At 34.5% G+C, this 57,671-nt stretch carries 46 protein-coding genes and 1 riboswitch (1 of these 47 running past the window's edge); of the genes, 21 read left to right on the top strand and 25 right to left on the bottom strand.

Going from position 1 to position 57,671, the window contains the following annotated elements:
* The 5 genes from JMI89_RS04770 to JMI89_RS04750 all read right to left on the bottom strand — a co-directional run.
* Nucleotides 1-576: the 5' end (the start) of an FAD-dependent oxidoreductase gene (locus JMI89_RS04770; RefSeq protein WP_187754408.1), read on the bottom strand. Its footprint begins 1,464 nt before the window's first position; the window shows 576 of its 2,040 coding nt (coding positions 1-576); the start codon lies at nt 574-576; its stop codon lies off the left edge, out of view.
* 469 nt (nt 577-1,045) lie between these two features.
* Entirely contained in the window at nt 1,046-1,885 is an 840-nt protein-coding gene (locus JMI89_RS04765; RefSeq protein ID WP_220679455.1) for an SDR family NAD(P)-dependent oxidoreductase, read from the bottom strand.
* A 160-nt stretch (nt 1,886-2,045) separates the two neighbouring features.
* Nucleotides 2,046-2,810, bottom strand: a complete 765-nt coding sequence (gene aroD, locus JMI89_RS04760) for a type I 3-dehydroquinate dehydratase (RefSeq protein WP_187754422.1) — start codon at nt 2,808-2,810, stop codon at nt 2,046-2,048.
* 125 nt (nt 2,811-2,935) lie between these two features.
* Entirely contained in the window at nt 2,936-3,817 is an 882-nt protein-coding gene (locus JMI89_RS04755; protein ID WP_343066762.1) for a shikimate dehydrogenase, read from the bottom strand.
* A gap of 9 nt (nt 3,818-3,826) precedes the next feature.
* Entirely contained in the window at nt 3,827-4,648 is an 822-nt protein-coding gene (locus tag JMI89_RS04750; RefSeq protein ID WP_187754405.1) for a sugar phosphate isomerase/epimerase, read from the bottom strand.
* A gap of 452 nt (nt 4,649-5,100) precedes the next feature.
* On the opposite strand from JMI89_RS04750, the gene JMI89_RS04745 reads away from it, so the two are divergent.
* Both JMI89_RS04745 and JMI89_RS04740 read left to right on the top strand, forming a co-directional pair.
* Nucleotides 5,101-6,333: an MFS transporter gene (locus JMI89_RS04745; RefSeq protein WP_220679453.1), complete on the top strand. Its 1,233-nt coding sequence runs from the start codon at nt 5,101-5,103 to the stop codon at nt 6,331-6,333.
* Nucleotides 6,334-6,922: 589 nt separating this feature from the next.
* Nucleotides 6,923-7,351: an NUDIX domain-containing protein gene (locus JMI89_RS04740; RefSeq protein ID WP_220679452.1), complete on the top strand. Its 429-nt coding sequence runs from the start codon at nt 6,923-6,925 to the stop codon at nt 7,349-7,351.
* A 267-nt stretch (nt 7,352-7,618) separates the two neighbouring features.
* Here the strand turns inward: JMI89_RS04740 and JMI89_RS04735 are convergent, their stop codons facing one another.
* The 7 genes from JMI89_RS04735 to mutM all read right to left on the bottom strand — a co-directional run bounded on the left by JMI89_RS04735 (nt 7,619) and on the right by mutM (nt 14,055).
* On the bottom strand, nt 7,619-8,815 hold the full coding sequence (locus JMI89_RS04735) for an MFS transporter (RefSeq protein WP_220679451.1): 1,197 nt from the start codon (nt 8,813-8,815) through the stop codon (nt 7,619-7,621).
* Nucleotides 8,816-9,229: 414 nt separating this feature from the next.
* The gene (gene aroL / locus JMI89_RS04730; RefSeq protein WP_220679450.1) at nt 9,230-9,745 is read right to left on the bottom strand and encodes a shikimate kinase AroL; all 516 of its coding nucleotides are present in this window, start codon (nt 9,743-9,745) and stop codon (nt 9,230-9,232) included.
* Between the two features lie 269 nt (nt 9,746-10,014).
* Complete coding sequence (locus JMI89_RS04725) at nt 10,015-10,368, bottom strand: DUF1870 family protein (RefSeq protein WP_187754400.1); 354 nt, start codon at nt 10,366-10,368, stop codon at nt 10,015-10,017.
* Nucleotides 10,369-10,437: 69 nt separating this feature from the next.
* Nucleotides 10,438-11,277, bottom strand: a complete 840-nt coding sequence (locus tag JMI89_RS04720; protein WP_220679449.1) for an aldo/keto reductase — start codon at nt 11,275-11,277, stop codon at nt 10,438-10,440.
* A gap of 45 nt (nt 11,278-11,322) precedes the next feature.
* Complete coding sequence (locus JMI89_RS04715; protein ID WP_187754398.1) at nt 11,323-12,153, bottom strand: shikimate dehydrogenase; 831 nt, start codon at nt 12,151-12,153, stop codon at nt 11,323-11,325.
* A gap of 108 nt (nt 12,154-12,261) precedes the next feature.
* Complete coding sequence (locus JMI89_RS04710; protein ID WP_187754397.1) at nt 12,262-13,164, bottom strand: LysR family transcriptional regulator; 903 nt, start codon at nt 13,162-13,164, stop codon at nt 12,262-12,264.
* A gap of 81 nt (nt 13,165-13,245) precedes the next feature.
* Nucleotides 13,246-14,055 carry a bifunctional DNA-formamidopyrimidine glycosylase/DNA-(apurinic or apyrimidinic site) lyase gene (mutM, locus tag JMI89_RS04705; RefSeq protein WP_187754396.1) on the bottom strand — a complete coding sequence of 270 codons (810 nt, stop codon included), beginning with the start codon at nt 14,053-14,055 and terminating at the stop codon, nt 13,246-13,248.
* A 222-nt stretch (nt 14,056-14,277) separates the two neighbouring features.
* Between mutM and JMI89_RS04700 the strand changes: the two genes are divergently transcribed.
* The 10 genes from JMI89_RS04700 (at nt 14,278) to JMI89_RS04655 (ending at nt 27,316) form a co-directional block, all read left to right on the top strand.
* Nucleotides 14,278-15,228: a Kdo(2)-lipid IV(A) acyltransferase gene (locus tag JMI89_RS04700; RefSeq protein ID WP_187754395.1), complete on the top strand. Its 951-nt coding sequence runs from the start codon at nt 14,278-14,280 to the stop codon at nt 15,226-15,228.
* Between the two features lie 218 nt (nt 15,229-15,446).
* Nucleotides 15,447-18,524 carry a formate dehydrogenase-N subunit alpha gene (fdnG, locus tag JMI89_RS04695; RefSeq protein WP_187754394.1) on the top strand — a complete coding sequence of 1,026 codons (3,078 nt, stop codon included), beginning with the start codon at nt 15,447-15,449 and terminating at the stop codon, nt 18,522-18,524.
* Between the two features lie 19 nt (nt 18,525-18,543).
* The gene (gene fdxH / locus JMI89_RS04690) at nt 18,544-19,509 is read left to right on the top strand and encodes a formate dehydrogenase subunit beta (protein WP_187754393.1); all 966 of its coding nucleotides are present in this window, start codon (nt 18,544-18,546) and stop codon (nt 19,507-19,509) included.
* Nucleotides 19,502-20,185, top strand: a complete 684-nt coding sequence (locus JMI89_RS04685; RefSeq protein WP_220679448.1) for a formate dehydrogenase subunit gamma — start codon at nt 19,502-19,504, stop codon at nt 20,183-20,185. The genes fdxH and JMI89_RS04685 overlap by 8 nt, the downstream gene beginning before the upstream one ends.
* Nucleotides 20,186-20,335: 150 nt before the next feature.
* Complete coding sequence (fdhE, locus tag JMI89_RS04680; protein ID WP_220679447.1) at nt 20,336-21,265, top strand: formate dehydrogenase accessory protein FdhE; 930 nt, start codon at nt 20,336-20,338, stop codon at nt 21,263-21,265.
* Nucleotides 21,266-21,284: 19 nt separating this feature from the next.
* Complete coding sequence (locus JMI89_RS04675; protein ID WP_220679446.1) at nt 21,285-23,201, top strand: SEL1-like repeat protein; 1,917 nt, start codon at nt 21,285-21,287, stop codon at nt 23,199-23,201.
* A gap of 68 nt (nt 23,202-23,269) precedes the next feature.
* Nucleotides 23,270-24,241 (top strand): ABC transporter substrate-binding protein, encoded by a 972-nt coding sequence (locus JMI89_RS04670; protein WP_220679445.1) that lies wholly within the window; start codon nt 23,270-23,272, stop codon nt 24,239-24,241.
* A gap of 281 nt (nt 24,242-24,522) precedes the next feature.
* On the top strand, nt 24,523-25,506 hold the full coding sequence (locus JMI89_RS04665; protein ID WP_220679444.1) for an ABC transporter substrate-binding protein: 984 nt from the start codon (nt 24,523-24,525) through the stop codon (nt 25,504-25,506).
* 68 nt (nt 25,507-25,574) lie between these two features.
* On the top strand, nt 25,575-26,525 hold the full coding sequence (locus JMI89_RS04660) for an ABC transporter permease (RefSeq protein ID WP_187754387.1): 951 nt from the start codon (nt 25,575-25,577) through the stop codon (nt 26,523-26,525).
* Nucleotides 26,522-27,316 carry an ABC transporter ATP-binding protein gene (locus JMI89_RS04655; protein ID WP_220679443.1) on the top strand — a complete coding sequence of 265 codons (795 nt, stop codon included), beginning with the start codon at nt 26,522-26,524 and terminating at the stop codon, nt 27,314-27,316. Before JMI89_RS04660 ends, JMI89_RS04655 begins: the two co-directional genes overlap by 4 nt.
* Nucleotides 27,317-28,689: 1,373 nt before the next feature.
* Here the strand turns inward: JMI89_RS04655 and gltP are convergent.
* The 4 genes from gltP to dcd form a co-directional block, all read right to left on the bottom strand.
* Entirely contained in the window at nt 28,690-30,018 is a 1,329-nt protein-coding gene (gene gltP, locus JMI89_RS04650) for a glutamate/aspartate:proton symporter GltP (protein WP_187754385.1), read from the bottom strand.
* A gap of 80 nt (nt 30,019-30,098) precedes the next feature.
* Entirely contained in the window at nt 30,099-32,774 is a 2,676-nt protein-coding gene (gyrA, locus tag JMI89_RS04645; protein WP_220679442.1) for a DNA topoisomerase (ATP-hydrolyzing) subunit A, read from the bottom strand.
* A 331-nt stretch (nt 32,775-33,105) separates the two neighbouring features.
* Nucleotides 33,106-35,043, bottom strand: coding sequence for an outer membrane assembly protein AsmA (asmA, locus tag JMI89_RS04640; RefSeq protein ID WP_220679441.1), 1,938 nt, complete (start codon nt 35,041-35,043; stop codon nt 33,106-33,108).
* A 23-nt stretch (nt 35,044-35,066) separates the two neighbouring features.
* Nucleotides 35,067-35,648, bottom strand: coding sequence for a dCTP deaminase (gene dcd, locus JMI89_RS04635; RefSeq protein ID WP_187754382.1), 582 nt, complete (start codon nt 35,646-35,648; stop codon nt 35,067-35,069).
* Nucleotides 35,649-36,069: 421 nt separating this feature from the next.
* Here dcd and JMI89_RS04630 point away from each other — a divergent pair, with 421 nt between their 5' ends.
* Nucleotides 36,070-36,423, top strand: a complete 354-nt coding sequence (locus JMI89_RS04630) for a DMT family protein (protein WP_187754381.1) — start codon at nt 36,070-36,072, stop codon at nt 36,421-36,423.
* Between the two features lie 81 nt (nt 36,424-36,504).
* Here the strand turns inward: JMI89_RS04630 and apbC are convergent, their stop codons facing one another.
* On the bottom strand, nt 36,505-37,590 hold the full coding sequence (apbC, locus tag JMI89_RS04625) for an iron-sulfur cluster carrier protein ApbC (RefSeq protein WP_220679440.1): 1,086 nt from the start codon (nt 37,588-37,590) through the stop codon (nt 36,505-36,507).
* A 198-nt stretch (nt 37,591-37,788) separates the two neighbouring features.
* Here apbC and metG point away from each other — a divergent pair, with 198 nt between their 5' ends.
* Nucleotides 37,789-39,819 carry a methionine--tRNA ligase gene (metG, locus tag JMI89_RS04620; protein ID WP_220679439.1) on the top strand — a complete coding sequence of 677 codons (2,031 nt, stop codon included), beginning with the start codon at nt 37,789-37,791 and terminating at the stop codon, nt 39,817-39,819.
* 170 nt (nt 39,820-39,989) lie between these two features.
* On the opposite strand, the gene mltA is transcribed toward metG, so the two are convergent.
* Nucleotides 39,990-41,090: a murein transglycosylase A gene (gene mltA, locus JMI89_RS04615; protein ID WP_220679459.1), complete on the bottom strand. Its 1,101-nt coding sequence runs from the start codon at nt 41,088-41,090 to the stop codon at nt 39,990-39,992.
* Nucleotides 41,091-41,304: 214 nt separating this feature from the next.
* On the opposite strand from mltA, the gene cycA reads away from it, so the two are divergent.
* From cycA to radA, 3 genes are all read left to right on the top strand, one after another.
* Nucleotides 41,305-42,720 carry a D-serine/D-alanine/glycine transporter gene (cycA, locus tag JMI89_RS04610; RefSeq protein ID WP_220679438.1) on the top strand — a complete coding sequence of 472 codons (1,416 nt, stop codon included), beginning with the start codon at nt 41,305-41,307 and terminating at the stop codon, nt 42,718-42,720.
* Between the two features lie 164 nt (nt 42,721-42,884).
* Nucleotides 42,885-43,862, top strand: a complete 978-nt coding sequence (gene serB, locus JMI89_RS04605) for a phosphoserine phosphatase (protein WP_187754377.1) — start codon at nt 42,885-42,887, stop codon at nt 43,860-43,862.
* Nucleotides 43,863-43,964: 102 nt separating this feature from the next.
* On the top strand, nt 43,965-45,347 hold the full coding sequence (gene radA / locus JMI89_RS04600; protein WP_187754376.1) for a DNA repair protein RadA: 1,383 nt from the start codon (nt 43,965-43,967) through the stop codon (nt 45,345-45,347).
* 22 nt (nt 45,348-45,369) lie between these two features.
* Here the strand turns inward: radA and JMI89_RS04595 are convergent, their stop codons facing one another.
* The 6 genes from JMI89_RS04595 to rpiB all read right to left on the bottom strand — a co-directional run bounded on the left by JMI89_RS04595 (nt 45,370) and on the right by rpiB (nt 52,080).
* Entirely contained in the window at nt 45,370-45,984 is a 615-nt protein-coding gene (locus JMI89_RS04595; RefSeq protein ID WP_220679437.1) for a 7-carboxy-7-deazaguanine synthase QueE, read from the bottom strand.
* A gap of 4 nt (nt 45,985-45,988) precedes the next feature.
* On the bottom strand, nt 45,989-46,408 hold the full coding sequence (gene queD, locus JMI89_RS04590; RefSeq protein WP_187754374.1) for a 6-carboxytetrahydropterin synthase QueD: 420 nt from the start codon (nt 46,406-46,408) through the stop codon (nt 45,989-45,991).
* 105 nt (nt 46,409-46,513) lie between these two features.
* A riboswitch (PreQ1 riboswitch) is annotated at nt 46,514-46,559 on the bottom strand.
* 367 nt (nt 46,560-46,926) lie between these two features.
* Nucleotides 46,927-48,015, bottom strand: coding sequence for a hypothetical protein (locus JMI89_RS04585; protein WP_220679436.1), 1,089 nt, complete (start codon nt 48,013-48,015; stop codon nt 46,927-46,929).
* 1,140 nt (nt 48,016-49,155) lie between these two features.
* Nucleotides 49,156-50,751, bottom strand: a complete 1,596-nt coding sequence (locus JMI89_RS04580; protein WP_187754372.1) for a PTS transporter subunit EIIC — start codon at nt 50,749-50,751, stop codon at nt 49,156-49,158.
* Nucleotides 50,752-50,981: 230 nt separating this feature from the next.
* Nucleotides 50,982-51,635 carry a ribulose-phosphate 3-epimerase gene (gene rpe, locus JMI89_RS04575; RefSeq protein ID WP_187754371.1) on the bottom strand — a complete coding sequence of 218 codons (654 nt, stop codon included), beginning with the start codon at nt 51,633-51,635 and terminating at the stop codon, nt 50,982-50,984.
* Complete coding sequence (gene rpiB / locus JMI89_RS04570) at nt 51,628-52,080, bottom strand: ribose 5-phosphate isomerase B (RefSeq protein WP_187754370.1); 453 nt, start codon at nt 52,078-52,080, stop codon at nt 51,628-51,630. The genes rpe and rpiB overlap by 8 nt, the downstream gene beginning before the upstream one ends.
* A gap of 173 nt (nt 52,081-52,253) precedes the next feature.
* Here rpiB and JMI89_RS04565 point away from each other — a divergent pair, with 173 nt between their 5' ends.
* The 3 genes from JMI89_RS04565 (at nt 52,254) to pepP (ending at nt 55,398) form a co-directional block, all read left to right on the top strand.
* The gene (locus tag JMI89_RS04565) at nt 52,254-53,144 is read left to right on the top strand and encodes an SIS domain-containing protein (RefSeq protein ID WP_220679435.1); all 891 of its coding nucleotides are present in this window, start codon (nt 52,254-52,256) and stop codon (nt 53,142-53,144) included.
* A gap of 337 nt (nt 53,145-53,481) precedes the next feature.
* On the top strand, nt 53,482-54,024 hold the full coding sequence (locus JMI89_RS04560) for a UPF0149 family protein (protein WP_187754369.1): 543 nt from the start codon (nt 53,482-53,484) through the stop codon (nt 54,022-54,024).
* Nucleotides 54,025-54,093: 69 nt separating this feature from the next.
* Nucleotides 54,094-55,398 carry a Xaa-Pro aminopeptidase gene (gene pepP / locus JMI89_RS04555; protein WP_220679434.1) on the top strand — a complete coding sequence of 435 codons (1,305 nt, stop codon included), beginning with the start codon at nt 54,094-54,096 and terminating at the stop codon, nt 55,396-55,398.
* 42 nt (nt 55,399-55,440) lie between these two features.
* On the opposite strand, the gene JMI89_RS04550 is transcribed toward pepP, so the two are convergent.
* Nucleotides 55,441-56,229 (bottom strand): TonB family protein, encoded by a 789-nt coding sequence (locus JMI89_RS04550; RefSeq protein WP_187754367.1) that lies wholly within the window; start codon nt 56,227-56,229, stop codon nt 55,441-55,443.
* 192 nt (nt 56,230-56,421) lie between these two features.
* On the opposite strand from JMI89_RS04550, the gene ispB reads away from it, so the two are divergent.
* Nucleotides 56,422-57,399: an octaprenyl diphosphate synthase gene (gene ispB / locus JMI89_RS04545; RefSeq protein ID WP_187754366.1), complete on the top strand. Its 978-nt coding sequence runs from the start codon at nt 56,422-56,424 to the stop codon at nt 57,397-57,399.
* The last annotated feature ends 272 nt before the right edge of the window (nt 57,400-57,671 follow it).

Genomic DNA, 57,671 nt, shown 5'->3' with positions numbered 1-57,671 from the left:
AAATTCATCGGTTCGTCTATTAAACAATGGCGATAAAAATTGACTTAATAAGTAGGAATGACCAGCGTGAATTTCTACTGCATCAAATCCAGCCCGTTGAACACGGGAAGCAGCCAGACCATATTGTTTTACGACATAATGAATTTCATCAACTGACATAGGGCGAGGAGCATTTCCCCCCGTTTTAGAAGGCACATTAGATGCTGAGATCGGTTGTAAACCATTTAAACGACCAAAATAAGCCGATGCTCCTGCATGATTAATTTGTACAGCAACCGTTGCTCCATGTTTATGCATACGTTCTGTGAAACGATAAAAACCTGGAATATATTGATCATTATCAATACGTAATTGCGTTGTACCATTCGTTCCGTAAGGATAATCTACACAGACATTTTCTAAAATAATTAATCCCGTACCGCCTTTGGCGCGTTGTTCATAATACTGTAAGTGATCATCCACAAACTCACCACTTAAAGTCGCAAAATTAGTGCCGATAGGTGGCATAACTATACGATTTTTTATAGTAGTGCGCTTAATGGTAATGGGTTGAAATATTGAAGAGAAATTGCTCATGTTACTCCCTCATATCACCACACAAAACGGTGCTTGTGCTTAGTTCTAATTTTAAAATTGATATTCGATTAAGCATATTATACACCATTTATTAATAAATAAATTCTTTATTTTTCATCAAATCAATTCAAATATTTTATAAATTAAATAAGCTCTATTTTTTTAATTTAACCTTAATAAACATGTACTTATTAAATAAAGTGGAAAAAATAATGAGAAAAAAAGAATCAAAAATTATTATTAACATCATTAATTTATTTTAATAATATCAAAATAAGATAATTTAAAAATTAAAATATCATATTGATTTTTATACAAATAAAATAGAATCGATTATTTATTTTTTTAATAAGAATGATTAATTTAATCGATTTTATAAATAAAAAATACCACCTTTAAGTGTGGTATTTCAAATAATAAGGCTAATTGCGTGATTGAATCAGATAGATTGTACTAACCAATAATTCGCCTATGCTTTTGCTGTTCTACGTGAATTAATGGCAAATTGACGACGACCACCTGGTCTTGGCGCTAAATCCCCCAACATAATTTCATAACCACCGTCGACAACCAATTCAGTGCCATTAGAATAATCTGAACGTTTACTCGCTAGATATAATACTGCATTGGCAATATCAATAGTTTCACCAATACGTCGGCTAGCAATCATACGTGTTCGACCTTGTTCAACTTCTTTATCTTCATAGAATTTTTTCGATAATGGAGTTTTTACGAAACATGGGCAAATAGCATTACTACGAATACCGAATTGTCCCCATTCTGCTGCAATCTGTTTTGACAACATAGAAATTGCTGCTTTAGTTGAACTGTATGCGCCGCTGTAAGTTTCTGGAGTGTGTGATGCTACGGTAGAAATATGCACCATACGACCCGCTTTTTGTTCAATCATTAAACGACCAAAACGCTGTGACATTAAGAAATAACCTGTCATATTAACATTAACCGTGAGATTCCATTCATCAAGCGGTAAGTCTTCTAATGGGCAGAATTTTAAAATTGCTGCTGTATTAACTAACACATCACAACGACCAAACTCTTTTTTTACCATTATCACAGCCGCATCAACACTTTTTTCGTCAGTCGTATTACAAGCTAAACCGATTGCTTTAATACCATACTCACTGGCTAATTGTTTAGCATATTCCTGACATTTCGCCTCATCCAGATCAATCAACACTAAATTAGCTTTTTGTTTAGCAAATTCACGACATATTTCAGCACCCATTCCACCAACAGCACCGGTTATAACACAAACATCACCCGCTAAACCTAACCAATTATTGCTCATACAAAACTCCTAAAAATTAATATTCTCAATCATCACTGATCGAGCTTAGACTGATTCTTTATCGACACTAACCCGCACTCTATCTTTCATAGATTCGCTTGTCATGACGGTATATTTACAACTCTTAAGCACTTAACACGATGGTATATCGCGAGTGCATTTAAGCTAAACTACGATGTAACACATTTAATATGTATCGTAATTCTTTAACATCGAGCTGACCGGGAGCTGATGCGTTTTTAGCTGCGCCAAAGGTAAAGTCTGAGCCAAAGGTTTCTCCCGCAACACGACTAATTGCACCTTTACCAGCCATAGACATAGTAATTAATGGTTTTTTGGCATATTTATCTTTCATTTCAGCAGTGGCAGCCAGTAATGTAATTACATCTTCTCTTGAACGTGGCATTACGGCAATTTTCGGAATATCCGCCCCTAAATCTTGCATTTTACGTAATCGTAAAACAATTTCATCTTTAGCAGGGGTCTTATCAAAGTCATGATTTGAAGCAATGACCAGAACTTGATGCTGATGCGCTAACGCAACAATTTCTTTTACATATTCATCGCCAGTAAATACTTCAATATCGACAAAATCAATCAATCCGCTCATTATCATTTGTTTATTTAAATTGATATAAAATTCTATCGATGCTGGATAAACGCCACCTTCATTAGCAGTACGAAAAGTAAATAAAATCGGTTTATGACCAATTATTGCGTGAATTTTACCCGCCATTTGTTTAACGCTATCAATGTCCGCAACCTCGTCAAAATGATCAACTCGCCATTCTAAAATATCAAAATCAATCCCAGTTAAAAATTCAATTTCTTCTAATAACGCTTGTTCAGTTTTACCTACTACAGGAACAATAATTTTAGGGGCCCCTACTCCAATTTCTAAACCTTTTACTATCATTTTTGTCATTTGATCACCAGTTTCTATCATGATGGTTAACCTCTTGTTAATACCATGGTAAAAATAAGAGGTTAGTTTGATACTGACTATTAATATTTATACTATAAAATAACAATATCGCTTATCTTGCAAAATTAATTAAAGCCCATTTTTTCTTTAACATAATCAATTGGTGCATCTTGACCTGTCCAAATTTTAATTTGTGCGTGACCTTGCCATAACATCATGCCAATACCATTTAATGTTTTACAGCCTTGACTTTCGGCAATCTCAAGTAATTTCGTTTTACGTGGACTATAAATACAGTCGGTCACCACTAATTCTTTTCTTAACATCGTCGGATCTGTAATCAAACTCTGCCCTTCTAACGGTTTCATACCGACACCAGTAGCATTACACAGAACAGTACTTTCGGCGATTTGTTGACATAATTGTGATTTATCCGCAAGATCATATACGGTGGCTTTACAAGCGGTTTTTTCGTTGATGCGTTTTGCGATCTCAACAATCTTGGCAAAACATTCATCTTGTTGATTGAAAATAGCTAGCTCTTTAACGCCGTCTAATGCTGCTTGTACTGCAATCGCACTTGCTGCACCACCACCGCCAAGTATGGTCATTTTTTTTCCTATGACATCAACACCAGCTTCTTTCAATGAACGCATATAACCCATACCATCTGTGTTATAACCTGTTAGTACACCATCATCATTTGAAATAGTATTGCATGCACCAATCAGTTCTACGGCAGGCGTTAATTTATCTAAGTATTGACATACCAATTGTTTATTTGGCATAGAAACTGCGCTGCCACGCAATCCTAATGCTCGTAAACCTTTGATGGCATCGGGTAGTTTTTCTTGTGTCACTTCAAACGCTAAGTACACATAAGGCACATCCAACTTAGAATATATAATATTTTGCATTTTAGGTGAAAGGCTATGTCGAATTGGATAAGCCATTAATCCGATTAATAAAAAATGACCATCAATATTTTCTCTCATGTTTTTCTCCAATTTTTATTATTAAGACTCAGCGACCAATTTTAGTAATTTTTTTGTATCTTCCAAATACATTTTAGCTCGCTCAATCGGAGAATGACGCAAAGCAAATTCATCATTACAACATTCGATTGAAATCGGCATTTCTGGTAATGCTTTTAATAAAGCAACGAGATCAATTCCACCACGTCCCGGAGATAAACGATAATTACGTGCCTGATACAATAATCCTTCAATATCTTGTGGTTTTTCCTTGGTGCCATCACATAATTGCATATAACGCCAACAATCTTTTGGTACTTTTTTCAGGTCCTCAAGAGTATTTGCACCACGATCAAAATGCAATGGATCAATAATCATCCCTTGATTATTCTGATTAGCCGCTTGTAATAATGCCACGCCAGAATTAACGGTTGGCACATCGGTCCATGGCATCGGTTCAATATTAATAGCAATCCCCAATGGAGCAGCAATTTCACATAAACGAGCAAAATTGTCAGCTAAACGGTTGGGATCGGGGTCATTACCCGCTAATAATACTTGACTGGCGCCTAAACGTGCGCCCGTTTCTAGTACTGGTAAAAAATTAATCACACGTGTATCTGGTTTTAAACGGAAAATTTCAATATCTAAAACTTTGATGCCCGTTTCTTTTAATCGTCGTTCAACTTCCCGAATTAAAGGTGTATCGCCAACTGTAGCATATACTGGCTCAGTAGGCGTTGCGGGAATTAATCTTAAACCAACATGCGTATAACCAGCCTCAGCGGCAACAATAACTTGATTTGCTGGGGATACATCTAACACAGTCAAGGCTGCAAGCCCAATAGGACGTTCAGTCGACATACTATCCTCCTAAAATTAAAAATTTTTACTAAAAATGATAAAAAAGTGTTGCTATTAATGTAAAACAATAAAATAATTTTATCTATAGATTTTGTTATTTTAATTTATTTTTTTAATGAATTTATTTAAAATAAAATATGTGATAACTAGTAACATTTACATCAATTTTGATAAAAAACAATGAGATAAATCTGTTTCATTAATATAAATCAAGGGGGAATTGGAAAAAAACGGATTAACCTTATTTATTTGTTAAAAAATATCTATTAAAGATTACGACTATATCTAACTTTTAAATATATAGTTGTTTAATATTTTTAATTTCATAATAAATTCAAATAATTATAGATTTATCTCACAAATAAATGATTCCTGACAGAGAAGAGCAAAACTTCATAAGTTGAAATCAATAGAAAAGTTTACAAATTTAAATTACCTAAAAAGGATGCAAAATGAAAAACAAATATCTTTGGACCTCAATCTGCTTATATATGAACTATTTCGTTCATGGCATGGGGGCAATTATTCTTGCTCAAAATATGGATTATTTAACCAAACAATTTAATACTAATGATGCAGGTATCGCCTATGTGATTTCAGGTTTAGGTATCGGACGATTGTTAGTACTATTTGTAATGGGTACATTATCCGATAAATTTGGTCGTAAACCATTTGTATTTTTAGGTGGTTTATTTTACATCGGCTTTTTGCTAGGCATTTTAGTTAGCCCAAATTTAGAAATTGCTTTTATATTCGCAATTTTAGGTGGAATTGCTAATTCCACACTTGACGCAGGGACTTATCCAGCATTGATGGAATCATTCCCGAAAGCAACCGGAACTGCATCAATTTTAACCAAAGCAGCCATTGCTGGTGGTCAATTTGTGTTACCGATCATCATGACACTCATTTTTACCTATAAAGCTTATTATGGCTGGTCATTCTTCTTCTGTATTGCCATTTTAGCTATCAATGCCATAGCTGTATTAAAAATGCCATTCCCTAATAATAAGCAACCGCAAACAGAAGAAGTTACCCAAGCGACAACAGAAATTGATACCAATCCATTGCCAAAATTAAAACAAAAAGCTAACTTCTGGATTGAAGGTATCTGCTTTATCATCATTGGTTATACTTCAACCGCGACTTTCTATTTAGTTTCAATTTGGTTACCTAAATTCTCGATGTCAGCAGCCAATATGAGTGAATCAGCTGCTGCTCAAACAATTAGTTATTATGCAATCGGAACGTTGGCCAGTGTCATTTTAACTTCAATTTTAGTTAAGAGTTGGATTCGTCCGGTCTATATCGTGTTTGTTTACCCGAGTTTATCCGCTATTATGTTATTTGCTCTTTATTTATACCCATCATCACTATTATGTATGGCAGGTGGGTTTATTTTAGGATTTACCGCTGCTGGCGGTGTTTTACAATTAGCCTTAACGACGATGTCTGAGTTTTATCCAAAAGGTAAAGGTAAAGTACTAGGCATTTTCTTTACGTCATCAAGTTTAGCGACATTCTCCATTCCTGTTATTACAGGTATCATTTCAGAAACAAGTATCGCCAATATCATCTTGTTTGATGGCTTTATTGCGGTATTAGGCTCGATTTTAGCATTAGTAATTATTGCTCGATATCACAAAATTTTTGAGTTCCCAAAACGCAACGCCAATAATGTATAAGCGATGAAAATCAATCTAACATTTGATCATTGATTTAAAATAAGTCTCCGATGCCAAATATTGGCTTGGGAGACTTAATCTAATACCATAAATTATGATGTATCTACGATGTCTTTTTGCTATATTCTTAATCTTATTTAAGTGGGAAATGCTATTTGTAGATTAAAATGAACTTGATTAAAATATATATCAGCACAACTTAACCGCTATATCAAAATAGCTTGGTAGAAAAAATCAGCTAGTGAGTAAATTGAAAACTAGCAAGCAAAGTTAGATTTTATCACCAATGACTCGTCACCCCGTTTTAAATAATCGACACTTCCCGTAAATATTCGCAATTCACCAGCACTAAACTTGGTTAGAAAAGATAGCAGCACTATCGATATAAATCCCTTAATGGATTAATTTTATTACAGTTTTTCGTTGATTTGCGATAATATAATTATCAAGGCAATGCAGAATAATTAACCAATCTGGCAATGAACGTTTAAACAAATTTCATAAAAGCTTTTTGATGATTCAGTTACCAGCAAAATTAATGCCAATGATTTAAAAATTTACTGATATTGCAATTGAATAGTGAACGGTTATGCAAACAAACAAGAAATTTAGAGTAGCTGCTGTTATTGAAAATCGTTACGGCGAGTATCTATTTATGAGAGAAAATGATGATGACTATCTCATTTTACCTGGTGGCGAGAAAGAAAATAATGAAGATTATATGGAAACCTGTAAACGAGAGTTGCTAGAAGAATTAGGTATCCATATTAATGAATTGGTATTTTTAGGGTTAATCGAAAATTTTTATATTTTAAATAATCAAAAAATTGAAGAAACCTTAGTGATTTTTAAAGGCTATTATCACAATCAGCTTACTTACCATGAAGATAATATTAAGCGAGAATTTTTCTGGATTAATATACATAGTCATGCAAAACACTTCAAGATTAAACCGAGTAATATTGTCAATTTCTTAATTCAACAAAAAAACTACATGGTCTATCGAGAAAAGATTTAATCATCGATTCAGTGAGCAACTAATTGTTATTATTTATATCTTCTAGAGATAATATTACGACCAGATAGTTAGTTGTAGCTTAGGTTGATTGCAAAATTAACAAGATATTAATCATAATCTATTTTACTAAAAAAGCTCAAAAATAATCTCTATCCGTAGTAAAAATGATATATTGCTTGCTTTTTTTATACTCTTCAGTAATAAAGAAGCATCCTATTTGATTCGGATGCTTTCTGTTAGTGATAAATGCTTGTCAATAACAGACGATTAAATCTTATTCATATCAACCACTTTTTTGAAGCGTGAATAAACAATGACACCTAATATTACACTACATAAGGCAATAATAAGATCAACTAAAATGGCATAACTAACATTCGTCACCGCTAATTTTGGTATTACTAATGGAATAACCACAAATGATAATCCACTCAATGTGTACATGGTACCCACAGCCAATCCTTTACGATCGGGAAATAACTGTTGCATAACCACTAAGGTCAATTGTAACACGCCACCAGCAGCTGTTAGTCCCATGCCGATTGCCACAAAAAAGCTCATAGCAGGTGTTAAATTCATTAAGAACAATGATAAAATCACAACTGAAAGCAATGGTAATATTATGATGCAATAAATCGGTTTTACAAATTTTTTGACAATATATGCAGTAGAGAAAACGGAAATAATTGATGCCGTACTGTAATAACTAATCAATTGTTTAGATGATATCTCATCCATACCAATACCTTTTTCAGCAATCGCTGGTAACCACTGTAAAATTATGACAAACGTTGCCGTCGTAGTAAAACCCATAATAATTAAACAAATTCCTTCAAACCAAAAATTCGGTTTACCAATAAAGTAATTACTCTCACCTTTATCGCTACAAATTACGGTATTTGAGGAAGGGAAGGTTCTTGGTAGCAAAAATAATAAATTGATTAACAAATAAACGACAAACCCTATAAAAGCATAACCATACCAAAGCTGATAAATATGGAAAACGGTTACAATAAATGGCAGAACTAAAGTACCAATTGAAATAAAGGCTTTTATTAAAACACTTGCGGTACCGGCTGAACGCGGAAAACACTCAGTGAGAGCAGGCATTGAACCCGTATCTAAAAAGGAATTGCCTGCACCAATAAACATCGCTAAATAAAAGGCAGTTTCAATATCATGGCAAAATAGCAAACCTATAAAAAAAATAATATAACAGCACATGCCAAGATAGATGAAGGGTTTACGACCAAATATATCGGATAAAATACCACCAATAAACATCAAGAAAATTTTACCAAATCCTATTCCTGATGCTATATAACCCACGCCAATTAGATCGGTGCCAAATTGTTTTGAAATTTCAGCTGAAAATTGCATAATTACAATCAAAGCGATACTTTGAATGATATAATTAGCATAAATCGATCCTGCTATCGAATAGGAGTTTACATTGTTAGTCATTATTCAATACCCCATAATAAATTTAAATATAAAATTCTTTTGAAATAAACTAGCTCAATATTAGCGGTTAACCGCTATTTATAAAAGAAAAAAGACCTTACAAAAAGTGATTTTTTTTAAAATGAATTGTTATACTATAAAAAAACAATTACATAGGTAAATTTTTGGCAGATGTGGAATTGACACACTTTAGACCTGAATATTTATTTATTCTTCAGAACTTAATTGCAAGATTAACGTATTTATAACAGGTTAATTTTATTATTAATGAGTCATTGAATTTCACAATGACCCATAGCTAATGTTAAAATAACTTTATAATTTATGAAACTTCCGCTTTTTAGACGGTCTAACAGATGATTACTAAATCTCTGTTTAAAATATAAGAATTAGCAATTCTTTTCACATCAATCTCTAGTCAATGTTGAGCGCATCAAGGAATTGACCTAATATTTGCATCTCTTCGCAATCAACATTAACCACATGACTTGCCGAATCCATATAGAGATGATGACGCTCTTCTAACACTTTTTCCATTTCATCAACGATCGATAATCCCGTTAATGATGGACGCTGTGCCACGTTAGGATCTTTCATTAATCGTTGAGCAAGAATTTTTGCTGGCGCGGAAAGAAAAAACACAATCCCCATTTTTTGCATATATTGTCGGTTTTGTTCTGCTAATATCATGCCACCACCTGTTGCAATGACTCGGCATGGTTGAGTCACATCTTTCAAAACTTGACTTTCACGTTTTCTAAAGCCTTCCCATCCTTCTTTTTCAACAATTTCAGCAACCGTGCGATGAGTTGTTTCAAACAGATAAATATCTGTATCAACAAAAGAGTAATTTAATTTCTCAGCCAGTAAACGACCCATTGTGGTTTTACCTGCTGCTCTCGCTCCTACTAAATAAATGGTTTTATTCATGCTAATTGTCTCAGATGATTATTAAAATAATAATACTATGTTATTCATAAAAACCATAATTGCAACTAATATTTACACCTTATTTTAATTACATTAAAACCCATATTTATCAATGAATTATAAGATGATTGATGTGTAAAAAATACTTTACACAATATTGAAATAGAGATTTTTCATTAATTTTAGAATAAATTTATATAAAAGGATATAAAATGGGTACATTAAATACCCATTTTTAGTCGATTTGATTGGCCAATTTTGACAAAAAATTAACACAATGCCTCAAGACCTCTAAAGTAGAGTTCAGTTGCAATAGATTGATGTAGTCGCCAATCCAACACGGTAAGCGATGGATTTATTTTTTTAAAATCGGCAAAGGTTAAAAAATAACGGATATTGTTACTGCCAATGCGATTATTGATATCTGCAATAATCGCTGCAATTTTATCTTGCCGACGCTTTTTGAGATTTTTCATCGCTTCAATAACGTGATTAGGAATAGCCTCTTTTCCTTGTTCCCAATTATGCCAGACTTCGGCAGTGGTATTACCAATAAACTCACTTGCTTCAGCGACTTTTAACATAAAAAAACGTCGATAGGCCTGTAGTTCGATATTAGTCATAGATACTCTCCAACGAATTTTAAATTATTCCAATCGATAAGAATCAAACCGCCATTAATTTAGCAAACATTAAAAGCCATTTTTTTCATAAACATTATCTGGGTTAGGTCCGGTTCTAAAACCTTCATTTAACTGATCAATTTTTTGCATTTCCTCGGTAGTAAGCTCAAAATCAAAGATTTGTGTATTTTCCGCAATACGTTGTGGGTTAACCGATTTAGGAATAACGATTATACCTTTTTGTTTATGCCAACATAATGTGACTTGCGAAGGTGTTTTTTGATATTTATTACCGATATTGATTAATAGCTGATCATCATTTACTCGACCACGTGCTAAAGGACTCCACGCCTCAATGGCGATACTTTCAGTTTGCAGATAATTTATAAGTTCTTGTTGAACTAAGTAAGGATGAATTTCTATTTGATTAATCATTGGTTTGATATTTGCTTGCGTTTTCAACAATTCAAAGTGGGATTGATGAAAATTACAGACACCTATCGCGCGAGCCATTTTGTTTTCATAAATATGTTCTAGTGCTTTCCAGGTAGCAAAGAAATGATTTTTTAATGGCCAGTGTACTAAAAATAGATCAATATAATCGGTTTTTAAATCATTTAATGATTGCTCAAACGATCTTAGCGTTTGTGCATAGCCTTGGTTATTATTACTGACTTTAGTCGTCAAAAACAGCTCCTTTCTTGGTACACCACAATTAGCGAAAACGTCACCAAGGATATTTTCGTTGTTATATAATTGTGCTGTATCAAAAGAACGATAGCCATTTTCCAATGCTGTCATTATGGCAGTATTTGCCTCTTTAGAATCAACAATCTTAAAGGTACCAAATCCTAATTGAGCAAGTGCTACGCCATTACTTAACGTAACTTGTTTTATGAATTGTGTCATCGTTATCTCACCACATTTGTGTTTGATTATGCTCAATACAAGCCATTATTTATTTGCTAAAGCATCGATAACCGCTTGCTTTGCATTGGCAGATAAATCTTGACCCGTCCATATCCTATACTGTTCATTGGCTTGTCCAATAAACATATCACGACCAGAAATGGATTTCCAGCCTGCTTTCTCCGCATCTAAACGGAATTGAGTATAATAAGGAGTATAAACAATATCATATGCGACACCTTCACCTTTAAACCAATCGGCTTGATAAGGTGTTTGACCTTCAAATTTACCCAACATACCTAGTGGCGTTGAGTTAATAATGATTTGTGCTTCAACAGTATGACGCTGTTCCCATTTAACGGTTTTTAAACAAAATTCTTTGGCTAACGCATTTGGTAAATCATCAACAATATCTGTTACCGTGATATCAGTATAACCAAGGGTCTGTAAACCAACGACTGCCGCTCGTGCCGCACCGCCAGCACCCAGTAATAAAATCTGTTGGTAAGTTTTTGGTAAAGGTTCTCTTTCAAGAGGTTCCATAAAGCCTTTAACGTCAGTATTGTCACCACATAACTTATTACCATCCCAATAAATTAAGTTAGCCGCACCCACTTTTTTAACCCGATCTGTGACTTCATCTAAAAATGGAATAACCGTTTGTTTATGAGGAATCGTTACACAACACCCCCGAATATTTAATAAACGTACAGATTTAACAAAGTTTTCGACTTGCTCAGGAGGCATTGGCCAAGCTACCAATACAGCTGGAATGTTTTGATCTTTAAAAGACGTGGTATGAATGAGAGGACTTAATGTTTGTCCCAACGGATAGCCAATAATGCCATAAATATCATAAGGTTTAAACTGACTCATAAAATGACCTTCTTATCCAAATAATTATATTTCATTAATAATATATATGAAATTTATCTATAAAAATTAGATTATCTATTCATAATATCAATAGATAATAACACAAATTTAACTATTAAAAAAACTGTCGCCACAATATTGCGTTAAAAAACGATAGAATTTTTGTGCTACCGGCATTAACGGCCTATTTTTCACTGTTGCGATATAGATCTCACGCTTCTGGCGATTCTTATTCATTGGTATTAATGATACATTGGCTTCTTCTGGAACCGGTACTTTGATCATCATACCTATGCCATAGTTTATCGAAGCAAGTCCAATCATCGCATTTTCACTTTCAACCCGACTAATAATATTGTTTAATTTCACTCCTGATTCAGCAATCATATTATCTAAATAGCCTTGCATTCCACTCCGTTCGGTATATAAAATCACCGGTTCATTAACAATATCTTTTAAATCAAGTTTTTTACGTTTAGATAACGGATTATTATTTGAAATGATAAACACAATTTCTTGTCTAGCTAAACGAGTAAATTCAATTTCAGGATCATTATGTAAATAAGAACAGAGTCCAATATCGTAACGCTTAGTTTTTAACTGTTGTACAATATTACTACTGAGATCTTCATAAAAAGAAAATGAAATATTTTTATATTCCGTTAATTCGGTAAAGGCATGAATAATTTTCGGCACATAGCTCATACTTAATGAATAAACAAAAGCGAGTCGAATGTGTCCATGTGAAATACTGGTTAATTCTTTAACAAATTGTTCACCTTCATTTAGTGATTGCAATGCTTGATTAACATAAGAAAGATATTGTTCCCCTTCTTTAGTTAATTCAACATTCCGCCCCTTTTTTTGAAATAATTTAATACCGACTTCTTTTTCAAGCTCAGCAATCGCATGGCTAAGACTAGGTTGACTAATAGCAAAATATTCCGAGGTATAAGTGTAATGTTGGTTCTTAGCAAGAATTTGAAAATATTTAAGCTGTTTGATATTCATTGAATATTTCACTCTAATCATTGATTTACAGACAAGAATAAGACTTGTATCACTATTTTATCCATTTTACAATAGCTCATATTATGTTTGACAATTCTCACAATAAAACGTGTTTCGTTGACCTATACGTTGTGATTTAATAGGCGTATTGCAAATGAAGCAGCCTAATTCTGCCCGACCATAGACCTGTAATTGCTGGACAAAATATCCCGGTTTACCATCAGATTGCGCAAAATCACGTAACGTTGTGCCACCTTGCTCAATAGATTTTGTTAACACTTGTTTAATTGCTTGTACAAGTCGTGTAGTCTCGACAACCGTTAACGTATTTGCCAAACGAGTTGGTAATATTCTTGCCATAAATAGTGATTCACTCGCATAGATATTGCCAACACCAACAACAACATGATTATCCATGATCAACGATTTGATCGGTACTTTGCGCTTTTCTAAAAGGGGCTGAAGATAAACAGCATTAAAATCATTGCTTAACGGCTCTGGCCCTAGATTTGCTAATTGTGGTAACCATTCTAAAAAAGGTGTCCACAACCATGCACCAAAACGCCGAGGATCGGTATAACGTAAAATCACACCATTTTCCAGTACTAAATCAACATGATCATGTTTTGCAGCAACTTTATCCTCTGTTAAAATTCGTAAACTCCCAGACATACCTAAATGAATAACGATCCATCCAATGGCAAGTTTGATTAAAATATATTTAGCACGTCGCTGCACATCTTCAATCAAATGCCCTTCAGCTTGAACGATATCTTTATCAATCGGCCAACGTAATTTAGACTGACGAACGATTATTTTATGAATTTTTTGATGTAGCAAATAAGGGCGAATTCCTAATCGGCTGGTTTCAACTTCGGGTAACTCTGGCATAACAAATACTCACTTATAATGATTATGGCAATCCTAACATAACTTTAAATGATTACCTAATCCGGTACAACACGGTATAAAATGAATAAATAGTACATGTAAATCAAACAATTCCCTCTAATATTGTTTTTACAAATACTTGGTAACCATTTTGCTTGCTTCATGGATTTTCGATATAATGCTTTGGATTAAAGATCAAAAGTTTTTATCATTTGGAAAGAGATGAGCAATAATCAAGAGATTCATGCTAAATTTAGCAAAACATTACTTCATCCACGACACTGGTTAACATGGCTTGGTATTGGAATTTTTTATACATTAGTTTTATTACCATACCCAATCATTTATCAATTGGGGAAAAGTTTAGGTTTGCTGGGTCAAAAAGTGATGACTAAACGCCGAGAAACTGCCAGACAAAATTTACAATTATGTTTTCCACATTTATCTGTCAATGAACGAGAAAAATTATTGCGAGAGAATTTCATTTCTACAGGCTTAGCTATTTTTGAAACCGGTATGGCCTGGTTTTGGTCAGATAAACGCCTTAAAAAACATTCATGTATTATAGGTGATGAATTCATTACACAAGTGCAAAAAAATAAACAGGGCGTTTTATTAATTGGTATTCATTTCCTAACCTTAGAATTAGGTGCCCGAATTCTTGGTATGAACCATCCTGGAGTGGGAGTATATCGCCCAAATGATAATCCAGTATTAGATTATGTGCAATTAAAAGGCCGGTTAAAATCCAATAAATATATGTTAGATCGTCATAACACAAAAGGGATGATTCGTGCATTAAAAAACGGCGAAATCGTTTGGTACGCCCCTGATCATGATTATGGTCGAAAAAATAGTGTTTTTGCACCTTTTTTTGCGGTAGATAAAGCAGCCACGACAGTAGGTACCTCAATATTAGTTAAACTTGGAAAACCAGTCATTATTCCTTTCACTCCAAAACGAGAGCTTGAAGGACAATATGTTGTGAAAGTTGCCATGCCAATACAAGATTTTCCATTAAATGATGATGTTGCAGCAGCAACCTTTATGAATAAAGTTATTGAACAAGAAATCCTACAAGCTAAAGAACAATATATGTGGTTACATCGCCGTTTTAAAACCCGTCCACAAGGTGAACCTTCCCTATATACCACTTTAGTACAAAAACATTAAAAAAAATTGGTCACTATTAATCTAATAGCAATTTGTATCCACATCATTTTATTGGAATTTTTTTGATACACCTTTATCTATTAAATGTAAATAAATGCTTTATGCTCTTTTTTCTGAGATATAGCGATTATCATTACAAAAATAATGGTTATAATACTTTCTATAATAAATAAAAATTAAGCAATAATTAGCAAATGTCATTTTTGTAAGGAGCAGATATGCTATTTAACCGTAGACAGTTCTTTAAGATCTGTGCTGGTGGTATGGCAGGAACAACCGTAGCAACGCTTGGTTTTTCTCCGAATGTTGCGCTAGCGCAAACGCGTCAATATAAATTACTAAGATCTAGCGAAACACGTAATAACTGTACTTACTGTTCGGTTGGTTGTGGGATGTTACTATATAGTCGGGGTGATGGTGCTAAAAACGCTGTATCATCAATATTTCATGTTGAAGGCGATCCTGATCATCCAGTTAGTCGTGGTTCTTTATGCCCTAAAGGTGCTGGTGTATTGGATTATATCAAAAGTGAAAATCGTGTTAAATATCCCCAATACCGTGCCCCAGGTTCCGATAAATGGCAATCAATTAGCTGGGATGAAGCAATCGATCGCATTGCTCGTTTAATGAAAGCAGATCGCGATAAAAATTTTATTGCGCAAAATGAGCAAGGTAATACCGTTAATCGTTGGACGACGACCGGTTGGTTAGTCACCTCAGCAGCCAGTAATGAAACCGGTTGGCTCGCTTTTAAAGTTGCACGTGCATTAGGTATGCTCAGTCTTGAAACCCAAGCCCGTGTTTGCCACGGTCCCTCGGTATCAAGTTTAGCTGCCACTTATGGTCGTGGTGCAATGACAAACAACTGGAATGATATAAAAAATGCTGATGTGATTATCGTCATGGGAGGTAATGCCGCCGAAGCACATCCGGTAGGCTTTAAATGGGCAATGGAAGCAAAAATTCATAATGGCGCTGAACTCATTGCGATTGACCCGCGTTTCCAACGAACTGCTTCAGTGGCTGATCTTTACGTACCTATTCGTTCCGGTTCCGATATCACGTTTCTATTAGGGATTATTAATTATTTAATTAGCCACAATGACGTCAATTACGACTATCTGATTACACACACTAACGCCAGTTTAATAGTGAGAGAAGATTTTAATTTTGATGAAAACCAAGGCTTATTTAGTGGTTACGATGAAAATACTCGTCACTATGATACAACAAGTTGGTACTATGAGCTTGATGAAAAAGGTTACGCATTACGTGATGAAACGTTACAACATCCACGATGTGTTTGGAATCTGTTAAAAAAACATGTACACCGTTATACGCCCGAGGTTGTCAATAATATAACAGGAAGCTCAGTTGAGCATTTTATTCATGTCTGCCAATCACTTGCTAGTACTAAAACCAATAATCGCGCAGCCACATTTCTCTATGCTTTAGGCTGGACCCAACATAGCTACGGTACGCAAATCATTCGAACTGCCGCCATGATTCAGCTGTTGTTAGGCAATATTGGTGTAATGGGTGGCGGTATTAATGCCTTACGTGGGCATTCGAATATTCAGGGGTTAACGGATGTAGGATTATTATCTAATCGTCTTCCTGCTTACCTTGAATTACCAAAAGATTCACAGCTAACCTTAGAACAATATCTTACTGAAAAAACCCCTAAGCCACTTGGACCATCAGAAGTAAACTTCTGGGGAAATTATCCAAAATTCTTTGTCAGTTTTATGAAATCTATGTATGGCGAAAAGGCAACGGCTGAAAATAGCTGGGGATTTGATTGGCTACCTAAATGGGATAAAACCTACGATGTTTTGCAATTTAGTAAGATGATGCGCGATGGGCAAGCTAATGGCTTTATTTGTCAGGGCTTCAATCCTTTGGCCGCGTTACCTGATAAAAATGCTGTACGCGAAGGATTATCAAAACTTAAATTCTTAGTTAGTATCGATCCTATGCCAACGGAAACAGCAGTCTTTTGGCAAAACCATGGTGAATCTAATGATGTTGACCCTAGCCAAATTCAAACGGAAGTTTTCCGCTTACCGGCAAACTGTTTTGCTGAAGAAAATGGCACGATAGTCAACTCTTCACGATTATTACAATGGCATTGGGCGGCTGCAACCCCCCCAGCTCAAGCTAAATATGATCCAGAAATTATCGCGCGTATCTTTTTACGAATTAAAGAACTTTATCTAGAAGAAGGTGGGCCAGGTCAAGAACCCATCCATAATCTAAGTTGGAATTATTCTATCCCCAATGAACCTTCTGCTGAAGAACTAGCCAAGGATTATAACGGCTATGCGTTAGCTGATCTAAAAGATGACAATGGAAATATTACCGTTAAAAAAGGCCAATTGCTTAGCGGTTTTGCACAATTAAAAGCTGATGGCACAACTTCAAGTGGCATTTGGATATTCTGCGGTTGCTGGACTGAACAAGGTAATCAAATGGCACGTCGCGATCCTACCGATCCATCTGGTAAAGGTATCCATGCTGGTTGGGCATGGGCATGGCCAATGAATCGCCGAATACTCTATAACCGCGCCTCAGCCGATGCTAATGGTAAAGCATATGATCAGAATAAACTATTAATAGAGTGGAATGGTAACCAATGGACAGGAAATGATATTCCTGACTTCCCGACCACGCTGTCACCCGATACAAAAGCCGGCGCATTTATCATGAATAATGATGGTTTAGGTGGTCTATTTTGCTTAAACCGTCTTGTCGATGGTCCTTTTCCAGAACATTATGAACCATTTGAAACGCCTATTAATACCAATCCGCTGCATCCAAAGCAAATCCATAGTCCCGCAGTACGAATATTTGACGAAGATTTGGTGCGTTTAGGTAAAGCTGAACAATTCCCTTATGTGGGCACGACTTATAGTATTACTGAACATTTCCATTTTTGGACCCAACATGCCAGACTCAATGCCATTATTCAACCACAACAATTTATTGAAATCAGTGAGAATTTAGCAAAACAAAAAGGCATTAAGGTTGGTGATACCGTTAAGGTAAGTTCTAACCGAGGTTATATTAAAGCTAAAGCAGTAGTAACTAAACGTTTACCAACCCTAACTGTAGATGGCAAACAGATTGAAACAATTGGTATTCCTATTGTGTGGGGCTTTACGGGACAAACCCAAAAAGGCTTTTTAGTCAATGGGTTAACGCCTCATCTTGGTGATGCTAATTCGCAAACCCCCGAATATAAAACCTTTTTAGTCAATATCGAGAAAGTTTCTAGCGAAACTTCGATCGCTTAGTGGATTGGAGATCATAATTATGTCATTACAAACTCAAGACATTATCAAACGCTCAGCAACAAATCGTCTTACTCCTGCGCCAAAAGCGCGTGAATTTCAGCAAGAAGTGGCTAAGCTTATCGATGTTACAACCTGTATTGGTTGTAAAGCCTGCCAAGTAGCGTGTAGTGAATGGAATGATCTGCGAGCTGAAATTAGTGATACCGTTGGTGTCTATGATAACCCAAGGGATTTAGCTCCCAAAGCTTGGACGGTAATGCGCTATTCTGAAGTAGAAGTCGATGGCCATTTTCAATGGTTGATCCGTAAAGATGGTTGTATGCATTGTAGCGATCCTGGCTGCTTAAAATCATGTCCCGCTGAAGGCGCCATTATTCAATATGCCAATGGAATTGTCGATTTTCAATCTGAACACTGTATCGGTTGTGGATATTGTGTCGCTGGCTGTCCATTTAATATCCCCCGAATTAGCAAAGAAGATAATCGTGCTTATAAATGTACACTATGTGTCGATCGAATTGCCGTAGGACAAGAGCCTGCTTGTGTTAAAACTTGTCCGACTGGTGCGATCCATTTTGGCACTAAAGAGGATATGATCACCTATGCCGATGAGCGAATTGTTGATCTTAAGAATCGTGGTTTTCAAAATGCTGGTTTATATAATCCACAACAAGTTGGAGGAACACATGTGATGTATGTATTACATCACGCTAATCAACCCAGCTTATATCATGGATTACCAAATAACCCTCACATTAGTGAAATCGTCAAATTTTGGAAAGGTGCCTGGAAACCGATTTCTGCAGCGGCTTTTGTTGCCACTTTTGCTGGATTAGTTTTCCATTATATGGCTGTAGGTCCGATTGAAGTTGAAGAAGACGATGTTGAACGCGAAAAAGAGTTCGAACATCAAGCTCGTAAAGCCTTTCATGCTAAAAATGCTAAAACAACATCAACAATAATCGAGGAAAATCGCCATGAATAAGCAGGATATGCTATTAAGAACGCCTTTATTAGTGAGGTTTTGTCATGTTTTCATCGTCATTCTGTTTATCCTAACCGCGTTATCGGGCTTATCGCTATTCTTTCCTTCGATCAAAGCATTTGGCTTAGTTTTAGGTACGCCACAATTAGTCAGAGAATTACATCCTTTTTTAGGTGGCATAGTTTTTATCTTACTAATGTTTATGTTAATCAGATTAGCACACCACAATATTCCTAACCGCGATGATGTTCGTTGGTTAAAACATATTAATCGTATTATTGCAGGAAAAGAGCCTGAAGATATTCCAATCGGTAAATATAACGCTGGTCAAAAAATTTTATTTTGGTGTATTATGAGCCTGATCTCCGTATTAATGATTACGGGAATCATCATGTGGCGTCGTTATTTTGCTCAATACTTTCCAATCGATATACTGAGACTGGCCATCTTTTTTCATTCATTAGCAGCAATTGGTTTAATTTTACTGATCATAGGTCATGCCTATATGGCTTTCTGGGTTAAAGGCTCGGTTAAAGGTATGATATCTGGCTATGTCTCACGAGCATGGGCCAGAAAGAACCATTCTAAATGGTATCATGATGAAATGAATAAAATATATCTTGAAGAACAAAAAACCAAACAAGCACAATCCAATGTGCAACAAAATAGTCAATAAAAGCCAGTATTATGATGCTGAAGTTAGATTAACAACAATAAAAATATAAGGTAATAGGACATTGAAAATCTTCCCAAAAAGAAAGATAAAAATAATACTTATTCCCGAATGTTGTTTCATCCATGTATTATTTAATAAAATAGGTTTATTATGAGCATTAAAATTGTTCCACAAGAACAGTTAACACAACCCAATCATAAAACCAGTATTATGCCTAACATTCCGTTAGTCTATTACCCAAAAACTGGACAACTATACTCGCACCGCATTGCTCGTATCGAACAACTGATTGCCGATAGCCCATTAAGTGATTATCTTCAATTTTGCCATAAAATTGTCTATGCTCAGGCACAAATTATCCTACAAGATGCAGTAGAATATGATCTTAATCAACTGGTGCAACAAGCAGCTAAACTGGATTGTCCCCCTTTATCATTACAAAATTTACCGTTGGATACTAAATGGATCGACTATTTGTACTATATATTAAGTGCTACCAAATCAGTCACATCTGAAATTGATAATGTTCGTCAGCAACTCACTGGTTATACTAAAACAGTTTTATTAGCTAAGGCACAACAACTGATGTCTGGGCATTTTTTGCAAGTCGATAGTAACGAATCATTATTTATTTGGTCTGCCCTATCCGTATATTATACCCAACTTGCAAGTCAACTTTCAGGCAAAGCAACCGCAAATACTGCTGAACAATGCTGGCAATGTCCTGTTTGTCAAAGTAGTCCAACTGCCAGTATTATTCATATTGGTCAACATGCGGGATTACGCTATTTACATTGTAGCCTATGTGAAAGTGAATGGTATGTTCCACGTGCGAAATGCACATGTTGTGATAATTTAGAAAATATTAGTTATTATTCTCTTGATCAGGTTCTTACTGCTATTAAAACTGAATGCTGTGAAAAGTGTCATAGTTACCTAAAACTCTTTAATCAAGAGCATGATCCAGATTTAGATATCGTGGTCGATGATGTTAATTCTTTAATATTAGATTTAGAAACTGAACAATTAGGGTTTGCCAAAAGTGGCATAAATACTTTATTATTTTCAGCAGAACAATAATTAATCAGATGTGGATGCTATGCCTAATTTATTGATTAAAACTTTAATAATTATTAACTTACTCCCAACTTTGGCTTTTGCGAATATTGAAAAAGATCAGATCATCGATATCCCGATTGAGCAACAGAATATTACTGACCCAAAGGAGATGTTTGAGCTAGCTCTGAGAAATGATAATTACGTAGCAACTGCTCATGAGAAAGAATTAGCTTTTTATTGGTATCAAAAAGCCGCCATTCAAGGTTATCAACCTGCTGCCTTTAATCTGGCCTATTTTTATGAAAATGGTATTGGAACACAGATAAATCTTGACCAAGCTTGGTATTGGTTTCAAAAAGCCTATCCTTTAAAAGATACTTTACAACAAGTGGAGCAGAATAATCACCAATATGATTTTTTACCCTATTATTTAGCTGCCGCCAATCAAAATAATAGTTACGCGCAGTTTAAATTGGCCGTCATTTATGCGGAAGGGAATAGTTATCAAGATATCGATGCATCACAAGCCATTTATTGGTATGAAAAAGCCGCCGAATTAAATAATAGCGATGCCATGAATAGCTTGGGGTATTTCTATGAGATAGGTAAATATGTTACTAAAGATTATCAAAAATCGTTATTTTGGTATGAAAAAGCTGCCGAACTGGGTAATAGTATAGCCCAAGCCAATTTAGGTTTAATGTATCAATATGGTCGTGGTTGTGAGTTGGATATTCAAAAAGCGATGCAATGGTATGAAAAATCTGCGGCACTAAAATACACACGGGCGATGAATTTATTAGCCGAACTCTATGAAGAGGGTACAGCAGTAACACAAGATTATGCAAAGGCATTTGCTTGGTACACAAAAGGAGCAGAACTGAATAACACACTCAGTCAATTAAATTTGGCAAGAATGTATAACTATGGCTACGGAACTGAAATTGATGAAAAAAAATCCTTTTATTGGTATGAAAAAGCTGCTAATGCGGGCAATATCACGGCAATGGTTAATGTCGGTTACATGTACGATGTAGGTAAAGGCACTGAACAAGATTATTCCAAAGCCTTTTATTGGTACCGTAATGCGGCCATGGAAGATCAACCGATTGCGCAAAATAACTTAGCAATATTATATGAATATGGTACAGGTGTGGAAAAGGATTCTAATAAGGCCATACAATGGTATCAACTAGCAGCCGAACAAAATTATGCCAACGCGCAATTTAGAATGGGTTATTTTTACCAGTACGGTTATGGGGCAATCAAGCCTGATTATTATAAAGCCTACATTTATTATGATAAAGCCGCCCACCAAGGAAATGAATATGCACAAAATAATTTAGCTAATTTATATGATAATGGTTACGGTGTTAAACGAGATTTACGTTTAGCATTTTATTGGTATCAAAAAGCAGCCGAACAAGGTGAAACAATTGCTCAATATAATTTAGCTAATGCTTATTATCAAGGTAGAGGGATAGAAAAAAATCTAGCTCTCGCTTTAAAATGGTATGAAAAATCAGCTGAGAATGGTGATGATGATGCGCTTAATGCCATTGGTAATATTTATGAAAATGATTTTAACCAACCCCATAAAGCAATTGAGTGGTATACTAGTAAAGCTTATCAAGGGAATAGTTTTGCGGCAAATAAACTAGCTACCATTTATCAAGACAAAAAAAAATATGCTAGCGCTTTAAAATGGTTTAAATTTGCAGCTGAAAAAAATAATGCTTTAGCTCAATATAATTTAGCTAGCCTGTTATATCATTCGAATGATAAATATAATTCTTCATCAATGGTAAAAGCTTACGCTTGGGCAACATTATCAGAATTAAATGGTGAAAAGGATGCGACTCAACTATTAAAATTAATCAGAATAAAATTATCTACTGAACAAATTGCCGAAGCGAATAAACTAGTTGAGGAATATAAACAAAAATATTTGAACTGATAAAACACTTAACATTTAATTGTAATCTCGTTACAATGCATCATTATTGTACTAGTATAGAGATATTTATGATTAACCTTTTTTTAAAAAAATTATTTTTAGGTATAATATTAACCAGTTCATTATGTGTATATGCAAGCGATGTTAAACATATTGCAATAACCGCAATTGTCGAGCACCCTTCTTTAGACCAAATTAGAGATGGAGTTAAAGACGAGCTTAGTGCACAAGGCTATCAATTAGGTAAAGATTTAATCGTTCAGTACCAAAGTGCACAAGGAAGTAGTGCCAATGCTGCGCAAATCGCTAAACAATTTGTTGCCAGTAAACCCGATGTGATTGTTGCTATCGCGACACCAAGTGCACAGGCCGTTGCCGCATCAACAAAAACAATCCCGTTGGTTTTTGCTGGCATTACCGATCCTATTGCTGCAAAATTAATAAAAAACTGGCAACCTACTGGCAGCAATATTACTGGTGTATCAGATTATCAAGCAGTCGAACCTCAAATTGCCTTTATGAAAAAAATTGTTCCCAATTTAAAATCGGTTGGCTATGTCTATAGCCCTGGGGAAATTAACTCAACTATCATTTTGAAACAGTTAAAAGAATTATTACCAGCACAAGGAATTAAATTTATCGCCGTTCCTGCTCAACGAACGGCAGACATTCCAACTGCAGCCAAAAGTCTAGCTGGCAAAGTGGATCTAATCTATACCACGACCGATAATAATGTTGTTTCAGCATACGAATCCTTAGTGAAAGTCGCAAATGAAGCCAAAATCCCACTCTTAGCATCGTTTCCCGATGCAATTGAACGCGGAGCTACCGCTGCGTTTGGTATGAGCTATTATGACGTAGGTCGACAATCTGGCAAATTAGTTGCGCGAATTCTACAAGGCGAAAAAGTCGGTAATATCACGCCTGAAATTGGCAAGGAGTTGCGTTTAATTGTTAATCTTGTGGCGGCTAAACGTTTAGGTATTAAAATTGCTCCAGAGGTAATTCAGTCAGCTTATAAAGTGGTTGTTGAAAATTAATTTTCACCCATTCTTTTGTTACCCTAATCTAAAATCAGTGTAAGTAAACTAACTTACGCTGAATACTTTATATCCTAAACGATTATTACAACTTGCAATCAACCAAGTAAGCCTAATAGATAATCAAACCAATTAAAGTTGATAAAATCACTAGTATTGATAATAGTGTAAATAAAATGTTACAACATGTTTTTGTTTCAATGCTAGATAAACAGCTAAATTTATACTATAGTAGTCATTATTAAATTACTGTTGTATTTATAACTTTACAGGAAAATAAAATGAGCCATTTAAAAATTAAATTGCTTTCCATAATAAGTATAGCTTTTTGTTTAGTCATATCACCGTTTAATAGTTGGGCTGCTGATAAAGATGTTAAATATGTTGCCATTACTGCAATTGTTGAACATCCAGCATTAGATAATGTGAGAAAAGGCGTTGAAGATGAATTAAAAGCGAATTCTTATATTAATGGTGAAAATTTAAAACTACAATATCAAAGCGCACAAGGAAGTAGTGCCAATGCTGCGCAAATTGCTAAACAATATGCTGCTAGTAAACCTGATGTGATTGTTGCCATTGCGACACCTAGTGCCCAAGCCTTAGCAGCAACAACCAAAACGATTCCGATTATTTTTACCGCCGTAACAGATCCTGTAGCTGCAAAATTAACACCGAGCTGGCAACCTTCGAAAACCAATATCACAGGTGTATCCGATGCATTATCACTCGATGCCCAAATTGATATGATATTAAAAATTAAACCTGAAGCAAAATCGATTGGTTATGTCTATTCTCCAAGCGAAATTAATTCCACAATTGTACTAAAGCAATTACAACAACGCTTAGCTAAACACGATATCAAAATTATTTCTGTGCCAGCTCAACGCACTTCAGATATTCCAACCGCGGCACGCAGTTTAAAAGGTAAAGTAGATTTAATTTATACGACAACCGATAATAATGTTATCTCCGCTTATGAATCATTGGTTAAAGTCGCAAACGAAGCAAAAATTCCCCTTATTGCATCAGATCCAGATTCTGCAGCTCGTGGCGCTACTGCTGCTTTAGGAATGAGTTATTATGATTTAGGTCGTCAAGCAGGTAAAATGGTGATTCGTATTTTAAATGGTGAAAAAGCTGGTGATATCGCGCCACAAGTTGGTGAGGTAACCCAATTGGTCATTAATCCTAAAGCAGCTGAAAAACAAGGTGTAACACTTTCTGATGAAGTATTACAAATGGCGGCTAAAATTATTGATTGATTGATTAATTAATTTGTTTTATTGCTTATTAATCCATTAATAAGCAAATTCATTAGGATATATAACTCATGTCATTTGAATTTTTTCTCGGTTCGTTAGAGATAGGCCTCATTTACGCCATTGTGAGTCTTGGGGTATTTATTTCATTTCGGTTGTTAGATTTCCCTGATCTGACCGCTGATGCTAGTTTCCCGTTAGGGGGGGCAATTTGTGGTTTATGTTTATACTTAGGCATCAATCCATGGCTTGCAACATTTTTTGGTACTGTTGGTGGTTGTATTGCTGGAATCATGACTGGTTGGTTGTATGTCCGTTTAAATATTTTACAGTTACTATCCAGTATTATTGTCATGATTGGTCTTTATTCCATTAATTTACGGATCTTAGGACTAGGTAAATACCTTAATGATGAAATGGATACTTGGGTTGGATCACCTAATTTACCCCTGCTTAGTACTAATACTATTTTTAGTCCGTTTATTAATGAGGATGCTACCAATCAATATATTGTACAACCACTGCTAGTTTTCATATTCGTGATCGCTATTTGGTTTTTATTAAACGCCTTTCTTAATACTCAAAAAGGTTTAGCATTACGTGCTACAGGTACCAATCAACGTATGGCAAAAGCTCAAGGTATTGCAACTGGTCGAATGGTCATTTTAGGTATGGCGATTTCTAATGGCTTAATTGCATTGGGTGGATCATTATTTATCCAGACACAAGGAAGCGCTGATATTACTATCGGTGTTGGAACGATTGTTATTGGTCTTGCATCAATTATCCTGGGTGAAAGCATCTTCTCAGCTAAACGGATGTGGGCAATCACGTTATCCGTCATTTTTGGTTCGATCTTATATCGCTTATTTATTGCGATAGCCTTAGGTAATGAACTATTAAAAGATATTGGTATTGGCAGTGAAGATTTAAATTTGATCACGGCTATCTTAGTGGTTTTAGCGTTGGTATTACCAAAACAGTTAAAAAAATGGAAAAGCAAAAGAGGTAAATCCGCATGATAAAAGTCGAAGAGTTGCAACTTACTTTTAATGCTAATACACCGATAGAAAATCATGTATTACGTGGTTTGAACCTCAATATTAAAGAAGGGGAATTTGTTACGGTTATTGGTAGTAATGGTGCGGGTAAAAGTACGCTATTAAATGTTATCAGTGGTGATTTAATTGCTGATTCCGGTTATGTTATTATCAATGAAAAAGATGTCAGCCATTTACCCGCATGGCGTAGAGCGGGTTTAGTCGCACGGGTTTTTCAAGACCCAATGGTAGGTACGTGCGGTAATTTAACCATCCAAGAAAACTTGGCTCTTGCTTATAATCGTGGTAAAAAAGGCCGTTTAATACCAGCGTTAAATCATAAAATGACTGACATATTCCGAGAAAAATTGAGAGTTTTAGATCTTGGGTTAGAAAATCGTTTATCAGATATGATGGGATTGCTATCAGGAGGGCAACGACAAGCAGTAAGCCTATTGATGTCAACCTTACAACCGTCTAAGCTTTTATTGCTTGATGAACATACTGCCGCATTAGATCCAAAAACAGCTCAGTTTGTTTTAGAATTAACTAATCAAATTGTTAAAGAAAATAAATTGACGACAATGATGGTGACCCATTCAATGAAACAAGCTTTACATTATGGTACACGTACTGTAATGCTACATCAAGGTAGAGTGGTATTAGATGTATCTGGTGAAGAACGCCAAAAACTAACTGTTGCTGACTTACTTACAAAGTTTGAAAAAACGCGTGGCGAAGAAGTGACTGATGATACACTGTTATTAGGTTAATTACTATTTACCACTAATATTACTGGCAATTTGATATTCGAACCACAAAACCACCTGATTAGGTGGTTTTGATTCTTTTTATTATACCTCGTAACATGGTTATACGGTATTAAAGCTAATTTCCCACTTGGCTTATTTTAAGTACCTTTTTAAACTATCACCACGTTATTACGCGTATAAAACTGATATAAAAGCTTATTGAAAAAATTTGTTAACAAGAGGAGTATCGACGGCTCGCTAACCCGTGATTTAGGATTGATAGAATGTTAAATATGGTACGCCAGCTATCAATACCGAAACATTCACTATTGTTTAAAATATGTAACTCAGTCATCTAGTTTATGGGGATAACAGAGTACACCGGCGGCTCGCTAGCCCTTAATTTAGGATTGCTGGAATGTTAAATATAGTACGCCAACTATCAATACCGAAACAATTACTATTGTTTAAAATATATAACGTAGTCATCTATTTTGTGGGGGTTAACAGAGTACATTGAGGGCTCGCTAGCCCTCGATTTAAATATTGGTAATATGTGTTAGATATAGCACATCAGATATTAACCTTCGAAACATTCACTATTGTTTAAAATATGTAACTCAGTCATCTAGTTTGTGGGGATAACAGAGTACACCGGCGGCTCGCTAGCCCTCGATTTAAATATTGGTAATATGTGTTAGATATAGCACATCAGATATTAACCTTCGAAACATTCACTATTGTTTAAAATATGTAACTCAGTCATCTAGTTTGTGGGGATAACAGAGTACATCGAGGGCTCGCTAGCCCTCGATTTAAGTATTGGTAATACGTGTTAGATATAGCACATCAGATATTAACCTTCGAAACATTCACTATTGTTTAAAATATGTAACTCAGTCATCTAGTTTGTGGGGATAACAGAGTACATAGAGGGCTCGCTAGCCCTCGATTTAAGTATTGGTAATACGTGTTAGATATAGCACATCAGATATTAACCTTCGAAACATTCACTATTGTTTAAAATATGTAACTCAGTCATCTAGTTTATGAGGATAACAGATCACATCGGCGGCTCGCTAGCCCTTAATTTAGGATTGCTAGAATGTTAAATATAGTACGCCAACTATCAATACCGAAACAATTACTATTGTTTAAAATATATATCGTAGTCATCTATTTTGTGGGGGATAACAGAGTACATTGAGGGCTCGCTAGCCCTCGATTTAAATATTGGTAATATGTGTTAGATATAGCACTTCAGATATTAAGATCCGAAATAATCACTACACAAATAAAAGAATTAATTAAAAATACTAAACAAAATTAGAATAGCTCTAAACCAACTTGCTTATTCTAATACAGCAGCTAAGCTGGTTTTTATCACAATAATATTATTTTGCTAAGAAATATTCTTTTTCATATTCTCGGGCTTTTTTGTCATCAAACAATCCTTCCCAACGAGCAATAACAATTGCTGCCAATGCATTGCCGACGACATTAACAACAGTACGTCCCATATCTAAAATACGTTCAACACCCATAATATAGCTAATACCTTCTAAAGGAATTCCTACACTGCCAAGTGTTGCAGCAAGAACTAGGATTGACGCACCTGGTACACCAGCAATACCTTTTGAAGCAATCATTAAAGTAATAACGATAATAATTTGCTGCATGATCGATAAATCAATACCATATAATTGTGCCAAAAATATCACGACAATACTTTGATAAAGTGTTGAACCATCAAGATTAAATGAATAACCGGTAGGAATGACAAAACTAGTTACTGATTTTGGTGCACCATACGCTTCCATTTTCTCGATAATCTTCGGTAATGCCGTTTCAGAACTTGCGGTTGAAAAAGCAATAACTAACTCTTCTTTTAAAATTCTTAGTAACATAAAAATATTGAAATGACATAACTTACAGACGAATCCGAGTACAACCAGTGTGAAAACCACCATCGCTAAATATACCAAAGCAACTAACTGTAATAATGGTATTAATGATGCGAAACCATATTTAGCAATCGTTACCGTCATTAAAGCAAAGACGCCTATTGGCGCATAAAGCATAATCATATTAGTGACTTTAAACATGGTATCAGAAATGACTTTTAAGAAGTCAATAAACGGCTGGCGTTGTTTATCTGGTAAATTCATTAGCCCTAAACCAAAGAATACGCAGAAGAAAATAACCGGTAATACTTCACCATTTGTCATGGCGTTAAAGATATTAGCAGGAATCATATCCAAAATCATGACGATGAGTCCATGCGGTTTTTCACTCATTTCGGCACTTTTTGAAATATAGGTTGAAACATCCGCTTGAGTCAATTGTTCTAAGTTGACACCTTCTCCAGGGCAAAATAAATTACCAAATAATAAACCTAATAAAATCGCAATTGTGGTAATAATCTCAAAATATAAAATAGTTTTAAAACCAAGCGTACCTAATCGTTTAGAGCCACCTAAACCAGCAATGCCTAATGTTAAGGTACTTAAAATAATCGGTAACACGATCATTTTAATCAATTTAATAAAGATTTTCCCTGCTGGTCCAAAAATATTCTCGATCATGAATTGGTAATAACTATTTAATGGATGAGCTGAGGCAGAAATATTGTGTAATAATGTACCAACAATAACTCCAAAAATTAAAGCAAACAATATTTGCCAAGCGAGACTTTTACTAAATTTTTTTAAAATTAATGACATATCTTTCCCTTTCCGATAATTATTGATAAAAGATCTGTTCACAGTAATCTTTTATTGCTCTATTCAAACGGGGATGAGCATTATTCCTCATCATTTTGATTAAGTTCGCTGTCATCTTCAGCCTCAGCAACACGCTGTAAACCGACAACTTTTTCGTTTTCAGCAGTACGAATTAACGTTACACCCTGCGTATTTCGACCCACGATACTCACTTCGCTAACTCGTGTTCTTACCAATGTTCCAGCATCAGTGATCAACATGATTTGATCCGTTTCTTCGACTTGAACTGCACCCACGACTTGACCATTACGTTCACTGACTTTAATTGAGATAACACCTTTAGTCGCTCGTGATTTTGTCGGATAAGACGCTTGTTCGGTTCGTTTACCATAACCATTTTGGGTAGCCGTTAAAATCGCACCATCGCCACGAGGTACAATTAAAGATACGACTTTGTCATCATGATCAAGTTTTATACCACGAACACCAGCAGCAGTCCGCCCCATAGCACGTACCTTATTAGCAGGGAAACGAACAACTTTACCATTAGCAGAAAATAACATGATATCTTCCGTAGTAGAGATTTCTGTTGTTTCCTCATCTTCAGATTCAATCTCTTCAATGATAACATCGTCATTGATTTCGTCATCTTCTATCACTGACAACGGATCATTATTAGTTAAATCAACCCCAATTAATTCATCATCATCACGTAAATTAATAGCGATAATGCCTCCACTACGTGGACGACTAAATTCGCTCAGTGATGTTTTCTTAACCGTGCCTTGTGCTGTCGCCATAAAGACACAATGTTCATCATCAAATTCTCTAACTGGTAAAATGGCCGTAATGCGTTCATTTGCTTCCAACGGCAGTAAATTGATGATCGGACGCCCTCTTGCGCCACGGCTAGCTTCTGGTAATTGATAAACTTTCATCCAATACAAGCGCCCTCGACTTGAGAAGCAAAGAATAGTATCGTGTGTATTGGCAACAAGAAGTTTTTCAACAAAATCCTCTTCTTTGATTTTAGTTGCTGATTTACCTTTCCCGCCACGACGTTGTGCTTCATAATCAGATAATGGCTGATATTTAACATATCCTTGATGTGAAAGTGTGACGACCACATCTTCTTGAGCAATGAGATCTTCAATATTGATATCAGCGCTGCTTGCGGTAATTTCTGTCCGTCTGGCATCTTGGAATTGCGCTTTAACACTTTCTAATTCCTCGCGGATAACTTCCATTAAACGCTGAGGATTAGCCAAAATATGCAATAGTTCAGCAATTTGCGTCAATAATTGTTTATATTCATCGAGAATTTTTTCGTGCTCAAGCCCAGTTAAACGATGTAAACGTAATTCTAAAATTGCCTGAGCTTGCGCATCAGATAAATGATAATAACCATCCCGAATCCCATATTCAGGAGCAAGATCCTCTGGGCGAGCAGCATCGTTACCAGCTTTTTCAAGCATTGAAGCGACATTACCTAATTGCCAAGCTTTTTCCAATAATTTAGCTTTCGCCTCGGCTGGAGTTGCTGCGGCACGTATCAACTCAATGATCGGGTCGATATTTGCTAATGCAATAGCTAAACCTTCTAAAACATGGGCTCGTTCGCGCGCTTTACGCAACTCAAAAATAGTACGACGTGTCACCACTTCGCGACGATGTAGCACAAACGCTTCAATCATATCGCGTAAGTTAAGCAATTTAGGTTGTCCTTTATAAAGGGCAACCATATTAATCCCAAAGGTAACTTGTAGTTGCGTTAAAGAATAAAGATTGTTCAAAACAACTTCACCTACGGCATCACGTTTAATCTCAATAACAATACGCATACCATCTTTATCAGACTCATCACGTAATGCCGAAATACCTTCTATTTTTTTATCTTTTACCAATTCAGCGATTTTTTCGATAAGTTTTGCTTTATTAACTTGATAAGGAATTTCATGAACAATAATGGTTTCACGTCCGGTTTTATCATCAACCTGAATTTCCGCTTTTGATCGAATATAGATTTTACCTCGACCCGTTTTGTAAGCTTCCTCAATACCTTTGCGACCATTAATCATTGCCGCAGTCGGGAAATCTGGTCCTGGAATATACTCCATTAAACCATCAACCGTGATGTTTTCATCTTCGATAAATGCCAAACAACCATTAATGACTTCGGCTAAATTGTGTGGTGGAATATTGGTTGCCATACCCACAGCAATACCAGAGGAGCCATTAACTAATAATGCAGGTATTTTCGTTGGTAACACTGCCGGTATTTGTTCTGTACCATCATAATTAGGGACAAAATCAACTGTTTCCTTTTCCAGATCGGCTAATAATTCATGAGCAATTTTTGCCATACGAATTTCGGTATAACGCATTGCCGCAGCAGAATCACCATCAACCGAACCAAAATTACCTTGCCCATCAACCAACATATAACGTAATGAAAAAGGTTGCGCCATACGGACAATCGTATCATAAACCGCGGTATCACCATGAGGGTGATATTTACCGATAACATCACCGACAACACGCGCAGATTTTTTGTAAGCTTTATTCCAGTCATTACCTAAAACATTCATCGCAAAAAGTACACGTCGATGAACGGGTTTTAAACCATCGCGGACATCAGGTAATGCACGTCCTACAATCACCGACATTGCATAATCAAGGTAAGATGTTTTTAATTCTTCTTCTATATTAACAGGTGTAATTTCTCTGGCGAGTTCTGTTGTTGATACTTCGGTCATAGAACCACTTTCTCTCTTGATAAAAATAAATAAATTTATCTGAAATTATATCATAATTTTAACAAATTAGGCAGTGAAATAGTTAAATTAAATCAGTCGGGATAACAGGTTAAAGCTGGCATTTTTAATATAAAATATCATCTTTTATAAATGGTAAAATAGTGAATAATGAATAACATAACTTTAAATCATAACGGTAGCTTATTTTCGAATAGTTGATATTTAATTTTACAATTCTCCAGTACTAGCTAACACTTTTTTATTTAATAAAAAGCCACATAATTAATTATGTGGCTTTATTGTATAAATAATTACATTAAGATTAAAATCGTTACTCTTTATTCTTTGATTTATTTTTCTTAAGAAAACTACCTATTAAATCTTTCACTTTTTCCTTCTCATCATCACCATTATTATCTGATGCATCATTATTTTTTGTATCGCTTGAAGTATCTTTAAGCTTATTATTTAGACGATCTTTCAGACGCTCAAGCTCATTTTGAATTTTGTCGTTAAACACATCGCTAACCAATTTATCAGTATTCACTTGATATTGTAATTGATCAAATTTACCATGAATACGTAATGGTATTTCAACCTTTTGTAACTTTTGGATAGTCTTACTATCTTGATTCCAACCACCTAAAATTTTAACTAATAAATTAATATCTAAATCATGTTTATCTAAACCAATTCGACCACTCCCATTCATGTCTAACGTGGATGATGCAGCCTTAATCTCAGAAAGATTCATATCACCATTAGCTAAAGTGGCATTTGCACTGAGTTCATGCAAAGAGGTATATTTTTGATAATCATCTGAAGATACAGCCTTTTTCCAAAATTTTGCAACAGCATCTTGCACAATTTGTTGTAAATTAATATTATCAAAACGGGCGTTATTTACCGCCATACCTAAATCACCAGTCAATGATTTCATGATATTATCTGGATTAATACTGGTTAATACGACATTACCGTTGGCATTAAGTTGTCCTTTTAAATTATTCACCATCTCTAATTGACTTAATAAACTGCCTAGATCAATATCAGTGATTTTTGTCGCTAATTTGATTAAAGTGGTCGACTGTTTGCCATTGGCAATCCCTTTGGCATTAATATGCCCATTAGCAATATCAAAATCTGCTTTTTCAATTGTTGCTATACCATCCTTATTGGATAGATTAACCACTAATTGATTAATTACTAATTTTTTAAATAAGACCTCATTTACACTCAGGCTAAATTTTGCATCAAAATTGTTTAAAAATGATAATTCATTTCCTTTAGCCGGCGTCGATGTTACAACTGGTTGTTTTCGTGATAGTTGTTCGGTATTTACATTATCAGAGATTTTATTAGGGTTAGTAAATGGTGTTAAATCAAATTTGTCGGCAGTAAATATTCCTTCAAAGTAAGGTTTTTTATCAAGGTTAGCTTGCAATTTGCCGGTAATCTTATTGCCATTTAAAATTAAAGCAAAATCATTACTATGCATGGTCATTGGTGTTTTCTGATAATTAAAAGTTCCCGTGACTTGCCCTTTTAATTGATCAGCTGCCTCCCCAACGCCCTTATAATTATAATCTAACTTATTTAATACGACTTCTGCACTTTCTGGGAAATGAACCAAATTAACATCGGCATTTAAAGCATAAATGAAATCCTTCTGATCACGATTGACACTGCCGCTAAAATCAATCGAAACGTGTTTTTCATCTTTTTGTGTCACCGAAAGGTCAATATTTCTAAAATTAATAATATCTTTATCCTTTTGGTAAACAACGGTGCTATCAACAATATCTAACTTATTAAGAGTAAATCGCCAATTTGATGGTTTTTTCGCGTCGGTATTTTGTTCAGTTTTTTGATTAACGGTTGTGGTTGGTTTACCATTCTGGGCCACTTGTCCTTTACTGTCATCTGAAATATTGATAATAGCGGATTTTACCAATACATTTTTAACAGTTAATTGTTTGGAAAATAAAGGGAGTAATTCAACATCAAGACGCATATTATCAGCAGTTAATAATGGTTTTTTTGCTCCTTCATCGACCAAACGGACTGAATCAGTCAAAATACTAATTTGGGGCCAAACATGCCAACGCAAATCCCCCTCTATTGTTAACACATAACCTGTTTTATCTTTAACTGTTTCAGATATATAGCCTTTGAAATTATTTGGATCGACAAATACCACTAAAGCGATAATACCGGCTATAACTAATACAATTAGAATTAACAATGTCAATAATAACTTCTTAACCATCTTACTTCCCTCATTCCACACACTTAATCTTTATCTATTCGGCTCGCGACTGCGCCTTGTTGCCCTTTATATTTAGCATCTTGACGACGATTATATGGCCGATCTGCTGGACCGCTTAATGTCTCAAAGCTCAAGGCACCGATTGTCATATTTGGCCTTAAGGCTAACGGCAATTTACCCGAATTATAAAACTCCAAAACAATTTGACCATCCCATCCTGGATCGATACGATGTGCGGTGACATGCACCATCAATCCAAGACGAGCCAGCGATGAACGACCATCTAACCAACCGACTAAAGTATCTGGAATTGATACTGATTCTAATGTTACCGCTAACGCCAGTTCGCCTGGATGCAAATAAAATGCTTCGTCGTCAGCTAAAATAATTTCTTCACCCATAATTCGTTCAAGTGCTAAGGAAACATCTTCTTTTGGACCACTTAAATCAATATAAGGGGCGGTATGTTCGCGAAAAGTTCGAAATCGGTTGCCTAACCTTACGTCAACTGTTGCACCATTAATACTATTAGGGTGTGGTTGAGGGGTGATTTTTAGTTTTCCTGCAGCTAAATATGCTTCAATATCACGATCGCATAATCTCATTTATTTGACTCCGAACAAATTTTTAATCTGTCCCCATTTTAGCAGATAGTCACTGGTTTGATAAATTTAACTTTAATTTCGATTTTTTTTCGGTAGTTGATTATCAAGATTACATAAATAAAATCATATTTTTCAAAACGTTAAAAATGTGATGACTCATAATTTAAGCTAATCTTAACATTTAACAACCTATTAAATCTATTATCAATAAATTGATTGCTTATTTTATAACTTTTAGCTTATTCATACGTTTTTTCCGTGTAGTATGGACTTATATTGATTGAAAAGTTATAAAAGCAATGTATAGAATAATATGGCAAAGTTTATCAATTACTTAATTAAAATATATTGGCTAATATCATTAGGTTAAGGTATTGTTAAGTCTTCCTCTTTTTTGATTATTTAATTTATTATCTTCATTATGAATCCTATTTATATTACGATTGGTATGCTTACCCTAAGCAATCTTTTTATGACTTTTGCTTGGTACGGTCACTTAAAATTTTTACATAATAAAACATGGATTGTCGCTGCTTTAGTCAGTTGGGGAATCGCCTTGTTTGAATATTTATTACAAGTGCCTGCCAACCGCATTGGTTATCAAGTCGCTTCCGCAGGACAACTAAAAATTATTCAAGAAGTCCTTAGCTTAAGTGTCTTTATTCCTTTTTCACTCTTTATTTTAAAAGAGCCCTTTAAGTTAGATTATATTTGGGCGGGTTTATGCTTACTCGGCGCCGTTTTTTTTATGTTTCGTGATAAGATTATGAGCTGAAACGCAAGTTCATTGATCAGCTTTATTGCAATACCAAAGCGTTAATATAGTTTATGACGCTTTGGTGCATATTACTCTTGACTATAATGTTTTCACAGAAATATCAGGAAGAATCACTTTACCTTGGAAATAAAGTATTGAAGCTATGTTGTCTGCCAAATGGCAATATATATCGGTAAATTTACTTGTTGGATGACTCATCACCGTTGGCTTACCTTGATCTAAATCCTGCCGTAATGAACGGTGTAATGGAATTTGCCCAAGTAATTGCGTGTGATATTGTTGCGCTAATTTTTGGGCCCCTTCTTCACCAAAAATTGTTTCATGATGACCACAATTCTCACAAATGTGGTAACTCATATTTTCAATGATCCCGAGCGTAGGAATATTGACCTTATTAAACATCGCAATCCCTTTTTGAGCATCAATCAAGGCAATATCTTGTGGAGTTGTCACAATGATACTAGCTGTTACCGGAATACTTTGGGCTAAGGTTAATTGGATATCGCCGGTTCCTGGTGGCATATCAATTACTAAATAATCTAATGTTGGCCATAACGTATCATAAAGCATTTGTAACAATGCTTTACTCGCCATTGGGCCACGCCATACCATTGCATTGCCCTGTTCAACCAAATATCCAATGGAATTGGTAGCTAAACCGTATGCCATAATTGGCGTCATATGTTGATTATCAGGTGTCAGTGGATGTTGATCACTCGTACCAAGCATCGTTGGAATAGATGGACCATAAATATCTGCATCTAGTAAACCCACTTTAGCCCCTTCATGTTGCAATGCTAATGCTAAATTTACCGCTGTAGATGACTTACCGACCCCACCTTTTCCCGAACTTACAGCAATAATATTTTTAATATTTTTTACCGCATGCTGATTATTAGCACGCTTTAAAGTCGCAATATCATATTCGATTGACCAAAGAACGGCTTTGGCTTTCGTTGTTTGAATAATTATATCCGTCGTTTGTTGTTGTAGTATTTCAAAAACACTTCGCCAAACAAAAGGCATGACCAAAGAAATTTTTAACTTATCCCCAAACCAGACACACTCTTTGACTGCATTTAACTCAAACAAATTTTTGGTTAATGTTGGATGGTTAAATTCAGATAAGATGAATTTAACTGATGTTAAATCTCTAACAGACATTGATACTAACCTTATAATCCATTAATTTATGATTTTATTGCAACAAATTATGGCACAAATCTAGCGATAATCCTATGTTTGATGTAGTATTTACAGATCATTAGCTGGAATTTAGCTTGCGCAAATATTAAGCAAGGCATAATATCAGCACTCTAGAGAGATATATCCTAAATCAGCAAGAATTAGAAGGTGTTAAAGATGACTGACAAACGTAGAATTTTGGTAACCTGTGCCCTGCCTTATGCAAATGGTGCAATTCATTTAGGTCATATGCTTGAACATATTCAAGCCGATGTATGGGTTCGTTATCAACGCATGCGTGGTCATGAAATCTATTTTATTTGTGCCGATGATGCCCATGGTACACCAATTATGCTTAAAGCAGAACAATTAGGTATAACCCCCGAACAGTTAATTGCTAGCGTTAAGCAAGAGCATAAACGGGATTTTGCTGGTTTTAATATTAGTTTTGATAATTATCATTCTACTCACAGCCCAGAAAATCGTGAGTTATCAGAATTAATTTATCAGCGCTTACAAAACCATGGTTATATAAAAACTAAAATTATTTCTCAGCTTTTCGATCCTGAAAAACAGATGTTTTTACCTGATCGTTTTGTTAAAGGTACTTGCCCTAAATGTAAATCACCGGATCAATACGGCGATAACTGTGAAGTTTGTAGTGCAACATATAGTCCTATTGAGCTTATCAATCCTAAATCAGTGATTTCTGGCGCAACGCCAATAATCAAAGATTCCGAACATTACTTTTTTGATTTACCAGAATTTAAATCAATGCTTCAAGAATGGATTCGCTCAGGTTCTCTGCAAGAACAAGTGGCTAACAAAATGCAGGAATGGTTTGAATCTGGTTTACAGCCTTGGGATATTAGTCGTGATGCACCATATTTTGGTTTTGAAATTCCTGGTGTTCCTGGCAAATATTTTTATGTTTGGCTTGATGCCCCAATTGGCTATATGGGATCGTTTAAAAACTATTGTGACCATAGAGGTACAATATCATTCGATGATTTTTGGCAAAAAGATTCATCGACTGAACTGTATCATTTTATTGGTAAAGATATTGTTTACTTCCATAGCTTATTTTGGCCAGCAATGCTGGAAGGTAGTGATCATCGTAAACCAACTAATATATTCGTGCATGGCTATGTTACGGTTGATGGTGCTAAGATGTCTAAATCACGTGGAACCTTTATTCAAGCTAATACTTATCTAAAATACCTTGACCCTGATTGTTTACGTTATTACTATGCTGCCAAATCATCAGCGGCGATCGATGATATCGACCTAAGTCTTGAAGATTTTGTTCAACGTGTTAATAGCGATATTGTTAACAAAGTAGTAAATATTGCTTCACGTTGTGCTGGATTTATTCATAAGCGTTTTGATGGCAAACTATCACAATACATTTTAGATCAAGATCTGTATGATATGTTTATTGCAAAGGCCTCTATTATTGGTGAACATTATGAAACACGTGAACTAGGTAAAGCCATTCGTGAAATTATGGCACTAGCCGATGAAGCAAATCGTTTCATTGATGAAAAAGCACCTTGGATTGTAGCAAAGCAGGCAGATCAAGAACAATTGCTACAAGATATTTGCTCGATGGGCATTAACCTATTCCGAGTAATTATGACTTATTTAACACCAGTTATTCCATCATTAAGTCAACGAAGCGAAGAGTTTTTAAATACAACATTACAATGGGATACGTTAGATCAACCATTGGTTAATCATACGATTAATAAATTTAAAACATTGTTTAGCCGTATTGAAATGTCGAATATCGAAAAGATGATTGAAGAAACCAAAACACTATTAAATACTATCACTCAACCAACCGGTGCAATCGCCGAACAACCAATTTCAGATATCATCAATTTTGATGTTTTCGCCAAAGTTGATTTGCGTGTAGCTTTAATTAAAGAAGCAAAACTGGTGGAAGGTTCAGATAAATTACTTCAATTAACCCTCGATTTAGATGGTGAAATTCGCAATGTGTTTTCAGGTATCCGCAGTGCTTATCCTGATCCCTCACAACTTGAAGGTAAACTGACTGTTATGGTCGCTAACTTAGCACCTCGTAAAATGCGTTTTGGCGTTTCACAAGGCATGGTGCTTTGTGCCAGTGGTACACAAGATAATGCTGGCTTATATTTATTATCACCAGATAGTGGTGCTAAACCAGGTATGAAAATTAGCTAACCGGCTTTTATTTATCGTCACGACTCGTGATGCTTAAAAAGTGACTCTAATTACCAACTAATAAAAATAACCCCGAAACTATCGGGGTTTTATTTTATAAAGCGCTAAATTATCAGTTAATAATAAGTGAAATTGATCATCTCAAATAAGTCAATATTATCATAAGTTTTTCAAGTCCTTGTTAAGACTGGAGATAATAGGTGACTATTTTTGGGTGGTGCCAATAACCATACTCGACCATAATGATTGTAATAACCGGCTAAATTCCCTGCTTGCTCACCGATTCCCTGATAAATATCTAGATGTTGACCTTTAATTGCTCCCCCTATATCCAAAGCAATCATTAATCTTAATTCTCGTTGCCCTTGATAAATTCCCTTATCATCGAGTAACGGTATATCAACGAGTAATACTGAACCTGCTGGTATTATCGATTGATCTGAGGCGACTGAAGCTCTAGCGATTAATGGTACCCCCGTTGAACCAATGACTAGAGCATGTTGTTGGGGTTCGAAGAAAACAGTTGAAGCATTCTGAATCAATAAATTTTTTACCACTTGCTCATCTTGTTCTTTTGCCCAAGCTTTTATCGCTTGCATCGATACTTTTCCGCGTTGGAATTTACCTTGCTCAATCAATAATCGTCCAATGCTTTTATAGGGATGACCATTTTTACCATTATAACCAAAAAATATAGGTGGTGAACCATCTTCAAAATCAATAAAACCACTACCTTGTACTTCCATAATAAAATTATCAATCAAAGAATCGGTATAGGCAATTTCTAGCTTTTGACCGTCTAATGCGCCATCATAAATTTCTAATCTTGATGGTAATCGCGTAGAAAAATTCCTTGGTTTTGCATATAGAGGATAACGATACCGCCCTTGTGGGGTACGCCGTCCCTTCATCACAGGTGTATAGTAACCAGTTAAATGCACATTTCCCCACTTATCTTGACCTTGTAACTGATAAGTACTTAATCCGACAAAATTGAATTGATTTGTTGCTAAACCTTCGATAATCCATTGATTAATTGCATCATATACTGCCTTATTTTGGTTAAATAATGAAGGTGAATATTGCTCAATCAGTTTAACTTGCTGCAAGTAACTATCAATATTGATGGGTCGATTCAGATGAGGTTGAGCTAAGTTTAACAACCTAGGTAATTGACCATTGGTATATTGTTGACCATGTTGAGTAGGATGATATTGACAGGATGTTAGAATAATGATGAAAAGTAAATACCTTATTGTTTTCCATTTTATTAATTTACGTAATACCTGACCTAGATCCATTTCAGCCTCATTTTGATTCATAAAAACATTATAACCTTATAATACATTTCACAATATTATATTTTTGAATATGACACTAAAAATTCAATTAATATCATAGAAAAACATTGAAATAGCTTTTTATAAACTTTAATATCTCCAAAGCGTTAATCAAAAAAACCATTAACTAAGGAACAAAGATACCATGAATTCTATTAATAATACTGGGTCTTCACAAGAAAAAAAACTAAAACGCAATTTATCTAATCGGCATATTCAGTTAATTGCAATTAGTGGGGCAATTGGAACAGGTTTATTTATGGGATCAGGTAAAACAATTAATTTAGCCGGTCCTTCAATTATTTTTGTATATATGATTATAGGTTTTATCCTTTTCTTTGTGATGCGCGCGATGGGGGAAATTCTATTATCAAATTTAAACTATAAATCTTTTAGTGACTTCGCTGGAGATTTAATGGGCCCGTGGGCTGGTTTTTTTACAGGTTGGACTTATTGGTTTTGCTGGATAATAACAGGTATTGCCGACGTCGTAGCGATTGCCGGTTATGCACAATATTGGTTCCCAAGTTTACCAGCATGGATTCCTATGCTGATCTGTATTTTTATTTTGGCATCATTAAACCTGTTAACAGTAAAAATGTTCGGTGAAACTGAATTTTGGTTTTCAATGATAAAAATTATTGCCATTTTTGCGCTCATTGCTGTCGGTATTTTATTGCTTATTACTTCGTATCATTCACAAACCACCAATACCACTGCATCTTTAACTAACCTCTGGCAATATGATGGAATGTTCCCAAATGGTATTATGGGATTCTTTGCAGGTTTCCAAATTGCGATTTTTGCCTTTGTCGGTATTGAACTTATTGGTACAACAGCAGCGGAGACTCATGATCCAAGTATAAATCTTCCACGAGCCATCAACTCTGTGCCGTTACGAATTATTTTCTTTTATGTATTTGCATTAATCATCATTATGAGTGTAACGCCATGGACATTTATTTCACCGAATAAAAGTCCATTTGTTGAATTATTTACGCTTATTGGATTACCTGCAGCAGCCAGTGTAATTAATTTTGTTGTATTAACTTCTGCTGCATCATCAGCTAACAGTGGTATTTATTCAACCAGTCGTATGTTATTTGGTTTGGCAAAGAAAAACGATGCCCCCTCATTATTTGGACATCTATCACGGCGTTTTGTGCCAGCAAATGGATTAATGTTCTCTTGTATGTGTCTGTTAAGTGGGGTTGTGTTAATTTATATGGTACCTGATGTAATGGCTGCTTTTACGATTGTAACAACCATTTCGGCAATCTTATTTATGTTTATTTGGTCGATGATTTTGTTATCTTATATCCAATATCGTAAAAAACGCCAGCATTTACATGAACAATCATTATTTAAAATGCCAGGTGGCATTGTGATGAGTATTATTTGTTTAGTGTTCTTTGCATTTGTAATTGTGTTGTTAACATTTGAAAATGATACACGACAAGCCTTAATCGCAACGCCTATATGGTTTTTAATTTTAGCAACAAGCTATTATGTCCATAAAAAATATGGCAAAACTAAAACAGCTGTTTCTAATGAACATTAATGTACAAATGATAAGACTTTAAATTGAATATTTGCTTCAATTATAACAACTAAATTTAGACGGTTTATTTTTGCCCAAGCAATTTTTATGACTTAGTGTTATTGCTTATGTTATGATAATTTAATCAATAATAATGAATATTTAATTAAAACTTAAAATCAATTATGGGTTATACATTAACGTTTAACGATTTGCCAGAAAACATTAAAAATTGGCAAGTGTTACCTTTATCTCTAAATGGCTGTGAGATTGTACCATTAGATTATAATGCCGGTAAAACGGGTTGGATTATTTATGGTCGCAAATTAGATAAAACTCTAGTTTCGAAATTTCAAACTATGCTAGCTATGCCAATAGTGATTGTCTCATCTTGGCAAGTCAAAAACTATCAAGTGATTCGGATTGCTGGTGTCATGCCGAAAAAGGCGCAATCTATCGCAAATGAATTAGGGATTGATATAGCTAGTATTAACCATCTCCCGTCGCTTCATTCAGAAGGTTTATTAGTGATGGATATGGATTCGACAGCAATTAAGATCGAATGTATTGATGAATTAGCCAAACGACATGGTTCTGGCGAGCTGGTTTCAAAAATTACCGAGCAAGCAATGCGTGGGGAAATTGATTTTGCCACCAGTCTACGCAAACGTGTTGCTACATTAAAAGGGGCTGATGTGGCGATTTTAGAATCGATAAAAAATAAATTACCATTAATGCCCGGTTTAACTTTTTTAGTAAAAGAACTGCATAAACGGCAGTGGAAGGTTGCCATTGTTTCAGGTGGTTTTACTTATTTCGCTGAACATTTAAAAAGCAAATTAAAATTAGTAGCGGTTTATGCTAATGAATTAGATATTAATAATAATCGTAAATTAACCGGTAAGATTAAAGGACAAATCGTTGATGCCCGATTCAAAGCCAAAACGTTGCAAAATTTGGCACACCAATTCAATATACCAATAGAACAAACCGTAGCCATTGGTGATGGTGCGAATGATTTAATGATGATCCGTATTGCTGGATTAGGTGTTGCTTATCACGGTAAACCAAAAGTTATCCAAAAAGCAAAAAATAGTATTAATTACGCAGACCTTACTGGTTTGATGTGTATTTTATCCGCTAGCCTTGATAGTCAGGGATAATCGCACACGATAAGATAATCTGTATTACAGTGTATTGTTTATTATCAGTTAATACTTGAATTTTAGTATTATTAATCATTTTGAAATTTTAGGAGTATCGATTTGGCAAAAGCAGTTAAACGCGCTTATGTCTGTAATGAATGTGGTGCTGACTATTTGCGTTGGCAAGGCCAGTGTAATGAATGTCATGCCTGGAACACCATCACTGAAATTCGTCTTGCCGTAACCAACTCTCATAGCAATGACCGCTTCAGTGGTTATGCCGGCGGCGCTGGACAATCAAAAATTCAAAAATTAACTGAGATTAGTTTAGAAGAATTACCACGTTTCACAACAGGATTCTCTGAGTTCGATCGGGTATTGGGTGGTGGTGTTGTCCCAGGTAGTGCAATATTAATCGGTGGCAATCCTGGCGCAGGTAAAAGTACATTATTGTTACAAACATTATGTCGTTTATCAGCTAATATGAAGACTTTATACGTTACCGGAGAAGAATCGTTACAACAAGTCGCAATGCGAGCCCATCGTTTAGGTTTGCCAGCTAATAATATTAATATGCTATCTGAAACTAGTATCGAACAAATCTGTTTATTAGCCGATCAAGAACAACCTAAATTGATGGTGATTGATTCTATTCAAGTGATGCATATGGCAGATATACAATCTTCTCCAGGAAGTGTCGCACAAGTTAGAGAGACTGCTGCTTATCTGACACGTTTTGCCAAAACTAAAGGCATTGCCATTATTATGGTTGGCCATGTTACCAAAGATGGGTCACTAGCTGGGCCTAAAGTACTAGAACACTGCATAGACTGTTCAATTCTATTGGATGGAGACTCAGATTCTCGCTTTAGAACATTACGTAGTCATAAAAACCGCTTTGGCGCCGTTAATGAATTAGGTGTGTTTGCAATGACAGAGCAAGGCTTAAAAGAAGTGAGTAATCCATCAGCTATCTTCTTAACTCGTGGCGATGAAATGAGCTCTGGTAGTTCAGTTATGGTACTTTGGGAAGGTACTAGACCGCTATTAGTTGAAATACAAGCACTAGTGGATCAATCGAATTTTGGTAATCCAAGACGCGTTACTGTTGGATTAGAACAGAACCGGTTAGCATTATTACTGGCGGTATTACATCGTCATGGTGGCTTACAAATGGCGGATCAAGATGTTTTTGTTAATGTTGTTGGAGGCGTAAAAGTCAGTGAAACTAGTGCTGACTTAGCATTAGTCGCAGCTTTAGTATCGAGCTTACGTAATCGTCCTTTACCTCAAGATATGGTTATTTTTGGTGAAATTGGTTTAGGTGGTGAAATACGTCCTGTGCCAAGTGGCCAAGAACGTATTGCTGAAGCAGCTAAACATGGTTTTAAACGTGCAATTGTACCAATTAGTAACATGCCCAAAAAAACCGCAATGAATATGCAAGTCTATGGTGTAAAAAAATTATCTGAAGCATTAGATATTTTATCAAATTTAGATTAAATTTTTAAATTCATAGCCTAGCTTATTCGATATTAGCTATTTTATGAGCCTGTATACTTAATTGCCACTTATTATCTTGCCGATTTCGATTAAGTTTGCCTAATAATTGCAGCGTGGGCAATAAAGTCGTGTCACCATTTTGCTCACAAGGAGAAAGATAGTAATGCTTAGCTTTAATACGTTGTTTCATTTCCAGACAAAATTGTTCAATATCCTCAGCGTCCTCCACTACAATACGTACTTCATCAGCCTTAATCAGCGGGGCATCGTGATAATTTTGCCAATAATGATATTTAGGACTAACAGCAATATAATCAATTCCCGTACAAACAGTTCTTAAGCCATTTGTTTCTATTGCGATGTAATAACCGAATCGTTTTAAACGAACAACTAATTCAAACAAATATTTCTGTAATGTTGGCTCCCCCCCCGTAATAATAATATTTTCCGCAGAGTAAGTAAGTACTCGCGTTAATATCGCCGTTAAGGTAAATTTCTGAAAATGATCAAAATGAGTATCACACCAAGGACAACGCAAATTACAGCCACCAAAACGAATGAATATAGCAGGCATACCAGTATTATATCCTTCACCTTGTAAGGATTGAAAGATTTCAACAATTGGATAGGTTAGCATAATGTTATTCACTGTATTGACAATAGGATGTTGGTGTTTCCCATAAGGTTACTGACGAAATAGGAAGATACTGTTTAAGTTCATTAAAAATATAACGACTCATCCCCTCTGCCGTTGTTCGGCAAGGAAAGGCAAAAATTTTTCGCTGCATTTGCTGTAATAATTGAGCAATTTTGCTTTCATTACTATTATTTTTATAATAAATAAAAGCATGATCTAATTTATCAATAATATGTTTTTTTACTATCTGCTTTAAATCAGCAAAATCCATTACCATATCAGCACTACTTCCTTGGTCAATTAAGTGAGCAGACACTTCTATCACCAAACGATAAGTATGCCCATGTAAATTATGGCATTTCCCATTATGCCCATCTAACATATGACAGGCGTCGAATTGAAATTCTTTCGCAATTTTATACATAACGTACTCGTATTATCTGGATAATTAAATGAAAATATTATTCATTGTTGGGATTGGTATACATTTACGAAAACTGAAAGATGGGATAGATAAATATGACATTGTAAGCTCCTAGTTTTTTTACGTGGGATGGATTACGAACCACGAAAATAGAATAAATCACCTTTAAAATATAAGCCAGCAACCAATTTATCATCTGATTACTTAATAGATATTGATGATCATAAATTAATTTCAACTAAAATTCAAATGTGGATATTCGTTTTTGCGAAACATGTTTTTTACATGAATATTTTTTAAAATAAATCAAGATAAATACCGCGTTTATGAGCCCTATTTATTATGAGATTAACTAATATAGTTACATATAGCCGATAAATTAATACCAGCGATATAACATTATGTTTCATTATAACCTTATAATGATAATAAAACGCGAAGCATTATCCATCAGCAATAACGAAAACACTTATTAATACCAACAATTTTTGGTTGTTGGTATTTTAAATTGTTTTCAATTAATCGCCGCGGCAGATCATTATAGTACTTGGATCATTGGTTTGACGTGGCTGAATTCCCCCTGTTATTCCATAAATTCGATACATTCTATTATTGGGTGCATCGTCAGCAGTCCAGATTTCAGAATCATTATTCCAAACGCCTCCGTAGTTTCGCAATATTCCCCATTCTGCCATAAATGATCCCATTCCTCGCACAAATCCTGCAAAGTCGCTAGTAATTTCATAAGGTCCATACATATATCGAATACGATAATTTCTGTCAAACGCCTGAGACATTGTTGTTTTTCCTCCAGAACAATAATCCAATCCAGGAAATGATAATGAAGAGCTTATTGACTTACTGCTGCCAAATTTTATCCTCTTACCACCTAATGCCCATTTGCTTGGTACAGGAATAGTAAAGCTCTCTAACCATTGCCATGCTTGACCATCAAAATACTCCATCGTTATAACTGGCGTTCCACTATTAATAAAATCACCCTTAGTTGCAGATTGATAGGTTATTGTACAATTTTGTCCTATACCTCCATCGGTTGATAATGAGATTTTTCCCCAACCATGAGAAATGTAGCAACGATATATACCTTGATTTGGACCGGGTCCCATTAAACTAAATGATGCATATTGAAAACCTGTACTTGGAAAACCTGTTGAACGGATAAAGCCCTTATTAGGATAAAATATAGTAGCATTATAAGAATTATCTCTTATTGTCATATCTTTAGGCTTGAGAAAACAGATGTTATTACCACCTGATAAAAAAATATAATTAATAATTTGCCCATTACCATAAAAACGTGAACGCGGATTACCATATTTTGTCGCTACGCTTACATTATTGACTTCAATTTTAAGTGTAAATGGACCACCACAATGCCATAACTCTTCACCTAAACGATGATTAGGTACCTGCTGATTGTTTTCATCATACCAGGTGGCTTTTATTGTTCCTGATATCGTTCCCTCTGCATTATCACCATCATCGTCCCCTAAAATTGTACCAACAAGATTGTGATAAAAACCATCTGCCGGCACATTTAAAAAAAGTTTAACATCAGAAAAACGCATAAATTGTGGTGCTTTCATAATCCTATTAGCATTTGTGGTATAAATAGTGCTCAAACTACCATCACGTTTGGTTATTTGAATCGTTCGTAACTAACTTAAATTTGTTAGTTTAGTTAGATTGGGTAATAATATATAAGGTTCACTTCCCATAATAGATTGTTTAGATGTCGCGGACAGTTTCGCCAAACTGTTTACAGAAAAAAATCTTCGCCAAAACACCTAAGCCACATTTTTTTTAAAGAAGTGAATTGTTGATAATTTGTTACCAAGATATTTGAGAATATGATTTGTAAAGAAGATATTGATAATAATCGACTTTTTCTTGCAAAAACCGTTGAAATAATATCTATAACAGAACATTGTTTTTGCCAAAAATATTTACACGCAACGAGCTTGCTTAACACAAGTTCAAAGTATGATTTTTTCACTAATTTATTTCCTTGTAAATTTATTATTTTTTTATTTACTATTAAAATAGTTATAAATTATTTTTATAAAGGGAAAGAATAATTACTTAAAAAAGTTAGATAGTCTAGTGAGTTCTTTCCCAAATGTTGTTATAACAGTCAATAACTGTAACACGCAATAGATATAATCCTTTTTATTTGTTTATTAAGTAAATATGTATTTTATTTAAAACAGTATGAAAAGTTGCCGATTTAGGACTTTTGTCAATTTTTACAAAATTGTTTATATTTAAAATAGCCCAAGAATTTAACAATTTATATTGCTCTCAATAAGTGAACAAATAATTTCATCGACAGATAATACAAAAGTAATTGTTGCAGATATTATATTTTCGATGAATAGTGCCAAGTTCTGGCATCTTTTTAATTGATAAAATAGTGATATGGGTACTTAATCACCTTTAATGTAAGAAAAGTGGCTTAATTATTGTTTGCATATTCTATAATAAATATTGAATAATATAAATATTTTTATATGATTTGTTCAAATAAAAAATAGTACTTTTGGAGAGGGTTTATCAGCAAGCTATTTGATGAATTATTTAATTAGTTAAATCGAGCAATTCTCTTCCCATGATCAGCTAAACTAACACTAGGCATTATTCTATGTTCTACCTATTTTTAACCTAATAATATCATTAAAAATAGGTAAAACATCATTTTATTTATATCGTAAATGCTCTAATTTATATTATTCTAACGTCGAAATGTACTCTTCTAAATGAGATTTAATGACTGTGACATGAGGTCCATAAATAACCTGAACACCTTCCCCATTAATAATAATACCTTTCGCACCTGTTGATTTTAAAATTTCTCTATCAACTAATTTGTTATCTTGCACTGAAATTCTTAATCGAGTAGCACAACAATCAACATAAGTAATATTATCTTTTCCTCCTAAGCCTTCTAAAATAGTGCTGGAAACATCACTTTGTTTCTTTTGTTTTGTTTTTTTAGCATCTTCAACATCTTTTCTAGTATATAACTTAGTTTCTTCATTATCATCTTCTCGACCTGGAGTTTTAAAATTGAATTTTTTGATTAAGAAACTAAATGTAAAATAATAAAGTGGGAACATTGGTAAACCAATTAAAATAACATTGAACCAATGTGTTTTATCATTGCCTTGTAACACGCCAAATAAAACAAAATCAATTAAACTACCCGAAAATGTTTGTCCAACCCCAACATTAAAGATGTGGCATAACATAAAGGATAAACCAGCATATAAACAGTGAATAACATATAAAAGAGGACCGGCAAATAGAAATGAAAATTCAATTGGCTCAGTAATCCCAGTTAAAATTGCGGTTAAAGTAGCAGAAACTAACAGCCCCAATATCATTTTACGGTTTTGTGGTTTAGCAGTACGATAAATTGCTAATGCCGCACCAGGAATACCAAATAAATAGAACGGGAATTTTCCAGCCATAAAACGAGTTGCTTCAACTGAGAATTCTGTAGTATTTGGACTTGCTAATTCAGCGAAGAAAATATTTTGAGCGCCAGCTACAAGATGCCCATCAATCATTGCTGTTCCACCGACACCAGTTTGCCAAAATGGCATATAAAATACATGATGTAATCCAAAAGGAATCAATGCCCGTTCAATGAAACCATAAATAAATGTACCTGCATAACCAGATTCATTAACTAAATGACCGAGTAATAAGATACCGTTTTGGATTGAAGGCCATACATAGAACATTAAAATACCAACAAATAAATAAACAAAGGCCGTAATAATGGGAATAAATCGTGATCCACCAAAAAAAGATAAAATTGCAGGAAGTTCAATTCGATAATAGCGATTATGCAACGCGGCAACACCTAAACCGACAATTACTCCGCCAAATACTCCCATTTGTAAAGTTTCAATCCCAACTGCATTACCTAACGATCCATCTGGTAATGCACCCGCTATTAATAAACCTTTTAATTCAAGTAATGCGTGAATTGTAGAGTGCATGATAAAGAAACCAACTGCTCCTGAAATTGCAGCTACCTCTTTTTCTTGTTTTGCCATTCCCATTGCTACCCCAATAGAGAATAAGATCGGAAGATTTGCAAAAACTACACTCCCTGCATTTTTCATAATTGTAAGAAATGCATGTAATACCGTTCCATCACCTAAAACACTTTGTAAGCCATAAGAGGTGATTGTTGTTTCATTGGTAAAAGAGGCTCCTATACCTAACATCAAACCAGCTACAGGTAGTAGTGCAATTGGTAACATAAACGATCTACCAACCCGTTGCAATATGCTAAAAAAAGTACTTTTCATTGTAGTTAACCCTTTTTTTTATTGAAAGATAAAATGAATAAACCAAAAATTCACAAAAATAATTTTATATGTAAATAAATTCATTTTAAAGAGATCTACTTCACATAATATTAATAAAAAATTAATTATACTAGGTTTTAAATTTGATCAAACGGTGAAAAAACAATAGAAATTTATCTTTTTTTTAATCTTTTGTGAAATTAGGCCTTTATATAACAAGGCCTATTAAATTATGCTAGCTTACGTAATTCATTAATTGTTTGTTGATAAGGTTTTTCTTTAATAAACAATCCAGCAGTACCCAGGATAAAATATTCTACATAAGCAGATAATTGTTCGACTATATGAGCACTTATTGCCCCATCAATAGCAATTGAGGTCCCAAGTTTTCTGTCTTTAATCATGTGACTTAAACGTTTAATTCTATCGATAGAATTGTGTATAAAAGGTTGTCCTGCAAATCCGGGATTTACTGACATAATTAAAACAACATCAATAAGTTCTAATATATCCTCTAACATACATAACGGTGTACCGGGATTAATAGCAACACCAACTTTAGCTCCTGTTGCTTTGATTTGATTTAACACACGATGGGAATGTGTTAATGTTTCGATATGGACATAAATAATTTGACATCCTAATTGAGCAAATTTTTCAATATAAGGGACTGGATTACTTACCATTAAGTGAACATCGTAAGGAATGGTTGTTAATTTACTTACAGCTTTTATATCTTCAGTACCTAAAGCAAAATTAGGTACAAAATTACCATCCATTACATCAATGTGAAACATATCCACACCAGCCTCTTCAAGAAGTTTTAATTCCGTTGCTAATTTGGAAAAATCAACACACATGAGTGAAGGACAAAATTTACTCATGGTATTTACCCTCTTCAATTAAATGAATTTGATCTATTCTTCTTTGATGGCGCCCACCTTCAAATTCAGCATTTAACCATTGATCTATAATCATTTTTGCTAATTCACTTCCCACAACACGAGATCCAAAAGCCAAAATATTCGTGTTATTATGTTCGCGGGATAATTTGGCAGAATAGGGATCACTACAAACAACGGCTCGAATTCCTGGTGATTTATTTGCTGCTATTGATATACCCACACCCGTGCCGCAAATTAATATACCAAGATCAGCTTGTTTATTATTGATTGCATTTGCTACTCGATTTGCATAAATAGGATAATCCGTCCTATCGGTAGATGGTGCGCCCAAATCAATGACAGTGATATTCTTTTGCGTTAAATAATCAATAACATCTTGTTTTAAAATATAACCAACATGATCATAACCAATTGCAATTTTCATATGTTTTATTCTCCAATGACTAGAAATAAATCTTTTACTTCACTAAAAATGATATTAACGTTAATTTTTTATTTTGTAAAGTTTGCTAAAAAATAAAAAAAACCTCTTTTACAATGTGATTAAGCTGAAATTAGGTTAGAATTAACGATAAAAATGTTATTGGAGAGTTTAGATTGAAAAGAGTAAATGAGCCAGATAATTCTAATGCACTTGCAATTGGTGCGATGATTCGTATTTCGCTCTCAAGTTTAAGTAATACTGAACAGCGAATTATCGAATGGATGATGACCAAAGGGAATTTAACATCACGAACTAGTATTAAAGAGGTTGCAATAAAGCTATCGGTATCAGAACCTTTGCTGGTAAAAGTAGCTAAAAAATTGGGCTATTCTGGATTTAGAGAAATTAGAAAAGCATTGCTTTCATATTTTGACGCCTTGCCATTCGATAAAGAACAAGAACTTTCTGAAAAAGATAATGTTGATGATATCATTGAAAAAGTATTTAATAATTCCGTACAAGCATTAAAAGAAGCACAATCTATTGTCGACGCTAAAATTATCTCACAAGCCGCAGAGTGGATTTTTAATGCAAATCGGATTGTGATTCTCGGGGTTGGCGGTTCAGCTATTGTTGGAGAAGACTTTGAACATAAACTATTGCGTATAGGGATTCATAGTCATACTTACAGTGATAATCATTTAATGGTAATGGTTGCAAGTCAACTAAAAGAAAACGATGTTGTTATTGCTATTTCACAATCAGGAAATACAACTGAAATATGTAACGCGATTTTGGTTGCTAAGAAAAATAAAACAAAAATTATCTGTATTACCAATAATCATCAATCAGAGCTCGCAGAAATTTCGGATTTATCAATATTTAGTCCTGCAAAAAACGGTCCATTATTAGGCCAAAATGCCGCAGCGAGAATTATTCAATTGACCTTACTAGATACACTGTTTATTGCTATTGTGGTATTAGATAATGCTAAATCAAAAGTGCATCTAGAACGTAGTATAGATGTTGTAAAATCATTACACAGAAAAAACCCAAATGACTGAATAAATATACAATTAATTTTACTGAAAATTTTCTGTGTTTTATGGTTAAAGATGATAGTAAATTCTATCATCTAAATCTGGACACTAGCTTTATTTTTTCTATCTATTTGATTATTGTTTTAAAGTAAAGGATATTTATTATCTAACATTTTAAAATTAATATCCCGCAAAACATGATTACTATCCTATTAAATTACAAGTTATTACTTTGTTATAACCTTGGTAATTATTGTAATGTTGTTAAAATGTAGCAAGCGAACAATTCCATGTAAATAGTGCAAAAATTAATGAATTAGCGATATACTAGGCACAATATTTTCTTTTATGAGTTGCAAAAATGTCAAGCCAACCAAGCTATTCTACTTTGAATATTGAATTAAAATCTGCACAAATCGGTATTAACGCTTCTGAATTACATGGTTTTATAACTGGAATCGTTGCTGGTGGTATACAAGACCAAAGCTGGCTAGTACTGCTAAAAGATATGATGAATAACGGGCAGCCAATTGTAGGTGAGTTGGATAAGTCGGTTAAATTGCTTTATGAGCAAATTAAGCAAAAATTAACTAATGAAAATTTTGAATTTCAACTATTAATCGCTGAAGAGGATCTTTTTACACAAATTGATGATATGGTCAGTTGGGTAAATCATTTTTTATTAGGGTTAGGGCTTGCTCAACCACAATTAGCAAAAATCAAAGGTGATATTGGCGAAGCCATATACGATTTAAGGCAAATTACACAACTTGATTATGATGAAGATGACAATCAAGATGAATTAGCATTTGCTTTTGAAGAAATTTTAGAATATGTGCGAATTACTGTCATTTTATGCTATGACGAGTTTACTGATCGTTATTCATCTATAACAATTCATTAGTAATTGCATAACGAACCAAGGGCACTATAAACTTTAAATAAATACTTTAAAAGGCTGGTAGGTTGTAAAATGATTAACGATATAATAAATCGACGTAATAAATTCTTAGCCAAAATGATTGATAATAGTGTAGCTATCTTTTTTGCTGCACCTGAAGTAGTTAGAAGTAATGACACTCATTATATATATCGACAAAATAGCGATTTTTGGTATTTAACCACATTTAATGAGCCTGAAGCAGCATTATTGTTAATTAAAGATTCAGCTAATCAACATCAAACTATTTTATTTAATCGAACAAAGGATTCTTTAGCTGAAATTTGGACAGGTTATCGATTAGGTCAACAAGCAGCTTTAACACAACTTAACGTTGATGAAGCTTATTCTTTTAATGAAATTAATGAATTGCTACCCAAAATCATTAGTGGTAAACAAGCGTTATACCATGCGAGCCAATTATATAATTATGCTGATAGTATTATCGAACGTCTAATGCAAACTTTAAGAAATGGTCTTAGGCAAAATCTCTTCGCTCCTCAATCAATTATAGATTGGCGACCTATTTTGCATGATATGCGACTATTTAAATCAGCACACGAAATTGAAATCATGCGTGAAGCTGGACGAATTAGTGCCCTTGGTCATATTCGAGCTATGAAAAAATGTAAACCTAATATGTATGAATATCAATTAGAAGCTGAAATATTACATGAATTTGCTATGCATGGTGCCAGAACACCTTCTTATAATACTATTGTCGGTAGTGGTAATAATGGTTGTATTTTGCATTATGAAGATAATAATCAACCATTAGTTAGTGGTGATTTAGTTTTGATCGATGCAGGATGTGAATATCAAAATTATGCGGGTGACATTACTCGTACATTTCCAGTAAATGGCAAATTCAATCAAGCTCAACGTGAAATATATAATATAGTACTAAAAGCTCAATATCGCGCACTAGAATTACTCAAACCTGGAACATCAATAAAAGAAGTTAATGATAAGATCATTCGTATTATGGTGGAAGACCTAATTAATTTAGATATTATGCACGGAAAAATTGATGATTTAATTGCTCAAAAAGCTTATAGTCAATTTTATATGCATGGTTTAGGCCACTGGTTAGGTATTGATGTCCATGATGTGGGTGATTATAAATCGGTTGCTCGTGAACGTATTCTGGAACCAGGTATGGTTATCACAGTTGAGCCAGGATTATACATTAATAAAAATGCAGATGTACCTATTCAATATAAAGGTATTGGTATCCGCATAGAAGATGATATCTTAATCACATCAACAGGTAATGAGATTCTTACCGCAGATGTACCGAAAGAACCTGAACAAATTGAGAAATTAATGAATAGTTAGTTGATGAAACAAGATTATAAGTCAATCAAAACTAGTTTGATGCTAATCCTCAAGCTTGATTGACTTATTACGATTAAATATAATCTTAATTTTCAAATCTCGTTTAGCTCTTGGCGGGTATTTCCAACGCTTCATAGCTTGGATAACTGATCGATTGAAAATATTGTTAGGCTTAGCTTCAGTAATTCGAATATTATCGACACGTCCATGATTATCGATATCAAATAATACGATGACATGTCCATCAATGCGCATATCCAATGCTCGTCTAGGGTATTCAGGATAACCTCGACTAATTGCAGTTGGCATATCTAAAAATTGATTATTATCAGATATAGCTGAAGCAGTAGCTACATCCGCCCGTTTTTCAGTGATAATTTCTTGTTTGACATGCGCTTGGGATGATTGTTGGCGGTGTTTTTTCTTATGTAATTTCTTAGGTTTTTTAGGTTTTTCTTTCATTACCAAAGTCGGCTCATTAGTTGGTAAAGTTGGTTCTTCTGGTTTTTTTTCCACAACAATATCCGGTATATCGTCGTTATCTTTTGCAACTTCTTCAGTTGTTATCGGTTTTTCAACAACTACTGGTAAATCTTCTTGATTCGCGACATTAGGTGAGTTTTCTGCTAAAGATTGTTCTGGAGCCGCCAAAACCGACAAATCAATCATCATCGCTTTTATCGCACTATCGCCATCCATGGAAAGTGCTTTCTCAGAAAATAAACTCCCCATTACTAATAAAGTTATTATTAGCAAATGCAAAATCATTGCGGCAATCACGACAATAGCAAAATTACTTTTATTTTTATCAGGATTATAGATTCTTTCCATCGTTAAGTCAGTATTCATACAACTAGAATATTAAGTTAGCAAGTTTAAATGAAAATGTATATCATTCACAGTATTTTTTTAATTATTTATTCCATATTATGGAACTTTTATTGTTGTCATTTAGCTTTTATCGCATAATGCTATACAAAAGAATATAATTTTTAAAGAACAGTAGGTTTATTGAGTTAAAAAATGATAATGGAAAAAATAATTGATCTTATACATGATGAATTAATAACGGTAGACGAAATTATCTTAGCACAACTAAATTCAGACGTCGTATTAATTAATCAATTAGGTAAATATATCATTGACAGTGGCGGCAAACGTATACGTCCTATTATCGCATTATTGAGTGCTAAAGCACTAAATTATAAAGGCGACAAACACCACATGGCTGCAGCATTCATTGAATTTATTCATACAGCAACACTTTTACATGATGATGTTGTTGATGAATCATCACTAAGAAGAGGACGTTCAACAGCAAATACTCTTTTTGGTAATGCAGCCAGTGTTCTTGTAGGTGATTACATTTACACGCGCTCATTTCAAATGATGGTTAGTATTGAATCCATTCCGGTACTTAAAATCATGTCTGAAGCAACAAATGTTATCGCAGAAGGAGAGGTACAACAACTGTTAAATTGTAATGATCCTAACATTACCATTGCGCAATATCTACAAGTTATTTACCGAAAAACAGCGAGATTATTTGAAGCATCAAGTCATACTGCTGCTATAATAAGTAATGCTCCTAAAGAATTTGAAACCGCATTACAGAATTATGGTCGTTATATCGGCACCGCATTTCAAATCATTGATGATATGCTTGATTATTCAGCTGAAGATGCAGAAGTGCTAGGTAAAAATTTAGGGGATGATCTTAATGAAGGAAAACCAACTTTACCCCTAATACATGCTATGTACCATGCAAAAAATATTGAGGACGTAAAGCTAATTCGTCAAGCAATTGAAAAGGGAAATGGTAGACATTTACTTGAAAAAGTTTTAACTATTATGCAAGAGTGTAATTCACTTGAATTTACCTACCAAATTGCAAAACAAGAAGCCGAAAAAGCAGTGGAATCAATAAAAATTCTACCTGATTCGCCTTATAAAGATGCGTTACAACAAATTGCACTACTATCAATAAAACGCAACCGCTAATTCATTTATTCAGGAAAAGTTATCCTTTATTTAATAGTTATACTAATTTATGTTTTATCGTTTGTTTAATAATACATATTGCTTTTCCTTAGAATAATAGTCTATTTTGTTTAATTAAATGGGTGTGAAATGATTTTTAAAGTTTATTCATTTAGTTAAACAAAATGAGTCAACCATTATTTTGATTATATATTTATTCAACCTGAAATATAGAATTAGGATAAGATTATAAAGCAGTAGCGTAACATTGCTAACAAATAAACAAAGTTATA

This window comes from Frischella sp. Ac48 (assembly GCF_019641635.1).
Lineage (GTDB): Bacteria > Pseudomonadota > Gammaproteobacteria > Enterobacterales > Orbaceae > Frischella > Frischella japonica.
This window is presented reverse-complemented; position numbering and strand designations above follow the sequence as displayed.

Bases quoted from the DNA above. Each gene is read 5' to 3' on its own strand.
- JMI89_RS04765 (WP_220679455.1), bottom strand. From the start codon at position 1,885: ATGAGCAATAATTGGTTAGGTTTAGCGGGTGATGTTTGTGTTATAACC.
- aroD (WP_187754422.1), bottom strand. From the start codon at position 2,810: ATGACAAAAATGATAGTAAAAGGTTTAGAAATTGGAGTAGGGGCCCCT.
- JMI89_RS04750 (WP_187754405.1), bottom strand. From the start codon at position 4,648: ATGTCGACTGAACGTCCTATTGGGCTTGCAGCCTTGACTGTGTTAGAT.
- JMI89_RS04745 (WP_220679453.1), top strand. From the start codon at position 5,101: ATGAAAAACAAATATCTTTGGACCTCAATCTGCTTATATATGAACTAT.
- JMI89_RS04740 (WP_220679452.1), top strand. From the start codon at position 6,923: ATGCAAACAAACAAGAAATTTAGAGTAGCTGCTGTTATTGAAAATCGT.
- JMI89_RS04735 (WP_220679451.1), bottom strand. From the start codon at position 8,815: ATGACTAACAATGTAAACTCCTATTCGATAGCAGGATCGATTTATGCT.
- aroL (WP_220679450.1), bottom strand. From the start codon at position 9,745: ATGAATAAAACCATTTATTTAGTAGGAGCGAGAGCAGCAGGTAAAACC.
- JMI89_RS04725 (WP_187754400.1), bottom strand. From the start codon at position 10,368: ATGACTAATATCGAACTACAGGCCTATCGACGTTTTTTTATGTTAAAA.
- JMI89_RS04720 (WP_220679449.1), bottom strand. From the start codon at position 11,277: ATGACACAATTCATAAAACAAGTTACGTTAAGTAATGGCGTAGCACTT.
- JMI89_RS04715 (WP_187754398.1), bottom strand. From the start codon at position 12,153: ATGAGTCAGTTTAAACCTTATGATATTTATGGCATTATTGGCTATCCG.
- JMI89_RS04710 (WP_187754397.1), bottom strand. From the start codon at position 13,164: ATGAATATCAAACAGCTTAAATATTTTCAAATTCTTGCTAAGAACCAA.
- mutM (WP_187754396.1), bottom strand. From the start codon at position 14,055: ATGCCAGAGTTACCCGAAGTTGAAACCAGCCGATTAGGAATTCGCCCT.
- JMI89_RS04700 (WP_187754395.1), top strand. From the start codon at position 14,278: ATGAGCAATAATCAAGAGATTCATGCTAAATTTAGCAAAACATTACTT.
- fdnG (WP_187754394.1), top strand. From the start codon at position 15,447: ATGCTATTTAACCGTAGACAGTTCTTTAAGATCTGTGCTGGTGGTATG.
- fdxH (WP_187754393.1), top strand. From the start codon at position 18,544: ATGTCATTACAAACTCAAGACATTATCAAACGCTCAGCAACAAATCGT.
- JMI89_RS04685 (WP_220679448.1), top strand. From the start codon at position 19,502: ATGAATAAGCAGGATATGCTATTAAGAACGCCTTTATTAGTGAGGTTT.
- fdhE (WP_220679447.1), top strand. From the start codon at position 20,336: ATGAGCATTAAAATTGTTCCACAAGAACAGTTAACACAACCCAATCAT.
- JMI89_RS04675 (WP_220679446.1), top strand. From the start codon at position 21,285: ATGCCTAATTTATTGATTAAAACTTTAATAATTATTAACTTACTCCCA.
- JMI89_RS04670 (WP_220679445.1), top strand. From the start codon at position 23,270: ATGATTAACCTTTTTTTAAAAAAATTATTTTTAGGTATAATATTAACC.
- JMI89_RS04665 (WP_220679444.1), top strand. From the start codon at position 24,523: ATGAGCCATTTAAAAATTAAATTGCTTTCCATAATAAGTATAGCTTTT.
- JMI89_RS04660 (WP_187754387.1), top strand. From the start codon at position 25,575: ATGTCATTTGAATTTTTTCTCGGTTCGTTAGAGATAGGCCTCATTTAC.
- JMI89_RS04655 (WP_220679443.1), top strand. From the start codon at position 26,522: ATGATAAAAGTCGAAGAGTTGCAACTTACTTTTAATGCTAATACACCG.
- gltP (WP_187754385.1), bottom strand. From the start codon at position 30,018: ATGTCATTAATTTTAAAAAAATTTAGTAAAAGTCTCGCTTGGCAAATA.
- gyrA (WP_220679442.1), bottom strand. From the start codon at position 32,774: ATGACCGAAGTATCAACAACAGAACTCGCCAGAGAAATTACACCTGTT.
- asmA (WP_220679441.1), bottom strand. From the start codon at position 35,043: ATGGTTAAGAAGTTATTATTGACATTGTTAATTCTAATTGTATTAGTT.
- dcd (WP_187754382.1), bottom strand. From the start codon at position 35,648: ATGAGATTATGCGATCGTGATATTGAAGCATATTTAGCTGCAGGAAAA.
- JMI89_RS04630 (WP_187754381.1), top strand. From the start codon at position 36,070: ATGAATCCTATTTATATTACGATTGGTATGCTTACCCTAAGCAATCTT.
- apbC (WP_220679440.1), bottom strand. From the start codon at position 37,590: ATGTCTGTTAGAGATTTAACATCAGTTAAATTCATCTTATCTGAATTT.
- metG (WP_220679439.1), top strand. From the start codon at position 37,789: ATGACTGACAAACGTAGAATTTTGGTAACCTGTGCCCTGCCTTATGCA.
- cycA (WP_220679438.1), top strand. From the start codon at position 41,305: ATGAATTCTATTAATAATACTGGGTCTTCACAAGAAAAAAAACTAAAA.
- serB (WP_187754377.1), top strand. From the start codon at position 42,885: ATGGGTTATACATTAACGTTTAACGATTTGCCAGAAAACATTAAAAAT.
- JMI89_RS04595 (WP_220679437.1), bottom strand. From the start codon at position 45,984: ATGCTAACCTATCCAATTGTTGAAATCTTTCAATCCTTACAAGGTGAA.
- queD (WP_187754374.1), bottom strand. From the start codon at position 46,408: ATGTATAAAATTGCGAAAGAATTTCAATTCGACGCCTGTCATATGTTA.
- JMI89_RS04585 (WP_220679436.1), bottom strand. From the start codon at position 48,015: ATGAAAGCACCACAATTTATGCGTTTTTCTGATGTTAAACTTTTTTTA.
- JMI89_RS04580 (WP_187754372.1), bottom strand. From the start codon at position 50,751: ATGAAAAGTACTTTTTTTAGCATATTGCAACGGGTTGGTAGATCGTTT.
- rpe (WP_187754371.1), bottom strand. From the start codon at position 51,635: ATGAGTAAATTTTGTCCTTCACTCATGTGTGTTGATTTTTCCAAATTA.
- rpiB (WP_187754370.1), bottom strand. From the start codon at position 52,080: ATGAAAATTGCAATTGGTTATGATCATGTTGGTTATATTTTAAAACAA.
- JMI89_RS04560 (WP_187754369.1), top strand. From the start codon at position 53,482: ATGTCAAGCCAACCAAGCTATTCTACTTTGAATATTGAATTAAAATCT.
- pepP (WP_220679434.1), top strand. From the start codon at position 54,094: ATGATTAACGATATAATAAATCGACGTAATAAATTCTTAGCCAAAATG.
- JMI89_RS04550 (WP_187754367.1), bottom strand. From the start codon at position 56,229: ATGGAAAGAATCTATAATCCTGATAAAAATAAAAGTAATTTTGCTATT.
- ispB (WP_187754366.1), top strand. From the start codon at position 56,422: ATGATAATGGAAAAAATAATTGATCTTATACATGATGAATTAATAACG.